The sequence below is a fragment of the Mastigocladopsis repens PCC 10914 genome (genome assembly GCF_000315565.1).
Classification (GTDB): Bacteria; Cyanobacteriota; Cyanobacteriia; order Cyanobacteriales; family Nostocaceae; genus Mastigocladopsis; species Mastigocladopsis repens.
The window spans coordinates 979,113-1,036,783 of record NZ_JH992901.1 but is presented as its reverse complement, the minus strand read 5'-3'; the positions used below and the strand labels follow the sequence as shown (position 1 = coordinate 1,036,783).

At 41.4% G+C, this 57,671-nt stretch carries 51 protein-coding genes and 1 CRISPR repeat array (2 of these 52 cut by a window edge); of the genes, 15 read left to right on the top strand and 36 right to left on the bottom strand.

Going from position 1 to position 57,671, the window contains the following annotated elements:
• Together MAS10914_RS0106910 and MAS10914_RS0106905 are read left to right on the top strand one after the other, a co-directional pair.
• On the top strand, positions 1 to 309 hold the 3' portion of the coding sequence (locus tag MAS10914_RS0106910) for an ABC transporter ATP-binding protein (RefSeq protein ID WP_026082381.1). It extends 675 nt beyond the left edge of the window; only the last 309 of its 984 coding nucleotides appear in the window; its start codon lies beyond the left edge, outside the window; it ends in the stop codon at positions 307 to 309.
• Between the two features lie 452 nt (positions 310 to 761).
• Positions 762 to 2,306 (top strand): polysaccharide biosynthesis/export family protein, encoded by a 1,545-nt coding sequence (locus MAS10914_RS0106905; protein WP_017315180.1) that lies wholly within the window; start codon positions 762 to 764, stop codon positions 2,304 to 2,306.
• Between the two features lie 189 nt (positions 2,307 to 2,495).
• On the opposite strand, the gene MAS10914_RS0106900 is transcribed toward MAS10914_RS0106905, so the two are convergent.
• The 12 genes from MAS10914_RS0106900 to MAS10914_RS0106845 all read right to left on the bottom strand — a co-directional run bounded on the left by MAS10914_RS0106900 (position 2,496) and on the right by MAS10914_RS0106845 (position 14,701).
• Positions 2,496 to 3,629, bottom strand: a complete 1,134-nt coding sequence (locus MAS10914_RS0106900) for a hypothetical protein (protein WP_017315179.1) — start codon at positions 3,627 to 3,629, stop codon at positions 2,496 to 2,498.
• 175 nt (positions 3,630 to 3,804) lie between these two features.
• Positions 3,805 to 5,478 carry a hypothetical protein gene (locus tag MAS10914_RS0106895; protein WP_017315178.1) on the bottom strand — a complete coding sequence of 558 codons (1,674 nt, stop codon included), beginning with the start codon at positions 5,476 to 5,478 and terminating at the stop codon, positions 3,805 to 3,807.
• 15 nt (positions 5,479 to 5,493) lie between these two features.
• Entirely contained in the window at positions 5,494 to 5,895 is a 402-nt protein-coding gene (locus MAS10914_RS0106890; RefSeq protein WP_017315177.1) for a hypothetical protein, read from the bottom strand.
• A 2-nt stretch (positions 5,896 to 5,897) separates the two neighbouring features.
• Positions 5,898 to 6,767 carry an RAMP superfamily CRISPR-associated protein gene (locus MAS10914_RS0106885; protein ID WP_017315176.1) on the bottom strand — a complete coding sequence of 290 codons (870 nt, stop codon included), beginning with the start codon at positions 6,765 to 6,767 and terminating at the stop codon, positions 5,898 to 5,900.
• 64 nt (positions 6,768 to 6,831) lie between these two features.
• Complete coding sequence (locus MAS10914_RS0106880) at positions 6,832 to 8,091, bottom strand: type III-B CRISPR module-associated Cmr3 family protein (RefSeq protein ID WP_017315175.1); 1,260 nt, start codon at positions 8,089 to 8,091, stop codon at positions 6,832 to 6,834.
• Positions 8,079 to 9,806 (bottom strand): Cas10/Cmr2 second palm domain-containing protein, encoded by a 1,728-nt coding sequence (locus MAS10914_RS0106875; protein ID WP_017315174.1) that lies wholly within the window; start codon positions 9,804 to 9,806, stop codon positions 8,079 to 8,081. The genes MAS10914_RS0106880 and MAS10914_RS0106875 overlap by 13 nt, the downstream gene beginning before the upstream one ends.
• 230 nt (positions 9,807 to 10,036) lie before the next feature.
• On the bottom strand, positions 10,037 to 11,023 hold the full coding sequence (locus tag MAS10914_RS0106870) for a hypothetical protein (RefSeq protein WP_017315173.1): 987 nt from the start codon (positions 11,021 to 11,023) through the stop codon (positions 10,037 to 10,039).
• 202 nt (positions 11,024 to 11,225) lie between these two features.
• Complete coding sequence (locus tag MAS10914_RS29745; protein WP_017315172.1) at positions 11,226 to 12,635, bottom strand: HesA/MoeB/ThiF family protein; 1,410 nt, start codon at positions 12,633 to 12,635, stop codon at positions 11,226 to 11,228.
• 246 nt (positions 12,636 to 12,881) lie between these two features.
• On the bottom strand, positions 12,882 to 13,367 hold the full coding sequence (locus MAS10914_RS0106860) for an E2/UBC family protein (RefSeq protein ID WP_017315171.1): 486 nt from the start codon (positions 13,365 to 13,367) through the stop codon (positions 12,882 to 12,884).
• A 59-nt stretch (positions 13,368 to 13,426) separates the two neighbouring features.
• Entirely contained in the window at positions 13,427 to 13,624 is a 198-nt protein-coding gene (locus tag MAS10914_RS0106855) for a hypothetical protein (protein WP_017315170.1), read from the bottom strand.
• 63 nt (positions 13,625 to 13,687) lie between these two features.
• The gene (locus tag MAS10914_RS29740) at positions 13,688 to 14,116 is read right to left on the bottom strand and encodes a DUF3810 family protein (RefSeq protein WP_051151143.1); all 429 of its coding nucleotides are present in this window, start codon (positions 14,114 to 14,116) and stop codon (positions 13,688 to 13,690) included.
• Positions 14,117 to 14,146: 30 nt separating this feature from the next.
• Positions 14,147 to 14,701: a LabA-like NYN domain-containing protein gene (locus MAS10914_RS0106845; protein WP_232224120.1), complete on the bottom strand. Its 555-nt coding sequence runs from the start codon at positions 14,699 to 14,701 to the stop codon at positions 14,147 to 14,149.
• Positions 14,702 to 15,121: 420 nt separating this feature from the next.
• Here MAS10914_RS0106845 and MAS10914_RS0106840 point away from each other — a divergent pair, with 420 nt between their 5' ends.
• Both MAS10914_RS0106840 and MAS10914_RS33980 read left to right on the top strand, forming a co-directional pair.
• On the top strand, positions 15,122 to 16,078 hold the full coding sequence (locus MAS10914_RS0106840) for a LabA-like NYN domain-containing protein (RefSeq protein WP_017315167.1): 957 nt from the start codon (positions 15,122 to 15,124) through the stop codon (positions 16,076 to 16,078).
• A gap of 81 nt (positions 16,079 to 16,159) precedes the next feature.
• Positions 16,160 to 17,722: a CRISPR direct-repeat array (repeat unit 36 nt; unit sequence GTTTCCAACTAATCCGATTTAACCCAATCGGTAGGG).
• Positions 17,723 to 17,806: 84 nt separating this feature from the next.
• Entirely contained in the window at positions 17,807 to 17,944 is a 138-nt protein-coding gene (locus MAS10914_RS33980; RefSeq protein ID WP_156818103.1) for a hypothetical protein, read from the top strand.
• On the opposite strand, the gene cas2 is transcribed toward MAS10914_RS33980, so the two are convergent.
• From cas2 to MAS10914_RS0106815, 5 genes are read right to left on the bottom strand one after another with little or no spacing between them, the layout of a single operon-like run.
• Complete coding sequence (cas2, locus tag MAS10914_RS0106835) at positions 17,941 to 18,216, bottom strand: CRISPR-associated endonuclease Cas2 (RefSeq protein ID WP_017315166.1); 276 nt, start codon at positions 18,214 to 18,216, stop codon at positions 17,941 to 17,943. The two genes, MAS10914_RS33980 and cas2, sit on opposite strands and share 4 nt — an antisense overlap.
• Positions 18,217 to 19,413: a CRISPR-associated endonuclease Cas1 gene (gene cas1, locus MAS10914_RS0106830; RefSeq protein WP_017315165.1), complete on the bottom strand. Its 1,197-nt coding sequence runs from the start codon at positions 19,411 to 19,413 to the stop codon at positions 18,217 to 18,219.
• 59 nt (positions 19,414 to 19,472) lie between these two features.
• Positions 19,473 to 20,534 (bottom strand): reverse transcriptase domain-containing protein, encoded by a 1,062-nt coding sequence (locus MAS10914_RS0106825; RefSeq protein WP_017315164.1) that lies wholly within the window; start codon positions 20,532 to 20,534, stop codon positions 19,473 to 19,475.
• A complete protein-coding gene (locus MAS10914_RS0106820) occupies positions 20,527 to 21,126 on the bottom strand; it encodes an HD domain-containing protein (protein ID WP_017315163.1) in 600 nt (199 codons plus the stop codon). Before MAS10914_RS0106820 ends, MAS10914_RS0106825 begins: the two co-directional genes overlap by 8 nt.
• A gap of 32 nt (positions 21,127 to 21,158) precedes the next feature.
• Positions 21,159 to 22,673 (bottom strand): TIGR03985 family CRISPR-associated protein, encoded by a 1,515-nt coding sequence (locus MAS10914_RS0106815; protein ID WP_017315162.1) that lies wholly within the window; start codon positions 22,671 to 22,673, stop codon positions 21,159 to 21,161.
• Positions 22,674 to 22,979: 306 nt separating this feature from the next.
• On the opposite strand from MAS10914_RS0106815, the gene MAS10914_RS0106810 reads away from it, so the two are divergent.
• Positions 22,980 to 24,620 carry an alpha/beta hydrolase gene (locus MAS10914_RS0106810; protein WP_026082379.1) on the top strand — a complete coding sequence of 547 codons (1,641 nt, stop codon included), beginning with the start codon at positions 22,980 to 22,982 and terminating at the stop codon, positions 24,618 to 24,620.
• A gap of 304 nt (positions 24,621 to 24,924) precedes the next feature.
• A complete protein-coding gene (locus MAS10914_RS0106805) occupies positions 24,925 to 25,764 on the top strand; it encodes an SPFH domain-containing protein (protein WP_017315160.1) in 840 nt (279 codons plus the stop codon).
• On the opposite strand, the gene folP is transcribed toward MAS10914_RS0106805, so the two are convergent.
• The 4 genes from folP to MAS10914_RS0106785 form a co-directional block, all read right to left on the bottom strand.
• A complete protein-coding gene (folP, locus tag MAS10914_RS0106800; RefSeq protein WP_017315159.1) occupies positions 25,761 to 26,624 on the bottom strand; it encodes a dihydropteroate synthase in 864 nt (287 codons plus the stop codon). The genes MAS10914_RS0106805 and folP overlap by 4 nt on opposite strands.
• Positions 26,625 to 26,678: 54 nt before the next feature.
• Entirely contained in the window at positions 26,679 to 27,404 is a 726-nt protein-coding gene (gene tpiA / locus MAS10914_RS0106795) for a triose-phosphate isomerase (protein ID WP_071599803.1), read from the bottom strand.
• A 578-nt stretch (positions 27,405 to 27,982) separates the two neighbouring features.
• Positions 27,983 to 28,996, bottom strand: coding sequence for a cytochrome d ubiquinol oxidase subunit II (cydB, locus tag MAS10914_RS0106790; RefSeq protein ID WP_017315157.1), 1,014 nt, complete (start codon positions 28,994 to 28,996; stop codon positions 27,983 to 27,985).
• A 213-nt stretch (positions 28,997 to 29,209) separates the two neighbouring features.
• Positions 29,210 to 30,655 carry a cytochrome ubiquinol oxidase subunit I gene (locus tag MAS10914_RS0106785; RefSeq protein ID WP_026082378.1) on the bottom strand — a complete coding sequence of 482 codons (1,446 nt, stop codon included), beginning with the start codon at positions 30,653 to 30,655 and terminating at the stop codon, positions 29,210 to 29,212.
• A gap of 43 nt (positions 30,656 to 30,698) precedes the next feature.
• On the opposite strand from MAS10914_RS0106785, the gene MAS10914_RS33975 reads away from it, so the two are divergent.
• On the top strand, positions 30,699 to 31,004 hold the full coding sequence (locus MAS10914_RS33975) for a hypothetical protein (RefSeq protein WP_156818102.1): 306 nt from the start codon (positions 30,699 to 30,701) through the stop codon (positions 31,002 to 31,004).
• Positions 31,005 to 31,043: 39 nt separating this feature from the next.
• Complete coding sequence (locus MAS10914_RS0106780) at positions 31,044 to 31,487, top strand: hypothetical protein (RefSeq protein ID WP_017315155.1); 444 nt, start codon at positions 31,044 to 31,046, stop codon at positions 31,485 to 31,487.
• A 248-nt stretch (positions 31,488 to 31,735) separates the two neighbouring features.
• Here MAS10914_RS0106780 and MAS10914_RS29735 read toward each other — a convergent pair whose 3' ends face one another.
• Both MAS10914_RS29735 and MAS10914_RS0106770 read right to left on the bottom strand, forming a co-directional pair.
• Positions 31,736 to 36,139: an nSTAND1 domain-containing NTPase gene (locus MAS10914_RS29735; protein WP_017315154.1), complete on the bottom strand. Its 4,404-nt coding sequence runs from the start codon at positions 36,137 to 36,139 to the stop codon at positions 31,736 to 31,738.
• 87 nt (positions 36,140 to 36,226) lie between these two features.
• Positions 36,227 to 39,730: a caspase family protein gene (locus tag MAS10914_RS0106770; protein WP_017315153.1), complete on the bottom strand. Its 3,504-nt coding sequence runs from the start codon at positions 39,728 to 39,730 to the stop codon at positions 36,227 to 36,229.
• A gap of 286 nt (positions 39,731 to 40,016) precedes the next feature.
• Between MAS10914_RS0106770 and MAS10914_RS0106765 the strand changes: the two genes are divergently transcribed.
• Positions 40,017 to 40,796 carry a hypothetical protein gene (locus MAS10914_RS0106765; protein ID WP_017315152.1) on the top strand — a complete coding sequence of 260 codons (780 nt, stop codon included), beginning with the start codon at positions 40,017 to 40,019 and terminating at the stop codon, positions 40,794 to 40,796.
• Positions 40,797 to 40,850: 54 nt separating this feature from the next.
• Here the strand turns inward: MAS10914_RS0106765 and MAS10914_RS0106760 are convergent, their stop codons facing one another.
• Complete coding sequence (locus MAS10914_RS0106760; protein ID WP_017315151.1) at positions 40,851 to 41,555, bottom strand: SGNH/GDSL hydrolase family protein; 705 nt, start codon at positions 41,553 to 41,555, stop codon at positions 40,851 to 40,853.
• A 161-nt stretch (positions 41,556 to 41,716) separates the two neighbouring features.
• The gene (gene cysK / locus MAS10914_RS0106755) at positions 41,717 to 42,670 is read right to left on the bottom strand and encodes a cysteine synthase A (protein WP_017315150.1); all 954 of its coding nucleotides are present in this window, start codon (positions 42,668 to 42,670) and stop codon (positions 41,717 to 41,719) included.
• 613 nt (positions 42,671 to 43,283) lie between these two features.
• Between cysK and MAS10914_RS0106750 the strand changes: the two genes are divergently transcribed.
• From MAS10914_RS0106750 to MAS10914_RS0106730, 5 genes are all read left to right on the top strand, one after another.
• Positions 43,284 to 43,688: a hypothetical protein gene (locus tag MAS10914_RS0106750; RefSeq protein ID WP_017315149.1), complete on the top strand. Its 405-nt coding sequence runs from the start codon at positions 43,284 to 43,286 to the stop codon at positions 43,686 to 43,688.
• 10 nt (positions 43,689 to 43,698) lie between these two features.
• Positions 43,699 to 43,950, top strand: a complete 252-nt coding sequence (locus MAS10914_RS0106745) for a hypothetical protein (protein WP_017315148.1) — start codon at positions 43,699 to 43,701, stop codon at positions 43,948 to 43,950.
• A 3-nt stretch (positions 43,951 to 43,953) separates the two neighbouring features.
• Positions 43,954 to 44,265 (top strand): hypothetical protein, encoded by a 312-nt coding sequence (locus MAS10914_RS0106740; protein WP_017315147.1) that lies wholly within the window; start codon positions 43,954 to 43,956, stop codon positions 44,263 to 44,265.
• Between the two features lie 472 nt (positions 44,266 to 44,737).
• On the top strand, positions 44,738 to 45,073 hold the full coding sequence (locus MAS10914_RS0106735; RefSeq protein WP_017315146.1) for a hypothetical protein: 336 nt from the start codon (positions 44,738 to 44,740) through the stop codon (positions 45,071 to 45,073).
• Between the two features lie 54 nt (positions 45,074 to 45,127).
• Positions 45,128 to 45,499 carry a hypothetical protein gene (locus tag MAS10914_RS0106730; protein WP_017315145.1) on the top strand — a complete coding sequence of 124 codons (372 nt, stop codon included), beginning with the start codon at positions 45,128 to 45,130 and terminating at the stop codon, positions 45,497 to 45,499.
• Here MAS10914_RS0106730 and MAS10914_RS0106725 read toward each other — a convergent pair.
• From MAS10914_RS0106725 to MAS10914_RS0106675, 11 genes are all read right to left on the bottom strand, one after another.
• Positions 45,494 to 46,657: an MFS transporter gene (locus MAS10914_RS0106725; protein WP_017315144.1), complete on the bottom strand. Its 1,164-nt coding sequence runs from the start codon at positions 46,655 to 46,657 to the stop codon at positions 45,494 to 45,496. The two genes, MAS10914_RS0106730 and MAS10914_RS0106725, sit on opposite strands and share 6 nt — an antisense overlap.
• A gap of 43 nt (positions 46,658 to 46,700) precedes the next feature.
• Positions 46,701 to 47,567 carry a hydrogenase nickel incorporation protein HypB gene (hypB, locus tag MAS10914_RS0106720; protein ID WP_017315143.1) on the bottom strand — a complete coding sequence of 289 codons (867 nt, stop codon included), beginning with the start codon at positions 47,565 to 47,567 and terminating at the stop codon, positions 46,701 to 46,703.
• Complete coding sequence (gene hypA, locus MAS10914_RS0106715) at positions 47,558 to 47,899, bottom strand: hydrogenase maturation nickel metallochaperone HypA (protein ID WP_017315142.1); 342 nt, start codon at positions 47,897 to 47,899, stop codon at positions 47,558 to 47,560. Before hypA ends, hypB begins: the two co-directional genes overlap by 10 nt.
• Before the next feature lie 21 nt (positions 47,900 to 47,920).
• Positions 47,921 to 48,994, bottom strand: coding sequence for a hydrogenase expression/formation protein HypE (hypE, locus tag MAS10914_RS0106710; RefSeq protein WP_017315141.1), 1,074 nt, complete (start codon positions 48,992 to 48,994; stop codon positions 47,921 to 47,923).
• A gap of 108 nt (positions 48,995 to 49,102) precedes the next feature.
• Positions 49,103 to 50,245: a hydrogenase formation protein HypD gene (gene hypD, locus MAS10914_RS0106705; RefSeq protein ID WP_017315140.1), complete on the bottom strand. Its 1,143-nt coding sequence runs from the start codon at positions 50,243 to 50,245 to the stop codon at positions 49,103 to 49,105.
• A 55-nt stretch (positions 50,246 to 50,300) separates the two neighbouring features.
• Positions 50,301 to 50,558 carry a HypC/HybG/HupF family hydrogenase formation chaperone gene (locus MAS10914_RS0106700; RefSeq protein WP_017315139.1) on the bottom strand — a complete coding sequence of 86 codons (258 nt, stop codon included), beginning with the start codon at positions 50,556 to 50,558 and terminating at the stop codon, positions 50,301 to 50,303.
• A gap of 173 nt (positions 50,559 to 50,731) precedes the next feature.
• Positions 50,732 to 53,215: a carbamoyltransferase HypF gene (gene hypF, locus MAS10914_RS0106695; protein WP_017315138.1), complete on the bottom strand. Its 2,484-nt coding sequence runs from the start codon at positions 53,213 to 53,215 to the stop codon at positions 50,732 to 50,734.
• A gap of 187 nt (positions 53,216 to 53,402) precedes the next feature.
• Positions 53,403 to 54,587, bottom strand: coding sequence for an NHL repeat-containing protein (locus tag MAS10914_RS0106690; RefSeq protein WP_408605893.1), 1,185 nt, complete (start codon positions 54,585 to 54,587; stop codon positions 53,403 to 53,405).
• Between the two features lie 191 nt (positions 54,588 to 54,778).
• Complete coding sequence (locus MAS10914_RS0106685; RefSeq protein WP_017315136.1) at positions 54,779 to 55,003, bottom strand: hypothetical protein; 225 nt, start codon at positions 55,001 to 55,003, stop codon at positions 54,779 to 54,781.
• Between the two features lie 8 nt (positions 55,004 to 55,011).
• On the bottom strand, positions 55,012 to 55,278 hold the full coding sequence (locus tag MAS10914_RS0106680; protein ID WP_017315135.1) for a hypothetical protein: 267 nt from the start codon (positions 55,276 to 55,278) through the stop codon (positions 55,012 to 55,014).
• A gap of 76 nt (positions 55,279 to 55,354) precedes the next feature.
• Positions 55,355 to 56,329: a tetratricopeptide repeat protein gene (locus MAS10914_RS0106675; RefSeq protein ID WP_017315134.1), complete on the bottom strand. Its 975-nt coding sequence runs from the start codon at positions 56,327 to 56,329 to the stop codon at positions 55,355 to 55,357.
• A gap of 835 nt (positions 56,330 to 57,164) precedes the next feature.
• On the opposite strand from MAS10914_RS0106675, the gene MAS10914_RS0106670 reads away from it, so the two are divergent.
• Positions 57,165 to 57,671, top strand: the 5' portion of a protein-coding gene (locus MAS10914_RS0106670; RefSeq protein WP_017315133.1) for a hydrogenase small subunit. Its footprint extends 456 nt past the window's final position; only the first 507 of its 963 coding nucleotides appear in the window; it begins with the start codon at positions 57,165 to 57,167; its stop codon lies off the right edge, out of view.

Genomic DNA, 57,671 nt, shown 5'->3' with positions numbered 1-57,671 from the left:
GATCGCGTTGCTATCCTTGCTCAAGGAGAATTGATTTCCTTCGGTTTTCTTGATGAACTATTAGGAACAAGTAACGTATACTATGTCAAAGGTCACGGTGGTGATGCGGAAATTGTCAAAAAATGGGTTCCTAATCTAGAGTATCAGCCTGATGGTTCTTGGCAAGGTGAAGTACAAGGCGATGTTTATGATTTTCTTGCCAGTCTTCGCCTGATGGGAGGGCAAATCATTGCTCTGAGTTTGTCTCGTCCTTCTTTGGAGCAGTTTTTTGTGCAACAAATCCAACGACACAGGAACTCTCTTGGTTAGTTTAATACTCGTCTAACTAACTTTTTGCCTCAATACCATCCTTAGTCACAGATTCTGTGGAACAAAAAAGAACACATGGCAATTTGTTGATAGAGAAAATATACAGTCTCAAAGCTTTATCTGGTTTTCCTAATATTTTTATCAAGGGTCTCATTCTACTTTTCTTACACCCAATTTTTAGGAAAAAATATTTTTGTCTATACTATACTTTGTTAATAGGAAATTAATAATATAAAATCTAGTAATAACTACGACACATTTTTTAAAATTAGATATAATAACGTTTTCAACTTTAAAATAACTTCACTAAAAATTCAAATTTAATCAACAATTATACTCCTGAAAAAGCATTTTTTGTCAGAAAATAAGAGTGTTAGGGAACTTGAATAGGTAAGAATAGTCAAGCTTAAAATGTTTAAACAGTACTTTACTAATAGTAGTCTCAGGTAAATATGCATAATACAAGGTTAAAATTTATCAGCCTACCATTTGGGGGTGTGTTATTGTTAACTGCTGTTAATATCACTTTTGCGCCTGCTAGCTTAGCTCAGAATCAAGTCAAACAACCAACAAGAAAGATAAATACAAACAATATACAAAGACAAGCCGTACCATCAACGAGACAGACAGATACAAACTATACTCAAAGACCAGCCGCACCAGCAGCAGCGACACAGATAGATACAAACTATACATTAGGAGGCGGCGATCGCATCAGAGTCAGCGTATTTGAAGTTCCCGAATATTCAGGCGAGTACCAGATTCCCCCAGGTGGCGGGATAAACTTACCGTTAGTTGGTAGCGTATCCGTTTTAGGGCTAACAACAGAACAAGCAGCTGACTTAATTGCTCAGAGATATTCTCGCTATCTCAAGCGCCCTATTATATCAGTCAATCTGTTATCATCGCGTCCGATCAATATTACTGTTGCCGGAGAGGTGACACGTCCAGGAGCGTACAGTCTCAGCTTGCAAGGAGGCGCAGGCGACAATCCTGGTGTACAATACCCAACTGTATTAGCTGCATTGACGACAGCTCAGGGAACGACACAGAGTGCGGATCTGACTAGAGTGGAATTGCGGCGTAAGCTAGGACGAGGTCCAGAACAATTCATCACTCTCAATTTGAGGGAGTTCTTACGAACAGGCTCACTACCACAGGATATTACCTTGCGAGATGGAGACACAATCTATGTGCCCATGGCAAGCAATTTAGACTTGGCAGATGCACGAAATTTATCCGCCGCCAGCTTTGCCGCCGACCCCACCAGACCCCGCACGGTAGCAGTCATTGGTGAAGTTATCCGTCCTGGAACCTATTTGGTTACCCAAGGTGGCGCGGAAGGGGCAAACACCAATAGCCCAACTGGTGCGCCAAGTGTAACAGGTCTGCCAACTGTAACACGGGCATTGCAGTTAGCGGGAGGAATCACGCCACAAGCGGATATTCGCAATGTTGTGATCCGCCGACCCACAAGAACTGGTGGAGAACAAAGTATAAAGCTTGACCTGTGGCGACTAGTGACAAATGCTGACATTAATCAAGACGTGATTGTGCAAGACGGAGATACAATTGTGTTTCCGACTGCAACGGAAATCAACCGAGCAGAAGCGACTCAATTAGCTACGACGACTTTATCGCCCACACGTATCCAAGTAGGTGTGGTAGGCGAAGTGAAAAGACCTGGGCCAGTAGATATTCAGCCGAATAGCACTTTAAATCAAGCACTACTTGCCGCAGGTGGATTCAACGATGCAAGAGCCAGCAGTGCTAGAGTTGATTTGGTTCGCCTCAATCCTGATGGTTCTGTGACTAAACGTAACGTAAAAATCGATTTTGCAGCAGGAATTAACGAGCAAACGAATCCCATACTCCGCAACAATGATGTTGTCGTCGTCTACCGCTCTGGCGCAGCCAAGACTGGTGACACCATTGGTACAATCATAAATCCTTTCAGTGCTGTCTTAGGTGTTTTCAGAGCTTTATTCGGATTTTAGGAATCATCCCAAACTCGGGAGGTCGGTTAACCCTCCCTGTTTCTAACATAATGCGGCAAGGAGTCCCCCGGTATAACGCAGCTTACTGGGTGGGGAATTGTCGCGATTTACTGGGGGGCAACTGTTGCTCAACATATTTCTTGAAATTCCTCAATCCAGGAGTTAAACTTCAGGAGATTATTTAAGGATTTAAGGATTTTTATTGACTTCTTCTTCTTTCCCATAACGACGTAGTATCAATTTTCCCTGGGAAGAAACACAACTGACTCGCACTCCTTGAGTGATCCGAAAATGGTCAATATCTCCCATATTAGTATATTTATCGTACTGCAATCCCCCATGCTCTTTGAGAATGCTAGTATCACCATTTGAATTTGTTAATAAACAAGAAACTTTAGCTAGAGTTTCTTGTAGTTTTACCCTTGGTTTCTCCTCTCGTTCTCTGTTATAATCAGAGCTAAATGAATTTTGATATTCTAATCTAGGGAATAAGAGTAAATCTCCTGAAAGTAATTCATCTTTACACTGGTTCCAAATTAACTGTCCCCAAGTTGAAAGCATCATTTTACCGTCAATTTCTGCCAGCATCGCTTCGGGTATTCCTACCGTTTCATTTGCAGCAAGTTCAACACCAGCATCAAGCAATGCTAATTGAAGTGAATGAGGTTTAATTAAAGAAATATCAACAGCAATGGGTAGGCGTGGGATAGTAATTAATTCAGATTTTTCTCCTTCAAAGATGTAGATGATTTCATCAGCATAGAACATTCCGATGGAATTAAGATAACCTTGTAAACTCTTAAAACTGCCTACCAGATTAAAACAAATTTTGTATTGACTTTCCTTCAGTGGCGGTATTGTCTTTTGCAACCAAACAATTAATTCATCAATTCCTAAAGAAAAAGCCTCAGTGCTAGCAGTAGAAAGTCCACTGAGATGAGGAATATTAATATTGTTTACTCCTTGTTTTCTGAGAAAATCTTCAACAATTTGAGCGGAGGTTTTTCCTTGCGCTGTATCGGTAGCGATCAGAAAGTGTATGTCTTCTTTTCCTTGACTTAAATTTTCTTGATAAATGCCATAAATCCCATTTAATTCGGCACTAGAACGGCGAATTTGGCTAATTTTCGCACTTGAAAGTTGTGCATCTGCTCTTTGCTTGAGGGTAGAAATAATATTTTTGACATTTTCTGGAGTTTCTTTTTCGCTGAGATTTGCTGTGTCTCGCAAGTGGGAATACCAATCTTTTTCATCAGGATTAGCGCGGTTGATTTGATTGGTAAGTAAACTGGTGCCAATAGTGGAAATAATGACTCGACGCATGATATTTTAGTGGGGAAAAGTGCGGTTAGGTTATGAGTTCTCTGTTTTTTTATTCATCTCTATTTACATGGCGATGAATTGATTTTATATATTAAAAAGTTGAGTATTTTATGTCCATGTAAATAGAGATTTTCAATCTGAGATTTCTAATATTCCAAAACTAATATCATGTCCTTTACCATAGTTTTTTAAAACCTCTTGGTCGATTTTGTTGAGAATTGAGGAACTGCACAAACTGCCGGGACTCAGTAGAATCATCGGGAAATAAAGTTAAAAGCTCAAAGTATTTTGGGGTTGTCCTTGGAATTGGTTTTCCGTCAGGATCTTCGGGATTTTTGACTAACCTGACAAAAGGGTACATCCGATGCCATAATCGACCAATTTGCCCCATTTGTCCAGTCACTGACGAGCGGTAAATAGAACCTTCTGGCTGTACTCCACGAATTTCCTCTTGATAAGGTTTGTGCAACCAAAAAATAGCTTCAGAGTCTTCTTTGCTATCAGCTTCTCGTCCCCATACCTGCACTGTACTTGGATGCCATGCTTCGCGCCAAGCTGCTTTTTGAGCGGGATTGGGAGTCATACCTTGAAGTTGCATCCAGTCTTGAGCTGTTTGCCGTACTCTATTAATAAATCCACCCACTTGCTCTAACTTACGCACTTGCACATCTCGAGAGAGCGATCGCTCTCCCAACCACTGCCAATGACACCCAATTAAAGGCTTGTATCCATTCTCATAATATTCTTCATAAAATAGGCGATGGTCTGCCCTGCGCCAAGATTTCCCAAAACCACCTAAAACCATAGCGAACTGGGTTAAACTCGCTACTAATTTTGTTAGAGCTTCCTTATGTTCTGGATTTTCTAGTTTACGATTCAACAACCAAACTAAATCCCCTTCGACATTGTAAGTCGGTGTAGAGTAGTTACCAGATCCAAAACTTTCCATATCTAGACGAGAATCTCGGAAGCTCATACCCAAAAGTCCAACAGTTGCACCGCCTCTCACCCCACCAAAGAGATTATCAACAATCCTATCTGCCATTTCTGCGTCGGTCAGTCCACCAAACAAACGCAGTGCATGACCTCGCAAAGCAGCTCTAAAAATATTAGCTCGAAACTCTCCAGTCCCATCTCCATCAATCAGTTTGGCTGCTTGCCCCTGACCTTTTAAACAAGTTCGGTAAATAACATTACCTGTATTATTTTGGGGTTGACCGTACCCAGCCGAGACGCGGCAACCAATTCCGGTAGAAAGTGCTTTTTCCCAAATATTCCAGATTGTCTTCCATTCCGATTCATCCAGCTTGGTATTACTGGAAATATTAAATTTTAGTTTTGGTTTATACAAAGAAATCTGGATAAACGCGCCTGATTCTTTGTTGTTATCCTTCACTTGCCAATTTTGCTGGGGATGAACAATATCCACCAGGTTCTCAGTCCAATCAGTATTTGTAGGGTAACCGCCATGAAAGCGGAGAATTCCTGGTATAAAATCTCCACCAGGGAGAGACTTGCCGCAATAGCGTTCCGCTTGCTCTTTTGTACAAGCACGTCGAAAAATACCCTTCATGCTGCTACCAGGATAAAAGGGCCAGCCTTTCGCGCCAATTACCGGACGAATGACACTACCATCTTGACCGCTATTGGTAATAAATCGCCAAGTCAATGCAGAAGTGCGAGTTTGAACCTCATTACCAGGTTCTTTGAGATGGGGATAAGCTTTATCTACCCACTCCGAAGCCCAACGTGTGGCATCTTGCTCATTAGCACCAGGAATAAGTCGTTGGATTTGGCAACGTCCGCCAATCTGTGCGCGAAACATCAATTGGAACTTTTTTAGCTGCATCGGAAATTACAGGCATTAATTGTTTCCTTTATAACGTTGCGTCCACCAAACAATACAGTCACATAGTTGCGTTAAAACTGCTAAAGCCACTCTTTGGTCGTCAAGGCTCAACTTCCAGAGTTCATCAGACATTGCTTGAATCTGACTAGCGTTATTAACACTAACGGTTTTATTTGGGATTGTTACTCCTGTTTGCTTCATAATTTCTACAAAAGCATTCCAGGTTTCTTTCCAATATTGGGATTTCTCTGGTTCTTTACCTTGCAAGCGCAGGTGTTCTCCCCAAAAACGCTCTAACCCATACGCAACAGTCATCCGCATAACGTGAGATTGGTTAAGGGACTTCTCATCGCGCTTTTTTGCTGCCAAGACTAATTTTTGAGCTTCCCGATCTAAACCGTAGGAATTCCAAGCCATTATTAATACTCTCCTACCAATGTCACGGAACAACGACCAAACCCAATCGACTCCAACCCCCCAAAATAAAGCTCTTGAGATCGGCTTTGAGCAAATGGTTTCCAGCCTTGCTCCTTCAAAGCAACGGGGAAAACCAATACACAGCCCTCCGGTAACGCTTCTACGTTAAAAAACGCACCTCCATCTACTTTTTTCTCGGTATCTGAAAGCTTCACGCGACTTTGGCGGTAAAGTGCCATATCGTGCAGTATGGAAATATCTTTATCAGCAACTACAACCAAACTATCTGAACCGATATCAGTTCCATTTGGTATCCAAGCCGATAAATCTTTCTCATGCTCGATTTCCAAAAATCCCAAGTTGAAAAACAAAACTTTACGATTATTACCAACTTGACGACCCTGTAAAGTTTTGGGTGCTGTGTAAGGCTCAGGTATGGGTGCAGAAATACCAGTAATTTTCTTATAGCGTTTGAGTAGGGAGGGACAAGTAACCCAAACAATGGGTTGACCAGGGCAAAATACCGGAAGCCATACTAAGGAAGCATATTCAAACTTTACCCGTGCTTCCGTAGTTTTGTTTTCCTCTCCTGGTGTGGCTTCATGACCGTACCATTTTCTTTCCGTCTCGTTTTTTCTTTTTTCTAACTCTTCGTGACTTTTTCCATCACTACTAATCTCTGTGTTGTCACCCTTTACTTTCTGGCGCATATCTGACCTAAATCTACCGCGAATCGAACTACCAGGAATTATCCCCGTTTGGGTAAATTGGTCGCGGAAAATCAAGTTGAGATTACCCGTTTCTTCTCCTGCACTGGCTCCGACATGCAAGGGAGCGAGGGTTTCAATGATGCCGTATGCTTTATGATACATTATTGAGATTTTTGATTTTGGGTTTTAGTACAATTCTCGTTTTGAGATGCTACCCGATACTCGTTCATAAACCGCTTTGGGCGATGCTCCCAAAGGGAGCCGCCCAAAGGGCGATGGCATTTGGTAACGGGAGTGCTAAACCACATCCCCAGCGTTTCAGCGAGGGTCCTTCTTTTGGAAACCATTTATCATCCCATTGTTGCCAAGATTGATTTATCGAATCTTCGACAACATAAACAGTACCCGCAGGAACCGCATAACGTCCGCGAGACAAGAGTTTAGGTGCTTGAGAGTGCTGTTCTTCTTGCAGCTGTTGATTCTCACGATTTCCCAAACGGTAACGAAAGGGTATAGGACGTTCTGTAATTAAACCTTCTAGTGACCAAACTTTTGTCTCGTTGCTTTCTGGGTTTTCTTGTTCGTATTTTTGCTTATTACCTTTTTCCAAAAAAACAGGTTCTCGTTTAGATAAGCGATTGGAACCCCAAACTCCAGGTGTAATTAATGCAAAACTCTTTCCCACAGGTTGGTTGAGTAAATCTTGGACAGTCGGAGACAAGTCAACGCATTTAACATCGACCATGTGTCCCTCCCCTCCAAAGCGATACCAATCATTTTTGAGTTCGGTATTGGAAAGGTACACTAAACAAGCATCAGGATTTAATTGCACGGCATTTTCTAAAAACAAACTACCACGTTCTAAATCTTCATCAACTCTGCGTTCATCTTCTTTGAGTCGGGGGTGTAAGTGAGGAGTATATTCCCAAGGAGAAAACTCAACCGCAATTTTCACTGGTGGACTAGGTAAACCAAATTGAATGAATTTCCAATCTTGAATTGCAACCCAACTTCCTTTATCAAACTTACCAGATACAGATGGTAGCCAATAACCTGGACTTTCCTTGTTGTTGTTTTGTTCTTGACTGTTTTGCCATTGTAGTTGTTGTGTAACTGTACCAGTTTTGACCAATCGATTGAAAGGAGGACGTTTGGTCATGCGGCTTTTTATCAAGCAATTAAAGGGTGTGGGAACGTAAAAATTCTGTGGATTTTCACTCCAAGCCCAAAATGAACCGGCTAGTTGTAAATTCTTGAGGTGTTTTTCATCGCCTTTATAGTATGCTGCAAATAATCCGGATAAAGCTGCAGCACTAGGGGGAAAACTACTTCCAGAACGTCCTACTAAGTTTTCTGGTGAAAGGAATTTCCCGGCGCTACCGTAGAGAAAACCTAAAGGTTCGATGACTATCAAATATTTGAATGGAGGACGAGAAGAATTGTTTGATGGTGTAGAATTTTTTTCTACTGTTTCTACTGCTGACATAGGTGAAATCCCACTTTTGCAAGGTTAATAATCCAGTTGTTCAATGCTTTATTGACTTTGATATTATCTATTTCATCTGTATTTTCTTTTGTGTAATTTTTCCGTTGTCCCAAAATACCTGCTCTCATCAGTGTTAAGTCTGCGTCATCGTCGTGTAACCAATTAGAGTTCCACTTACAGAGACTTTGTCGCTTTATAAGGTTTGCTATTTCCTTTGAAAAATATATCTCCAATAAACCCATCGCCACATCTGTACTATCGTCATCGAAAGCATGACGCGATTCTAAAACAGCGACATCATTATATATATGCGTCCAGTTTGGTTTCTCTTGATTGTGTTCTCTATCGCGATAACTCGACAACAAACCAGCTTCTAAAAGCCACCAAGGACACACCCACTCTAAGTGATTACCGTTATTAAATAAGATGCGGAAAGCAATCCTATCTCTTCCGTTATTTTTTGCTGATTTTTCAGCCTCCCGACAATGTTGCAGTACATCTCGTTGTGGAATATCGGGTGAAGCCCAAACAAAACCAACGCTGACAGTAATTTTCTTTTGTTCTTCTTTGGCTTTATTTTCATGCCAAATCTTAGGTTTAAAATCCCTAAACCAATCAACACAATACCTTGGTTCTAATTTCTCCCCAGAATCATCCTTGTCATAAAATACACCTAAAAAATCATCGCCTCCAGCATAAATAACGCGACCTAATTTAAATGGTTTATTTTTGAACCATTTACCCCAATTTCGCATTTCTTCACTAAAATCATGGGTTTTTTCCGGAAATTTTTTCAGATATTCACCAGCTTTATCGCCATCTCCTTGGAACCAACCTTGAAAGCCTCTAGATTGCTGTGTTTGACTATCGGTGCCGTTTTTTTGCTTGTGTCTATTTAAATCTTTGAAGGATGACGGATGTAAATCTTTTGAAATTTGTTTGGTGTCCTCAATGAGTGGTTCAATATTTGCCCCATCTTGACCGAAAGTTAATCTAAAACGTTCAATTAACTTATTAGAAATGCTTTCATAGGTAATTATTCGCTTGATTAACTCAGGAATACTGAGTTCTTCCTTTGGATCGATGAATGATTCCCCTAATTTCTCGCTGAGTGCTTCGTAGAACCTCCTAACATCTTGCTTTTCTTGCTGGTAATCGTATTGACGAGGATCGGAAATTTGACCGAGTTTAGGATATGCGATCGCATCTGCACCAGAAAGGGTAGAACTCTCACCCTGCCAGTTTATCCCAGTCCAATCACGCCAGCGCTTTTTTTCATTCAGCTTTTCCCTCACATCACTTATACTCTGATTTGCTTGCCCTTGAACCCAGAAAAATTCCCATGCATATTTTGTCCACAAACCCCAACTTCTTTTCCAAGATCTATATTCCCATTCACCCTTAACATTCTCCTCAACCCAATCACGGCAACTTTCCGTAACGCATTTCCAAGCTGTTAAAAGCGCTAACTTCGCATTTTCTTCTGGGAAATCACCCTCGATAATAATTTGATTGGGCATTCCCTGAGTGATATTTGGTAAAGCTGGAGAAACGACTTTACAACCATGCTTTTCCGCAGCACTACAAATTATCCAAGATAAGTAAGAAAGTAGATAGGAACTCCCATACAAATCTCGCAACTTCCGCGATTTTTCGATAAATCCCTGCACAGGAGCAAAGGTAATGACTGTGTAAGTTTTGTTAGTCGTATTCAATCAAAAATAGCTCCCTTGTCTGCTAACTTTTTCTAAAGTATGGTAAAATTTGTCATATTGAATTTATAGAACCTACAAATCTTCTTGCCTTCTCAAACCACTTCAGAGTAAGCATTGGGTGGAAAAGGTAAAAAAGCATAGCAGCAAATCCCCATCTTTGAAAGAGTTGTTTTTATTACCAACTATGGATACGTCACTTTACGGTTTCTTCCGCTTTAACGATAAAAACCTTAACATTTCGTCAAATGAATCAATACCTCAGCGAGTGCTTTTATCATTAGACGACTAGATAAATCCTCTCCCCGTTCTAACCGATGAACGCTACCCGTCAGTAATGGTGCTGTTTCTAGCAGTTCGTTGGTGTTCTCCTTCCAGTCGTCAGCGAGAATAACCTCGTCTTTATCTGCATTTAACCTACTGTGAATCTTTGCAATAATTTTAAGATTTAATTTTTGACAAAAATCTTCCCACTCTGCAAACTTGGTTGTATCACCTGCAACGATAACTGCGTGGGATGCTGGCTGCATGATTGTCTGATTTTCTGGAGAGGTTTTACCGCCAACATCAACAATATTAATTAACTGATTCGCACTTTTGACCCATTTAGCGGCTTGTTCTGCGAATTCTGGGGTAAGTTCAGATTTCAGACAGGGTTTGTTATCGTTGGCTAATCCCTGATTTTGTTCGTAAGTTTTTTGATACCACGACCCTTCCCCATCCGGACAAGCGGTAATTACATAGGGATAAGGTGCATTCAAAGTCCCTAAAATCGCCTGTTTTAAACCTTCTCGCAAACAGGATTTTCCTGAATGTGAGGGACCGCACAACACGACTTTGATCATATTACGCTCTTGTTGCTTTTCTTCTGTTTCAATGACATCCCCCACTTTGTATGATGAACCGTGAGAAATAGTGGTTATGTAGCTTTTATATCTCACAGATCCAGTCTTTTTACTGATTTTACTGCCCAATTTTGGATCGAGAACGGCGATTACTTCGTATAAATGACTGAGTTTATGGGCAATAACATAACTTACAGCAACAGATTGCGCTCCGTCAATTAAGATACGTCTTCCTCCAGTAATTTCTCCAGAATCAATCATTTGGTTTAATAATTCGAGCGTATCTCTAACAATGCGATCGCCCTGTGCGGGTAAAGTTCGATTAAACCCTACTCGCAATACCTCACCTTCTAACGTCATCTGGTAACTGTACATATTTTGCGTTGGCTGTGTTCCTTTAGCAACAGCTTTAATATGGCATGGAAGTGGAAAAGGCGTTTTCCAGTTTTGGTACAGTCTCCTTCCGGGATCAGCATTCGTAAGAAACAAGATCCTTAAATAAGTACAACAGTTATGGACGCTCAATGAAAATAAACCTAGTTTAGATGGTCTAGATATTTACCTAGTCAATAACTTTTTACCAAACAATAAAATTTGGATCTTGACTTTTAGAATTTGGATTTTGAACGACTTTCTCCAAACTCTCCATCCCACAAAAATAACAATCATCAGACCGCAAATATTCGGTATTGACTTTGCGCCAATCGCTACCGGGAAACTCATAAATCCAGTCAATACCAGAATCTACATTCAAAAAACCGCTCACCATTCCGTGAATGACACCAACACCCGTACTCGCACAGATACTGTTTAGCCAAAATACTGCTGGATCATTCACACCTTCTAAATAACCCGCACCCGTAGCCATTTGATTAATTTCATCGGGTGCAGACTCTAAAGCTGCGCGTTGCAAGTTGATAATATTACCGCACATCAAACACCAACCACCGCCCAGAGGAGGAACGGTAACTCTGCAATACATTCGCGGTGTATTGTCTGATTTCACATCTATGTGGGTACCCAGACACACCAAAGGACGCATATATTTCAACGCTAACTCTTGAGCAACTTTTCGAGAAAGGTGATTGTCTGTTGCCACCACAATTAAATCACAACTTGCTATTTCTTGTTTAGCTAATTCACTTTCAATTGAGGTTGGTATGGCTTTGACACAAGAACCTTCACGATAAATTCTTTTGATAAGATGCTTGACATAATGCACTTTATGCCATTGTTGCTCTACCATTTCTTGTGTAGCACCAGGCATCCGGTTGAGATTAACTGTTTCCAATTTATCTGGATCGATTAATACCCAGTTCTTTACGCCCAAACGCCCCAACAATTCTGCAAAAACTGAACCAATACCACCACAACCAATTAATGCTACTTTGAGTCCATTAAGTCGCTTTTGATTAGCTTCCCCGAATATTTTTTGTCTAGCAAACATCAAATCTGTGTTCTTTATCACATCTCTATTTTCTTGGACTTCAAACAATGAATGACAGAATTTCACATTCTCAAACTTCCGTCCTTTTCTATCCCACATCCGAAATTGGCAAGATTGTAAACCCTCGTCAAATACCCCCGAAATCAAACGAGGTTTTTTGGGAAAACCAGACGCGATAAACCGCGCATATTTCGACTCATAGCGGTCATCAATATAGGAAAAATTAGGCATACCTCGACCTGCATGAGTATGAATGTGAACAACATTTAAACCTTGCAGAAGATGATTTTCCAGTAGATATGAATGAAAATGCTGTTTTAATACCAATCCACTGGTAGATTGATGTTCGTAGCAGTCAGAAGAAGGAACAACCCAAGTTTTAGGAATGTACCGGATTTTGCATTTTGAAACTTGATGCCGCTGACAAAAGAAAAAACCAATCACTTCTTCGTTAGACATCCGAGACTTGAGCATAGATTCCTGAAACTCAGACCACATTTTTGGGGGTATATGCAGAGAAATTTCAGTAGATTTTTTCATGGTTAGTTGTTGGTGGTTAGTGGTTATGTGTTAAAAAAATTCAATCTGACGGGTTATTGTGCAGAGAATACTCCCGTCAATCCTGGGAGCATCCCAAATGCGTAAAAACATATTTTGTCATTGCGAGCGTAATGAAATGAAGCGAAGCAACCGCAACATCTAAACTTTGCGATTGCTTCATTCCGCTTCGCTTCATTCGCAATGACAATCTATATCTTGGTAAAGTTGCAAAATTGGGATGCTCCCTCAATCCTCACTATTAATCGCGTGACGTGCTGTTACAAACAAAGTCGCAAGGTTATGACCTTTCTCAGAATTATTACTAGGTCTCCAAGAATTTAACCATACATCATGATTAAATCCTCCACCCAATCCCACACAATACCAATACCATCCTTCTTCACTTAAAAATGGCGCACCATAGTAACTTTGCCTGGTAAAGTGATGGTCTCCCTCTCCCACCGTATTCCACGGGTAATTTAGATAGCAACCAATAGGAGGAAGTCGTGGGTAATCTGGTGGTAACAAAAACAAAATATCTGTGTTAGAAACCGTGAACTTTTTAGAAGACAAAGGCATTCCCTTGATCAGAACAGCCGTATATTTTATATCGCCAACTGTCTTACTACCAACAATTACATTCTTGGCGACTTTTTCTAACAGCTTGAGTTCTTCTCTGATTCTCGTACTCGGCTTAAACCCAAATTTATCTTGGCTAATTGTAACTGCCATACTTCACCTTCAAAATATTTCACAAACAAAAATCCAATAACCCAAAATCCAAAATTGTATTACCCTTTTACAATTTTGGGCACAGTCCAAACCTTTGAACCTTCTTTGAGTGCTTCGTTATTTTTTAGAGGACGAGTACCGCCAAAACCCTCCTCCATCACATCATCCTGACCAATTTCCGGCAATCTTTTTCTTAAATTTTCTACAGTTGTACCTTCTGGTAAATCTACCAGTTTGCCATTAACAATTGCTCTCATTTAGTTTCCTCACTGTAATCTAAATAGTTTGATTTATGAGTTGAAGCTTGACACGTCATGTCTCTATACCAGGAAATTGTTTTTATTCCTAGTACAATGTTGTTGAATTGATGTCAAGTTTAGCTTTGTGAATTCTGTGTGTTTTTGAGGCTGATTTTTGTCATATCCCGATTGATTATTCATGCTAAACATAAACCACAAGCCTACCAACCCTATAACACTGCTAATCTTGAAAACTAGCAATTGTTTAGCTTGCTTTGATGTCACCTCCTCCAAAAAACCAATTCTTTTATCAAGCTTTTGTAGATAAGATTTGGCAGTATTTACCTCCTGGTTTACCTTTTGCGAGTATTGTGTGTAGTCTTGTCTGCTAATAGCACTCACCTGAGATTCTAAATTCTCGCAACGTCGAATTATTTTTTCAGTTTTTTGTGTAAGTTCTTCTAACTGATTTAGTTCTTGATTAATTAACTTGCCATTTACTGTGTTCATAAGTAACTCCCTTACTTTTTCTGACTGCATTCATGAATCAAAGACATTAGAACTACCAATGCGGTGATAATTTTGTCTGGTATCATGCTGGTCAAATTTATCAAACACCTCAGTTAGATCCACTACACTATTAGCCGAATTTTTTAACTCACTTCCTAGAGATTGTTCAACTGAAGCTACCTCAACCCGAATTCCCCTTCTTCTCAGTTTTTCTGCTAAATAGGCAAAATCAGAATCTCCTGTCACCAAAACAACAATATCTGGTTTAATTTCTAAAGCCAATTCAATAGCATCCATAGCCATCACAACATCAACGTTATTTTCGTATTCATCTCCCTTAGCTTTACCTTCTTTAGTCACAACTAAAAAACCATTACTTCTTGCCCAGTAGATAAATTTTTCTTTGTTTTTTCGCTGTTCTTCAAACCTTTCTTTAGCGGGAGGTAAACCAAGATAAATTACCATTTCTAGCAGTTCTCTCCCCTCTTTTGGGTCTGCTAAATAGTCCCGCACTTTATGCCAGTTTATTTTGCGATTAAAATTTTGTGCTGCCATAAAAGCGTTATCACCATCTGCAAGAATCATCACCCGACGAGTATTTACCATACACTCTCACTATTTCTTTTGGGTTTGTGTTTTCTTATTTATGATTAAAACTCATTGGTGGAAAATGCTCTTTCCTCTTTTTCTTTACTCAGATTACCCACTTCCTTAAAAAGTCGGGAATCTTGACTATAATTCAATACAGTTCAGATCAGATGGTTTGCGGGTGCGATTGGGCACAGTCTTTACACCTATAAAATTTTCACAAATAACCTTTAACCGAGGACTATATAGCAACGGACAAGAAGCTTAGGACAACAATCAATTCACAATGTACGCTGTTGAAGGTGTCTACCGCCGACTTGTCCTAACGGCTTTGGCGACTGCTATAACTGGAAACATCGCTTTCCACTAACGCACTAAATTAAAGACATCAAAGCCAAAGATTAGCGAGTAGTAGAAATGAAACGTACTCAATTATTCCCAATCACAATGGTTGTATCTCTAGCGTGCATCTTGACTGGAACTACTAGTAGACAACCTCTACTGAGAGTGTTGGGTGAAATAGCTGCATTGGGAGCTATTTCTAGAGAAATCTTAGTCAAGCAGCACAAATTAGATGCCAATAACCAGAAGCAATTAACTCTATTAACCAAAGAAAATAGCTGCCTGCAAGCGAAACTTTCTGACGCACAGGGTGAATTAAATAAACTTGAGAAAAAAGTCAAAACTCAAAATACCTGCCAGCGTCTTTATCTTTCTAAAATAGATAAACTGCAGCATCAACAAAAAGTCATTTTAGGAAATATTGCTCAACTTGAAAAGTTAGCAAATCAAACTGCTCCTAAATCTGAAAATCATCTACCAATTTCTCAAAAATTATCAGTGAAATCTCTTCCCGATACTCAAACATCGGTAACTCGTGTTTATATTGATGGCAATAATTTAAGTTTTGCTCTCGATAGCTTGCATATTGAAGTTGATTATAATGCCTTGCGGGTAGAACTTTCTCAAAATGCAACTGTTACCACTTTTAAATATTACACTGGTGTTCATTCACCCATAAGTGAAGGACAAAAACGTTTTATTAGTTATTTAGAACGTTTACGTTATGAAGTTATTGGACTTCCTATTTTACCTCGACCTGATAGCAATACTGTTAAAACTGTTGGTGATGATGTAAAAATTGCTGTTGATATGTTGGGAGAAGTGAAACAGCAAGATAGGGTGATTCTTGTGAGTGGTGATGGTGATTTTAGACCTGCTCTTGAGGAAATTCAACGACGTGGTGCAGAAGTAACCGTAGTTGCGAAAAAGGCTATGTTAAGCCAGCAGCTTTTAGAAATAGCCAATGATGTGATTTTTTTGGATGATATTCAATACAAAATTGCTAAGTATACTAAGTTGAATGTGGCGTGAGTAACTTCGTAGCGATGTTTTTAGTAAAAAATCCCTCCAGAAAATGGAGGGTTTATTTTTTGATTTATTACCCCTTCGTCAAATTCCAACTAATCCGATTTAACCCAATCGGTAGGGAACTGGGACATATTCCGTGCAAACAGTTTGGTTTCCAACTAATCCGATTTAACCCAATCGGTAGGGCTGCCCGAGGGCTTTCCCGACATACCCCAAGTTGTTTCCAACTAATCCGATTTAACCCAATCGGTAGGGACTTGGCTCCATTGATCCGGCTTCTGCCGACTCATTTGTTTCCAACTAATCCGATTTAACCCAATCGGTAGGGGAAAACTGGGTGCCAACCCAGGAAAGGATCCCAATGTTTCCAACTAATCCGATTTAACCCAATCGGTAGGGTGTTGAATGACATGCTGTTCGAAATGAGAGTCGCAGGTTTCCAACTAATCCGATTTAACCCAATCGGTAGGGCAATCGTTGCTGCTGCTTCCGCTATCGCCGCTATCGCGTTTCCAACTAATCCGATTTAACCCAATCGGTAGGGTTGCCCAGCCGGCAGGAGGAAGAGGAAGAGGAAGGTTTCCAACTAATCCGATTTAACCCAATCGGTAGGGGCGTTGGAATTATCGAACTGGAAAGATAACCTTTCCAGTGTTTCCAACTAATCCGATTTAACCCAATCGGTAGGGAGTTGTATATCGCCTTGACGGAAATGAAGTCAGCACGTTTCCAACTAATCCGATTTAACCCAATCGGTAGGGTCAACGATCATTCCAGCATAGGCGGTGAGTGGACGGGCATCGTTTCCAACTAATCCGATTTAACCCAATCGGTAGGGTTGAAGCCCACTTTGCACCTGTGAACGCTAAAGCCATGTACTCGTTTCCAACTAATCCGATTTAACCCAATCGGTAGGGATTATCGTTTACCTGTTCGGATGGTTCTTGCAAAATCAGGTTTCCAACTAATCCGATTTAACCCAATCGGTAGGGGTGAAGATAGCGTTCTCTACGGACGACAATCCGTGGTTTCCAACTAATCCGATTTAACCCAATCGGTAGGGTGTAGGTAAAAACGTAGATTTACTAGCATCTTGGTTTCCAACTAATCCGATTTAACCCAATCGGTAGGGGGTCGCGCAACCCCAAGCTGTCCCCCGAATTATTAACGTTTCCAACTAATCCGATTTAACCCAATCGGTAGGGAAGGAATTACCCAAAACCAAGAAGTGGAAACCTGTTGTTTCCAACTAATCCGATTTAACCCAATCGGTAGGGTTTTTAAACTAGCAAGATGCTCCGTGCATTGGATTGGTTTCCAACTAATCCGATTTAACCCAATCGGTAGGGTGGGGGAGGGTGCGACCTGCATGCGCTTGTAGCTTGTTTCCAACTAATCCGATTTAACCCAATCGGTAGGGTTGATGGAAACCGGCATGTCGGCTGAAAGTGATGTACGTTTGTTTCCAACTAATCCGATTTAACCCAATCGGTAGGGTTGATTGTTGCTGGTTTTTTGATTGTCACGCCTGCACAAGCGTTTCCAACTAATCCGATTTAACCCAATCGGTAGGGGTGGTTCTTTCTTTTATTGGTTCCTCTACTGTAATTGGTTTCCAACTAATCCGATTTAACCCAATCGGTAGGGAGTTCGTTTAGCAGCCCTTACCCAGTAAGGATTTCAGCCGCCAAATCGACACCACTCTAAAAAACATTATAAATGTTGTGCAAAATGGAGCAACACACATACCTCAAACCTTTGCCCTACAAGCAATCGACACCACTCAACGAAAAATATAGGGTTTTGGCGATTTGGCGAGTGGTGTCGATGCACCACCTAAAAATCACCCCTAATCTTCCCCAAACCTAGATGACATAATACTTTGGCGGTGGTTGAGGTGTTTCCCCACCAATAGTCAGCACTCTCGACACTGCTTCTTGCGATATCCAGTAAAACCGCACATTATCCTCCACTGGTTTCACTAACTTTTTCACCTTTGCATAAAGTTCTCGCATTTCCTCCAAACTTAAAAAACATTCAAACACAGAAAGTTGGACTCTTCGCCCATATCCCTCTAAAAAATTAGATAACTTCGTGCGCCTTTTATCATCAGGAATATCATACACAACAAGCACCAGCATTTACACGGCTCTTAAAAAAGGTTCATAGGGAACCCCCGACAACAAACACCGTTTATATCGTCTTACTTGTAATTGAATTGCATGGCGATAAGTTATTTGAGATTGCAAATCTGGATGAGAGACCTCTTCATTCATCCGGGTTTCAAATTGTTTAAGAAAGACTCGTCTTGCTGACTGATTTAAATAGACTCCTCCCGTGCTAGGAACTATGTCAAAATCTTGTGGTTTGAGTAAAGAATGATTAATAATATTTAAGACCAAACTATCAACAATAACCGACCTCATCTCCTCCATTAAATCAAAGGCTAAATAAGGTTTTTGCTTTTCCCCATAGTGAAAATTCCCCAAATAAGGAGAAAGTCCTTCAGCAATAAGAAAACTTAAAACATTGTTAAATAACAGCGTGTAACCAAAACTCAATAAAGAATTGACTGGGTCTGTGGGTGGTTGACGGTTACGCAGAGAAAATTCAAATTTAGAATTAGTCATTAACTGACCAAAAGCCGGAAAATATCTCGCAGCAGCTATCCCTTCATAACCACGTAACGCATCTAAATTAGAGACTAAATCCAACGAGTCGATATCTTGACTAATTCCAAAAATAGCTTTTTCTACTTCTGTGACTTTACGCTTGCGATTAAATCGCAATAATAGCTGTTTGGAATTCATCAATTTACCGAAAACAATTGCTTTCGAGACCTGAAATTGAAAGCTATCGTCATTGCGTCTCTCAATTTGGATTAATTGATTATCTAAATTCGTTGATTCTTCGCTCCATAAATGACCGTGATATTGACCACTTTGACTGAGGAATAATACAGGAATTTCTTGTTGTAAACAAGCTTGAATCACGGGTGTTGATAATTGAATGTTGCCAAAAACGAGAATTTGCTGCACTTCTCGAATTGGGACTTCAAGTTTAGGTTTTTCTGAAACATGAATAATAAAGCGTTGGTAGTCTTTATAGATATTTGTGCCTTGTTCAATGAGATAGATAGCTGCCATTTCTTGATGCCAAATATTTTTTTGAGAAATACTGTTATCCTCTTCACTTTGAGGAGGTAATTCTGTCTCTATTTCTGCAAGAAAGGGTTGATGTAGGGTCGCAATATTTCTCACATACGCGATATTTTCGTTCCCCGACTCCAGCTTAGGAATAGCTTCAGAGACACTCTGCTTCTCGTCATCTGTAAGCATCCCATTTTGGCGAGCGCCCGCACTTCGTGCCGCTTCGCTAACAGACTGGAAATCTGGGGCTACAAAAACAAAGTTTGGCTTCGCAGGCTCAACATAAGTCCGCGTAGGCGGACTTGGTTTGTGTAGCAGCGAATTCCATTCGCCATATGTTTCTGCGATATTTTCCTTAGTTCCCTGGCTTCCTTCCCCAGATTTAGGACTTTTTTTTTACTACTACTTTGAACTTTATTTTGTTTTTCTATAGCAGATTTCAGCTTCACCTCGTTAACATTCACAGGAAAAATGGCATTATCTAAAAAACCATGACCTAAAAACCGAAACCCACGCCCAAAATGAGTAATTTGGGTTTTCTCTACATTTATCATTAATCCCATCGAACCCAACAAATTGATGATTTCTAACTTGGCTTGCAAAATCCGCTCTTGAGTATGCGATAAAACCAGAAAATCATCTGCATAACGTACAAGTTTTAAATCAGTTCCGCTCACCCATTCATCAAACTCATGTAGATAAATATTCGCCAAAATCGGGGAAATAACCGCACCTTGAGGAATACCTTTTTGTGGTAAAACTAACCCCTCTGCAGTTAACACTCCAACTGATATCCAAGATTTAATCAAACATAAAATTCCCGGATTATCTATATATAGCCTGACTTCTTTTAATAACCTGTGATGGTCGATATTATCAAAAAATTTAACTATATCCCCATCTAACACCCAGTGATATCCCATATCTCGCCAATCGGCGATTTTTTCTACCGCATTGAGATAGGATAAATTGGGACGATAAGCAAAACTAGCAGGTGAAAATTTATCCTCCATTAATGGATACAGTATATTTAATAAAGCCTGCTGCACAATTCTATCCCGTACTGTTGGTATTTTTAACTCTCTTTGAGTGCCGTTTTTTTTTGGGATAATTACCTGTTTGCAAGGAGAGGGTTGATAAGTACTATGAGCGACAGCATTTAGTAATTGATAAATATTAAGGGTTTGATTGCGAGCAAAACTATCAATAGTTTCTCCATCTACCCCTGCACAGCCGCGATTTTCGGCTACCTTTTGCCAAGCACGTTGAAAATTATTAATATCAAGAAACCTGCTAGCAATATCAATCATATTTCACATTCTCCCACTCACAAACAATGCGATTTAATTCTTCTACTGACCATGAATTAGCATCACTTCCTAAAAACAAGTCCAGCAAAGTGCGGTAATACCATAAAGTCCCATCTCTACCACCTTTAAACTTTTGCCAGACAGCTTCTCCTTCTTTATATAAATCGCTCAAAATACAACGCGCATTATGCAATTTATCCGCTAGCACTACCCTACGAATCGAAGCTGAAGCATGACGCAACTTTTCAATATATTGCTGTTTGCGTTCTTGCCAAGGTGGCTTTGGTATCGTATCTGTATCAGTGCAACCATCAACTATTTCACAGACTCTTTCACCAAACATATTTAAAATAACTTCGCGGGTTGCTTTCCCTCCTTGGTCTTCGATCGCATCATGTAATAATGCTGCTATGGCTTCATCTTCATCACCACCATCTTCTAATACCAGCGCTGCTACACTTAATAGATGGCTAATGTAAGGTACGTTACCTCCTCCTTTTCTAGTTTGTTTGGCGTGAAGTCTGGTGGCGTAAACCAAAGCTTGTTCAAAACGATGTGTTAATTTTGATGTTTCTGTTGCGTTTAAGTTCATGGTATGATTCCCCTGATTAGTTCTCAAGCTTCTTATTTATAAAGTTTGTAAGTCGCTTCTATATCTTCTGCCATGCGCTGTCGAAAATCCCAAGGTAAGATAACCTCTACCTTCGGTCCCCAAGCTCGCAAACGCATCACGATATTATTATCATTAACGCGATAATCGACTTTGCAGTAAATATCGTTTGGTGAACGAGCTTGTAAGGTTGAAAGCAGATGTTTTTGTTGTGTTGATGCTGAAGGAGTGTAAGATTTCACCAATTTCTCAACCTGTTGACGGGTAATTTTTGTAAACATTTCGTCGCGTTCGGTTCCTTTGATGTTATTTCCATAAAAATACTGGTCAAATTTTAATACTAGTAACTCCTGTGGTTGGTAGATATCAAATCCCCAAGCATCTGACATTTTTTGTTTAATATCATCAGGAGTTGGTGGATATTGCCCTTGACATTTATCTAAAAAGTGTTTGGGGATATCTGCATAATCTACATGATTTTTTGGCAATTCATCTAATTTGAGAATTCGGTCAAGGCGATAGTCATACCAATCTATTTTGCTCCAACGGTTTTCGTCATCTTGCTTGGGAGTTTGACCATAAGCAAATAGATAAGGTGCGCGTTGGTAGTAGTAAATGCAAACAGGATAAACAATACAATCAACAGTATCATGAAATAGTTTGGCACTTTGATAAGTTAACTTCACCAACGGTATTTTATCTTGTGCCCAAATATTTTTTAACTGCTTTTGCAGTAACTCAACGCGCTCATATAGCCGGGGATGAACTATATATTCTGCATGAATGAAAAATCGCTGAATACCATTAATTGGTTGAGATAATGAATTATTGAAAGCAGATAATTCTTCATTTGTAAACTGTTCGTTAGGAATTTCTACTTCTTGAAGACGAGCCAAGAAAAACTCAGGAAACCTATCTACTTTAAAGTATTCAACTTTATTTCCTTTTTCTAGAGTGTTTGTTTTTTTTAACCATCCAAAATTGATTAATGATTGAAAGTCATGTTCTTTCAAATTTCGGCTGGTTACAGCAAATAAACGCCCATTAGATAAAGATTTAGAAAACCGCTGAGATTTTTGTCTGTCATTAATAGTAACTTCGTTATATTGCTGACTATTTTTTTTGCAACAACTCATGATTCCAGTCAAGAGTAAACTTTCTAATTCATCAGGTTGGATGGAATAATATTTTTGGAATGACACAGACCATTGACTTTTCTCAATACTTAGACTTGATGCAAACAACCACTCAGTTAATTTTGTGGTGCAGCGACATTCTTCATGATGTAAAATTGGAGCTTTATCGCGTGAATGTTGCTTTGTTGCATCTAGAAAAAATAAATCGCGCCATTGAAGGAAAGTAAATTTTTCTTCTAATTCTAATTTAACTCCATCACCATCATCTCCATAAATAGAACGTAAAATAACCCATAATCTTACCGCTTTCGCTAAGTTTTGTTTTAAGGAACCTGGCGTTAATAACTTTAAGACTTCCACACTGGGAGGATAGTTAAAAACTTCTCTCTTCATAGTGGGTGCTGCTGCTTGTGGGTGTATGTTTCTAGATTAACAGCAGGTGGAAAAGGCTATTTCCATTTCATACGGAGGCAGATCAACTATTTTGAGGTGTGATATGCGAAGCAATACCCCTGGCGTATCGCAACGAAAATATTTGAATTTATTGAGAATGTAGTCTTTATTCTAGATCCGAGAAGCTCCCGTTATAGCGCAAGCTTAACGGGAGAGAACGTTACACTTGCATGAAACTGCATTTCAACTTATAAAGTCATGAGTTATGGGCTACTAATAACTAATAACTAATGACGAATGACTGATATGCAGTTTCAGCTTGGCAGAAATCGGCGTAAGGCATCCTGGGCACAAGGATTACTGTACAGTTTGACCCTCACTTTGGGTTGGGGTGCGGCAATGCCCTCTACCTTAGCAGCCCAAACAGTTACCATCCGCCTGGGACCATTTCAGCAGTCGGTAGAGATCGCAGACTTAGAAAAGTTTGCCAAAACCGGGAGACTACCAGAAGGGCTGCAAGTCTTCTCATCGGTGTTAACACCTGAAGTGCGAGAATTACTGACTAAGCGATTGGAAGTTGATCCTGCTGTTGCGGACAAGTTCATCGACGAGCTGGTGCGATCGCCTGGAGGTAGACAGTTCATCTCATCCATAGGCGGAGCAATACCAGGCAGTACCGTAGAAAGCATCAAGGCAGCGCTAAATTTTGCATTGCGGCAAGCCAACGGTTTTAGCGCGCTGAGTTTCTTGCGAGCTTACCCAGCAGAGAATATAACCGTAGACGCTACTAAAGCTATCGGTTTTGCAGTAGAATTTAACCCAAATCACTTACAAAGTCAAGCCCTGGGTCTGTTACTAGAACGAGAGTTGTCTGCCAAAAGTAACATCCCCTTCAAAGCAGCATTCGATCCAGCAGCGCTGGGTCATGAAATCGTACAGCAGCAGACAATCGTCTTGAATGACCGACAGCGTAACCGTACTATTCCTGTAGACATTTATTGGAGTCAAGGTAAAACCGAAGACCCACTGGTTGTCCTCTCCCATGGCTTTGGGGCAAATCGGAGATTTTTGAACTATCTAGCACGTCATTTAGCTTCTCATGGCATGAATGTTGTTGCTCTTGAACATCCTGGTAGCAACGTCGCTGCTGTTAGTACTTCAGATACAAAGAATTTGGCACAGATCCTACCTGCTACTGAATTTATTAACCGACCAAAAGATGTCAGCTTTGTGCTGGATGAACTGGCAAAACTGAAGACTCAACCTGGACAATTTCAAAGCACATTAAACACTGAAAAAGTTACTGTCATTGGTCACTCTTTGGGAGGTTATACAGCTTTGGCTTTGGTAGGAGGAGAGGTAGACTTAGAGGAATTGCGTAAGTTCTGTAAAGATTCTTTAAATATCAGCGAAGCTCCTGGTGACTGGTTGCAGTGCGCCGCTGCTTCCTTACGAGATAACAAACTGAGGTTGCAAGATGAGCGAGTCAAGAGTGCGATCGCTCTTAACCCCCTAGTAGGCAAACTCTTTGGCAAAAAAGGTCTAACTCAAGTCACCAAGCCAGTCTTAGTCTTAACTGGAACCGAAGACGCCCTCACCCCAGCGCTGAAGCATCAAATAGAACCTTTTATCCAACTACGGGGTGAGAAATATCTGTTAACTGCTATTGGTGGCACTCACTTGAGTATTAGTGATCCAATATACCCAGCCAGTGCAGCCACCACTATTGTCAAAGAACGGCGAGGTGAAGAAACCAAATCTTTACGTCAATTAACCAAAGGTGTCAGTTTGGCGTTTATCAAACAACTCACACCAGAAGCGAAAATTTACCAACCTTTTTTAAAACCAGCTTACGCTCAATCTCTCTCTACACCTGAGCTACCGTTGCGTCTTGTTTCCGAGTTACCAGCAAGTATCAAAACGTGGTTGGAGCCTGTGGAAAAATAGCTTAATTCTATCATATGAAGTGGGTATTTTGCCCACCTCATATGATATCTCCTCCAGTTAAACACTTATGATTATCATTGTAAAATTAATTACAAAAAATATGCTTGAACACGCAACTCCCTTGGTGATTTAATAGCCATGTCCAATGCCAAATGGTTGCAAATGTTGTTTACTTTTCTCCAGACTCTTGCCTGGTACTGCAACTTGTGATAATTACATTACACATTCTGGACATTAGACTGAAGATAGGACATGGTAGTGCCGTGTCCTTACGGTTAATTCCGTCAAACGAATAGGAGAGTACATGGAACCAATTATTGCCATAGTCTTAGTGCTTATAGGATATGCATTAGGGTCTGCAAAACTTGTGAATCAAGGCAATGAAGCCTTAGTTGAACGCTTGGGGCGGTATCATCGCAGACTAAGACCAGGACTAAACTTTATTGTTCCCTTGCTAGATCAGATTGTGATGGAGGACACAACACGAGAGCAGTTTTTAGACATTAAACCTCAAAACATCATCACCAAAGATAATATCTACTTGGAAGTTGATGCTGTCGTGTTCTGGCGCATCAAAAACATAGAGAAGAGCTTTTATGAAATTGACGACCTCCAAGGGTCTCTGACACAGCTTGCGACAACAACGCTGCGGGAAGTCATTGCCCAAAATACCTTGGAGGAAACCAACGTTTCCAGAGCTGAGATGGACAGAGCCTTATTAGACGAGTTGAATCGGACAACGGCAGACTGGGGAGTTGATATTCTCCGGGTAGATATTCAGAGTATTACACCGCCTGAGAGCGTGCGGAAGTCAATGGAAGAGCAGCGGGCAGCGGAAATTAATAGCCGCGCTGCAATTTTAGAAGCAGAAGGGCAGCGGCAAGCGGCAATTAAGAAAGCAGAAGGTACCAAAACCTCAATGCAAATCATCTCTGAAGTCTTGCGCTCCAGTCCTGAAAGTAAGGAAATTCTGCGCTATCTCGTGGCTCAAGATTACATCAATGCCAGCTACAAACTGGGTGAAAGCCAGAATGCCAAAGTTGTCTTTGTAGACCCAGGCAAAGGCGGTGAAATGATGGATTTGATTTCCGAGTCAATATCTGAAGAAGGTAATGGCAAGAGTAATGAAAATGGTTCTACCTAGTTTGGCAAGACTTGCAAAGATTGTCGGAAAATTGCATCAGCAACCAAAGATACATCGCGCATTTCTTTAACATCGTGAACTCGGAGGATATCAGCCCCATTAAAGATAGCAGCACAACACGCCGCCGCCGTTCCCCAGACTCGCGCTTTCGGGTCTGGTTGATTTAAAATGCGACCAAGGAAACTTTTACGTGATGCTCCTACTAAGATAGGACAGTTGAGTTGACGTAACTCCGGTAAACGGCGAAAAATTTCTAAATTTTGCTCGGAGTTCTTAGCAAAGCCGATACCTGGGTCGATAATTATTTTTCCTTTATCAATACCCGCAGCCGTGGCTGCGGTAATTTGTTTTGTCAAAAAACTATAAATCTCTTCTATCAAATCCTGATAATCAGTGAATTGTTGCATTGTCTGCGGGTTTCCCCGAATATGCATCAATATTATTGGCACACCCATACTCGCTATAGTCGGCAACATTTGTGGGTCAAACGTACCGCCGGAAATGTCATTAACTATATCTGCACCTGCTTCCACCGCAGCCTTGGCAACAGAGGAGCTTGTTGTATCTACAGAAATCGGCACTGGTATTTCTTTTCGCATAACTCGTACCACTGGCAGGACTCGCTCGATTTCTTCTGCAAGAGTTATTTGCTCTGCTCCTGGTCGAGTTGATTGACCACCGACATCGATAATATCTGCACCACCTGCTACCATTGCTTGTGCCTGTGTTACAGCAGCAGTGATTGTATTGAATTCTCCACCATCACTAAAACTATCAGGCGTGACATTGAGAACCCCCATGAGATATGTTCGCTGTCCCCACTCAAAACAGCGTTCTCTTATGATCAACTTGCGTGTCATAAATTAATAACGAGTGAGGTGGGCTTTGCCCACCTTAGTGTGGTTGCTGAAAATTTACTTATAATTAAGAATTCTGGCAAAACTCGCAGGTTCCAGACTTGCTCCTCCCACGAGAACGCCATCAATTTCTGGTTGCTCCATGATTTCGTCTATATTATTCGGCTTGACCGAACCCCCGTATTGAATTGGCACATCAGGATTGCTCAACTGGCTGCGAATCAAACTTATGACCCGATTGGCTTCCTTGGCTTCACAAGTGTCACCAGTGCCGATCGCCCAAATTGGTTCGTATGCAATGACCAAATTCTCCTGATCAATATCCACTAGGTCTTTTTCTAGTTGTTTGATAATCAGTGATTCTGTTTCAAGCGCATCTCGTTGTTGTTTCGTTTCACCTACACATAAAATTGGGATAAGACCAAACCGTTGAGCAGCTTTGAGGCGCAGGTTAACGGTTTGGTCCGTTTCACCAAAGTATTGCCGCCGTTCGCTATGACCGACAATAACGTAGCGCACCCCAATTTCTGTGAGCATCAGTCCGGAAATTTCACCCGTATAGGCTCCACTTTCTTCCCAGTGAACATTTTGCGCCCCCAATTGGACACGGCTTCCATGCAAATTCTTGGACAAAACATTTAAGTCGGTGAAGGGGACGCATAGTACCACTTCTCGGTCTGGAGGCGTTTCGTCCAAGCTGTGCAGAAATCCCTTTAAAAACTCCAGGGATTCTGCCTGGGTTTTGAACATTTTCCAGTTACCGGCAATAACTATTTTTCGCACAGGTGATTTCGTCAAGATCCTAACGCTACTAGATGCATTTTTCAGTCTAGAACTTTTTGGACCCCAAAAGCTTGAGTCAGTTCCTAAAATAAAAGCTTGACCGCAAGATTGAACTCAGAACACAGAACTCAGTAGTCAGAATAATCAACGGTAAAAAGGAAGTGAGCCGCCTGTTTTTCAACATGGAAGTCTGCCAAAATCTATGACTCCATACTACGTACGTTAGCGTAGCGGCACGATAGTGCGGAATACGGCGTCCTTGTGTAATCAGTTATCAGTCATCAGTTACCAGTTATCAGTTTTTTGTTCACTGTTCACTGTTTTAAATTCCCTAAATTTCTTTATGGGGATGCCCAACTGAGTTCTGAGTTCTTCTTAACGCTTTAGTTCAATTCGGGTAATCCCCCTTCGGGTGATGCCTTCGGCACGCTTTGGGCTTACGCCAGTCGCCAAGGCGCGGGAAACCCCCGAGTCCCGCAAGTGGCGTGCAAGTGTCCGTTAATTTATAGCGGATTCCAACAGGGTGAGGTACAAACTAAACTCTGTCCTCAAAAGGAACTTCAGTCATAACTGCTGCGTTACCCCTCGTAATGACCGCCAGTCACTTTGCCCCGGAAAACAATGTACTGGTAGATGTTGTAGAACAGCATAACGGGGATGAGAAAGCCAATGAAAATAATCATGATAACCAGTGAACTGGGGTCAGCAGATGCTTCATAAATGGTGATTTTCATGGGAATAATATAAGGGAAAACAATTAACCCCAATCCCAAAAATGTGAGAACAAAAAGAAGAATGGTCCAAACAAAAGGCGCTCTTTCTTCTTGACGATTTAGGCTTTGAAGAAGTTGCCAAATGAGCAGAACTCCCAGTATGGGAATGACGGCAAAGATATAAACGAGCGGCTGCTGAAACAAGCGAGTCCTGACACTTTCATAAAATATAGGTGTCGTAATTGTGATGAAAATAGCACCAATCAGTGTTGTCAAAGCCGCAATTTTTGCAGTTCTGTAGTGAGTTGTTTGCAATTCCCCTGTCGTTTTCCAAACAAGATAAGTTGAGCCAATGAGGACATATGCTTGAATTAAAGTCAAAGCCACCAATACTGATTGCCAACTCAGCCAATCCCACGGTGTGCCGATAAAGTGACCCGTCTGATCAACTGCAATCCCTTTTAACACAGCACCAAGGGCGAAACCTTGACCGAGGGCTGCGACAAAACTCCCAGCACCAAAGGCAAAATTCCAAAAGATTTTTCGGTTTGCTAACTCTCGGAACTCAAACGCAACAGCCCGAAAGATGAACCCAAACACCATAGTGAAAATTGGGATGTACAACGCGTTGAGAATTGTGCCATAAGCTAAGGGAAATGCTCCAAAAAGCCCACCAGCCATAAGAACCAGCCAGGTTTCATTGGCGTCCCAAATGTTGCTCAAGCTGGTCATCAAAATGCTACGACGTTCTTCATCTTGTGAAGTGACAGATAAGATACCTACCCCTAAATCAAACCCATCAAGCATTACATAGAGGAACAAGAAAAGGGCTAAAATAACAAACCATACTTGGGGCAGAAAATACTCTAGCGTTTCCATACAACCTCTTTGGATGTTGTGCATTGATTGCATCTAGCATTAGTGGTTCATCGCATTAATAATGATGGTTGTATAAGTTCGTAGTCAGGACTTTAGTCCTAGACTCACTCTCGCGCTAAAGCGCTAACTACGAACCTTTCAAAATTAATGATAAAACCAGTAGGTTAGGATACTTGTCAAAATTGAAAGAAGTTATTTAACCTTGACTTTTATTTATTGTTGTGCTTCTACAGGACGCTCGTCTGGCACAAATTCCCCAGGAGTTGTATTTACGGCAGGTCTGTTGGGGTCAACACCAGGCACTGGGAGTTCTAAATTTGGACCTTTACGAATAATGCGGCTGCCAAAATACAAGACTGCAACAAACAAAATGCTGTAGACGATCGCAAAACTAGTCAGTGAGACTAAAACATTGCTTGCAGGTATATTAGATGCCCCATCAACGGTGCGAATTTGCCCGTAGAGAATCCACGGTTGTCGTCCAACACAACGCACAATCCAGCCTGAATCTACGGCAATGTATCCTAGAGGCGCTGCAAAGACCCAAGCACGCATCAACCAACGCTGTTGGGCAATATTTTCTGCTGAGAGTTTACCGCGCAACCACTGCAAGACACTTAAGAGCATCAATCCGGCGAAGAAAAATCCAATCGCAATCATGGTGCGGAAAGCGTAGTAAATTAAACCAATCATGTGAGGACGGTCTTCTGGTTTCCACTCACTCAATCCGCGTACTGGATATGTGAGGTTTTTCTTGAATTCCAGAATGTATCCTAAGGCATTAGGAACGGTAATTTCCCAGTCATTTTTGTGTGCTTTCTCGTTCGGGAGAGCCAGCAAACTCCAATCCGCTGGCTGTCCAGCGGGTGTTGTCTCCCACTGTGCTTCCATTGCGGCTAGTTTTGAAGGCTGATAGTGATAGACTTGTTCGCCACTCAAATGCCCAATGTATATCTGCAATGGAGCAACGGCGATCGCCGCAGCCAAAGCAATCTTCAAAGACTTAGAAAAGAAAGCTTCTTGACGACGATTGAGAATGTACCAAGCGCTAATTCCCCCAATGACAAACAGGGAAGTCTCCAATGTGGCAAAGAACATATGGAGAACACTGTTCTTCATAAACGGATTGGCGATCGCCTGAAAATAATCATGCACAATAAACTTGCCATTCACAAGTTCCCCACCCGCTGGGGTTTGCATCCAAGAGTTTGCTGTTAAAATCCACAGAGTTGATAGGTTTGCGCCAACTGCAACAAGGATGGTGGAGAGAAAGTGAACTATGGGATTGACGCGCTCCCAACCGAAAAGCATAATCCCTAGGAAAGCAGCTTCTAGCATGAATGCCCAAGAGGCTTCAAACCCAATCACACTGCCAAAAAAGTTTCCTGCGGCTTCCGAAAAGCGCGACCAATTTGTGCCAAACTGAAACTCCATTGGAATACCAGTTGCAACACCAATCCCAAAATTCAGGACGTAAAACTTAGACCAGAAACGAGCATGAAGATAGTAGTCAGGATTACGAGTCTTAAGCCATACTCCTTCAACGATAACCAGGTAAATTCCCATACCTGTGGTAAGGACGGGCCAGAGCATATGGAATAATGCAGTTAAGGCAAACTGCATACGTGATAGTACGACAGAATCAGACAAAAATTCCACAAGCTACCCCCTATAGTCAGCCAAAATCTACGGATAGATTCCCTTGTATACTATTGCAACAATCCTTGACGGTGCATTTTTTGGGAAAGTTTTAAGGTTTGACAAGGTGTCGTTGAGTTGTGCATCGGCGCGATATTTTCTTCAGGCTGGCGATAACAAAAGAGTGCAGCGCTGGAGGCGATCGCACCTGCTGCAACTTACTTGTCGGGATTTGCGGCGGTTGGTGAGTGGATGTCGTCACAGAGATGGGGATCTGCTGGAAGCAGCAGCGCTGGGTGCAAAGCACACGGTCCGCGAACGGGATCGCTTGACTTTCAAGACAGTCGCTACTAGGGTTGCGGTGCGTTAGTGGGCTAGGATAAAAAACAACATTAATTGGGAAAACTGTATGGAAAACTGGATGCTTTCTGAAGATTTCCGAGTATATGTAGGTGAGGGAAGTGTCATCAATCATCCCGCACCGGGCTACCAAGAGCGCATTTTGCCAACAGTCAATCGCTATCAAGGCAATGATGGAGGATATATTGCAATTTACTCCCGCAATGCTAGTCAGGGCGTTTACAGCGTTGGAGACGGCATTTGTGTCATTGGACAAATTCGTTTACAAGGAAAATACATTGGCAGAATTTTTCACCCTGCGGGCTATGAGGAACAAGATATAAGTGCTGTAGAGGAATTTAAGCAACTTGCAGACGAAAATTTCTCCGTTTGTCAGGGAGACTGTTGGGCGGGAGGCGATACGGGAGGGTGGTTTGGTATTCCTTTGGTGGAGGTGCTGCTGGATAAAAAAGCTCCTGATGAAATGAGTGCCGCTCAAATCAAATCCTATTGATTGTTCACAATTGCAATCTTGTAAAATCAGGAGTTTCAGGGGCGTTGCACAAAGAGGGGATGAAGTACGAACCGCCTTCTCTTCGAGAGGCTTCCGCCAACGCGCTTCGCGTCTTTGTTCGCGCAGCGTCCCGAAGGGAAGGAGAAGACGCAAAGAGCGCCTTCGCATAGCGTCTCCGACAGGAGAAGAAAAAAGTTTTCTAGTAAGCACATATAATAAAATCATCCCGCTTTCTCTGCAACGCCGTTTCAGGGATTTTTATTAATGTTGAGTATTATTTGGCGATCTTCATTGGTAATATTAGGATTATTTGTCAAATAACCTTCTGCCCATTCGCAACCGCGCTGCAATAGTCCATCTAGATCTTGACTTCGCTCTAAATCCCACAGAATTACTGTCTTATCTTCACTGGCAGAGGCTAGGGTCTTCCCGTTAGGGCTAAAATCAACCGCAGTAACACCACTTTTATGCCCCTCTAAGATTTTGTGCAACGAGCCATTTAAATTCCAGAGTTTGACCGTTCCATCTGTATATGCTGAGGCGATCAGATCACCTTTGGGGCTAAAACGTAATGAACGTACTAGAATATTGCTACTAGGCTCACCAAGGATAAGAGGTTCATCTGAACTGCCATCTAGCTTCCAGAGTTTGACTGTTCCATCTATATGCGCTGAGGCAATTAGATCACCGTTAGGGCTAAAATCTATTCCGAGAACGGAATTGTAATAAACACCATCAGTTTTCGTAAACGTTGTGTAATTCTGATCGCGAGGCAAAGTGTTGAGTAAAGTACCGTCTTGCCATAGTGCGACCACTCCTTCATGATGTGCAGAGGCAAGTATGTTGCCATTAGGACTGAATTTTACTGCCCAGACATGGGAAGGGTCGCCAGACCCATCACGCAAAGTTGTAAAAGTGCCGTCGCCTAAATTGTAGAGTTTGACTGAACCTTGCTGATCTGCCAGTGCAATCACTTGATTGTTAGGACTGAAGCTTGCTCCTAATACTTCAATTCCATCCCATTCACTGCCGTCCCACTGTTTAATGTTGGCTATAAAATCACTATCTGAATTACGAAGTATAACCTCTTTATCCCCACTTGCCGTAACAATCTTCTCACCGTTGGGGCTGAAATCTAATGTTGAAATTGGCCCATTGTGCCAACTTTCTTGTTTGAACAACGTGCCGTCAGTTCTCCAGAACGAGACTTTTCCATGCCCACTTGTAGTGAGAATTGTTTTACCGTCAGGACTGAAACGAACCTTATTAACCGAATCCTCATGTCGATCCAAAATTTTTAGACCTGTGCCGCCTAAATTCCAAATTTTGACGCTACCATCATCACTCGACGAGGCAAGATTCTGGCTGTCATTGGGGTTAAACGCAACTGCGCGAACTATACCCTTATGTCCTTCTAGTGTTTTCACTTGTATGCCATTTGGCTGCCAAAGTTTGACACTTCTGTCATTACTTCCTGTAGCAAACATCTCTCCATTGGGACTAAAACATAACCCCCAAATCGTATCGCGATGGGCTTGGAATTCTTTCATCGGTGTACCGTCCAGGTTCCAAAGTCTAACTTTACCGTCATTACTTCCTGTGGCAAGCATCTCTCCATTGGGGCTAAAATCTATTGTGTTCAATGAACCCCCACCCGCATTTTGTTGTGTTATCAGTTCTCCATCTCGGTTCCAAAGGTATAAGAACCCGTACCAACCCCCTGAAGCAATTACCTGACTATCGGGGCTAAAAGCAACTGTCATAAATGTATCTTCATGAAACCCTGTGAGAGTATTTAGTTCCGCACCGTCTCGACTACTATAAAGTTTTACTCTCGCTTCGCCTCGCTGCCCACGTTGAGCAAATATCCCACCGTCAGGACTTAAATATAAATTCAGAAGCCGCAATGTACCATCTGGATTCAATAAATATAAATACTTAGAACCACCTCTCAAGGTAATGATTTCGCCTTCGGGAACATCAAATATTTCCATCAGCATATCGCCATTCATTTGCCGAGGGTTAATCTGTTTCCCTTCTGGATCAAAAAGCTTCACAATCCCGCTTTCGTCGTCAACCGTGGCAATTATCTGTCCATCACGGCTGAAATCTATAGCATGAGCAATTCTACTTTGAAGCATGAAACGGTTCTTTTCCTCTACTTTGCTGAGGATTTGCTGAAGAACTAATTGAGTATTAAGGCGGGTTTCTTGACTCAGATGGGGGGAATTTTCACGAATAAGTTTTTGGAGGAGTTTACCTGCCCTCAAAATATAAGTTAATGCTTCAAGTTGCTCGTGATCTCTGAAACGAGAGTTAGCCAATGGAGTTAATTCATTAATCCGGTTTTGTGTCAGTTCATCTTCTTGTTTTCTTTTTTGCTTGATACTCTGTTCAACAAAGTCTGTCTCTTGCTCATTCAACCAGTTTTTTGCTTCATCCTCTAGCAGTTGTTTCAATAGAGGCAAACGGTCATCATCATGCCACAATCGTGCTAATGGTTTTCCATTGTTGTTCCAACTACTTACCTGTGCGTCTAGACTCCGTTGTAAAACTAAATCTAGGGCATCTTCATCTTTCCACCTCAGTATCTTATCCCACCCCTGCACCAAAGCATCATGGGCTGGCTCTACATAAGTTTCACCTTGGGGATTAGAACCTGCAACGATTAAACGGGCTTGAGAAAAGCGTTCGATGACTGTTTGCACGCGATCGCTTTGTTCCTGAGAAGGGTAAACCAATTCAGACTTTAAAACCTGTCGCCTTGCTAACTCCCCACCCTGCAATGAAATCATCCGCAACATTACCCAACGCACTGTTTTTTCATAAGCGGGGTTTTCTCTAACTAACCGCTCGTATTCCTCGTTAGCACGTTTAGTTATAGAACCAAACACTCTTCCCAACTCTTCGTAATCTTTCTTCGTTAAGGCGCGGTTATCCCTGGTGCGATCGCCTAAATGCTTCAAATACAATTCACTCAGGGTAAAAGAAAGCAAAGGTAAAGCTCCCGGCATTTGTACGACTTCGTTAATTAGTTCGTCTACCAAGCTGGGAGGATCAAAATATAAAACTTTTTGTGAAGCTGGTTTTTCAATAACTTCCCTTAAATCATCTTGGGTCATTGGTGGCACTACAAACCGAGTATCACTATTCCAAAAGTCTTTGAGCACGGAGGTTTGAAACTGAGCTTCAAAGTCGAGTCGCAGACTAATAACTACATGGATTTTGTCGGAATATGTAGCTAGTGAATTTTTAATAAGTTTCTGAAATTGCTCTCGTTCTTCACTCTTACATAAAGTTATTAATTCTTCAAACTGATCGATAACCACCATTAGCTTTGCTTCAGGATTATTATTGAACCAATTGGCAAGGCTTTCTTCGCTTAGGGTGAGTAAATCAGAAGATATTGGTTCAGGGGAAGTGGGGATTAAAGGCTGCTTGACCCATTTTTTTAGTACGTTATTCAATGACTTGAAGGGAGACTCCCCTGGTCGGAAAGTGGGAAGAATAGACCAAGTTTTATCATCCTTCCTTAGTTTAGGGATAAGTCCAGCTTTCACCAGACTAGATTTACCTGTCCCAGAAGCACCTAATACTAATGTTAATCGCTGTTTGTTATCAACTACTTTCTGGTAAAGCTTTTCAATCTGTTTTTCTCTACCAAAGAACAAATCACTGTCTTTTTCATTATAGGATTGCAATCCTTTATATGGATTATTTTCTAGGTTTAGTGGTGGCGCATCTTCCAATTTATCTCGGTCAAAATTCGGTAATAGAAAGATGAACTCCCCTTTATCATGTTTTTTGAGTGGACATAGACCGGGGGTTTGTCGCTTGTAGTGATTTTCTGTGAGAATTTCCACGCGATCGCGCAGATATAAGTAAAGCTCAGTTGCTGTGATGATACCATCTTTATTAGAGTCTGCACCTTCATCAGTTCCCCCGCGTAAAGCATCAAAAAGAGCTTTCGCAAAGGGAGAGTGAACTTCGTTCCCGTCGATGACTTTCCCTCGCTGTCCCAAAGAATCTAAAGCTTTTTGATCGTCAGCCGCAGAAGTAATCACTTGCCAAGCTGCATCGCAGATGAAACGGTCATAGCGTTCTTTATAAACTGTGACTTTGGGCACAATCTCTCGCTTGAGGCTTGCCCAACGGAAAGCACCAGCAAAGCAGCAATCTAGAATTGCTAACATCTGCCGACACGGAAGTGCGTTGAGGGCATCGTGTAACTCCTGCATTGGTAAGTAGGTAGTGCTATCCCCTAATGTGGCATCTTGGGGAATGAGGTAACCTACTGGTCCTTCTTGATTTTCTAAAGCTTCCAAGGCGATTCCATGTCCAGCAAAGTAGAAGAGAACGCGATCATCGTTGTTCACTGTCACTTTTTCTTTGTCGAGAAATATTTGCCCTTTTTTAAAGTCTTCAATTAATTGATTGAGCTTTTTGAGGGTAACGCGTTGATTCAATAGCAACTGGACTTCATACTTATTTTGCGCTTGATATTGCTGTTTGAGGTTTTGATGTTGCTCTTGGATAATTTGAGCGAGTTTGAGAGCATCTGGAACTGCTGTTTCTAGTTCTGGGATGCCATTTTCATAATTATTAATACCGATAATAATAGCGAAACTACGGTTAAATTTATATTTTGACATAAATGTAGCTCCTAAGCGTATAAATGCAAAGGTGATAAAGGCACTTATTTCAAACAAGAGAATGTCTAATGAGTGCCTTTTTACTGTTTATTTCTGTTGTGTAATAGCCGCAATCAAAGCTTCTAATCCAATTGTGGTGAATTCAGTCCCAAAGTAACTCATGTGGTCGCATGGAACTTCTAGAATTTTGGGAGGATGCGATACGCCTTCGGCGTCACGCTCCGCGTATCGCTCTTTTGGAATGCTCTTGATACTCTCTACAGTCACAGCAATATCATTCGGCACGCCAAAGAAGGGGAATTCGAGAACTTTCTTAAATAAACTTTGTTGTAGCCGTTCTAGCACACTCAATTTTCCTGGCGATCGCTCCAATGCTGCCGGAACAATGGACGTATTACCAGCGATAATCGAGTAGGGAATACCAGGATCGTCACTAGCTGCGAGAAATCTGATAAAATCAGAACCAGGGTTCATCTGAGTTAAGGCTACCCTAATATTTTTTTCTAGAGTGCCCATCAGCATAGCCACGACTTTTGCAGGCCAAGCAATCAGAGAAAGACCGTTGAGTGCAATGCCCAGGCTGAGTTTTACCCAATCCTCAACAACTGGCCAAGGAGAACCTGCATTGGGTGTACCTAAAAGAAACAGGTGTTGGACAATTTTATGACCGCCTTCTCGCTCAATAAACCAACGAGAGACCAAACCACCCATTGAGTGAGCGATGATATGGAATTCTTTACCGTGGTTTTCTCCCAAACCCACTTCTTTTAATCGTTGTTTCAAATACTGAGCATTTTGCTCAATTGAAGTATTCAAGTTTTCGTAGTCAAAGGTGAGAATGACGTCGTAAAGTTGGCTGATGGAAAGCTTTTGCCCATCTGCTTGCAATACTGGCTGTTTTATGCTCTCAACTAAACTTTGAGTATCGCCGATAATCCCGTGGATGTAGAGGGCAATCCGTTTTGCTTGCGCCACTCGCTGTTTAACTTCACCCGTATCCCGTTTATAGGTGACTTTTTTGTTTTCTCCGACATCAACTGCTGCTAATATTGGGTACTTAAACTCCCGCCCAAATTCTTCGCTGATGAGTTTTTCAAAGAAGATGCGAATAGCTCCTTGAAAGCTGCGTTCTCCTTGAGAAACAGGCGCTGGTAATTGCTCTAAAATAATTTCTATTTTGCCATTTTGAATGCTCTGAGCGCGACCTAAGGGCAAATAAAACTCACCGTCATAGCCGACAGGAAGAATGTATTCATTGTGGGCTAGGGGAACATCAACTAATAATTTCAAAGGTTCATCTGGAGTGACAACGTTGTGGTCTGCAACGTCGCTCAGTTCCAGTACACTTAATCCAGGGTCAGTACCCCGGCTCTTCGTAAATTGGAAGGGTCGAGTCACTTGTGGGTCTTCCCGCAGGATAGGTGGCACAATTTTATTCCCCAAATCCCGGCTGACTTGTGGTGTAGTTGTGAGGCGAGCATTCGCTACCAAACTCTTATGCGGCTGTAATTTGACCCCTGCGCCTAATTGTTGTTCTTGTTGGTGAGAAACTGGGGTAGAATCTAACGGGCGGACTGTGGTGATTGTGATTTCTTCAGCGTACCAATCGTCAAACTTAACTGCGGCGCTTTTGGGTATGATATTACGATTTTGAGTGCGATTCATCAAACGCTCAAGGCTGCTTTGATTTGAGGAATCGATATCTCTTGATACAGGTGGTCGAGGAGCATCAAGTTTATCTTGAGTTAGTAATCTGGCGTCAAATTCGTCATTGCTAACTATCAATTTAATAATGTCTTTGTACTCGGTAATTCCTTGTTCCCATAACTCATTTGGGATTTCGAGTATCAAGTCTTGTCCATTTAGAGCCAGAGCTTCTTCTCCTGGGTTCAGCCTAACGCTACCTGCTTCAAAAAACGGGGCGCTAATAGCAAAGTTGTCTGAAAGATTGACCAGGGCAAAGTAAAGTGGGTTTTTACTATTATTGGTGAGTTTTAGTTTAAATTCAGGTGGTTGCCAATTACCGTCCTTATACTTGTACTGCAAACGCATCTGCTTTGATTGAGATGATTCCTCACCCGTAAAGATGAGTTCCATCTTCACGTCACCGGCTTTAATCTGAGTTGTCGCAGTATTTGAAAGTTCAGCAATTGTTGTCCAACGGGCAATATGTTCTAAGCGTTTAATTGCCTTTTCTGCATTTTCTGGGGTATAGCCATCAATTTGCTCTACAAGAGGTCGGTCATCTGTAGGTCTGGCTATCAAATATTGCTCATTGCGACATAACAGGCGAAACTGAGCTTTGGCAAGTTCTTGCTCTTCACGGATATAGGGTGAGGGTTGGTTACTATTAGATCCGGCTGTATTGAGTGCGTTGCGTGCTTGAGTGACTCCCGCTTCATCTCCCTCAAAATATACTCCTAAAGGTGGTAGCGGTAAACTGGTAACAACTGCCTTAAAAGAAGTACCATCAGCAGTCAGGTTTTGCACGCCCTCAATATCTATCTTGCTCTTGGTTGGTAATACCTGAGTGACTTTTGCTGTACCCACAGACTTTGACGGATCACGCAAATCCTCGATATTGGCGTCAAAGGGAAACAGTGCAAGTAAAGTTGTTTCGTCGTTTCGTGGTGGTTGAACTCCGTGGACAGCACCGCCTTCAATCACCCAACCATAGGTTTTGTCATTCTTAACAATAAAGTAAGGTTCAAGTTCGGCGATCGCTCCATCTAGGAAAAATTTGTTGTCATCTTCTGGGTTATTTACTTCCAACTGCGGAGACTGATCTGTAACTTTACTGCGGACTAAAGCATTTGTTCGCCCAAACAAATCCCGATATGTCAGCTTCTTCCCATTGGTTTTGGAAAGTGTATCCATCAAAAAATAAGAGAAACTACCCCTGTGTTTGTCACCTCCGTAGTATTCCTTGGCTGTTTCGTAGTCTCGACAAGCTGCTAGAAGAACATGACGACCTTTGGGTATGTTCCAGCCTGTGGGGTTATCTTCAGGTTTAAGCCCACGAGTACCTAAAAGTTGATTGAAATCATCCAGCGTAAAAATAAAACTATCAAGTGGACGTTCTCGCTTGTCTGTAGGGAAACGACGTTCCTTTGTCTGTTGCATTGGGTCTCTTGTGCCGGAACCAGAGTGGCAGCAGTCCATAATAATGGTCATATGCGCGTTTTTTTCTGCCACTTGGGCAATTAATGCTGCCAATTCTTTATCTGCCAAATCCCAGCCGCCCTCGGTACGACTGTCATAACAGACTAAAGTTTCATCAAGATGGTCTGGCTCTAGTTGCCAAAATTCCTTTGGTGCTAACTCCTGGGAACCATGACCACTGTAATAAAAGAGAACGATATCATCAAGCCCTGCTTGGCCCAGATGCGAACGAAAGCCATCAATAATTGCCGCACGAGTCGCTTGGTCATCCTTAAGCGTTCGTAAATGCAGTTGGTATTTTTGTTTATCAAATCGTTCGTTTAGATACTCTTCTATTGCTGTAATGTCGTTAACGCAACCATGTAAACGGTGATTTGGGTGGGGATAATTGTCGATACCAATTAACAAAGCATATAAGTTACGACTCATAGTTATTTTGTTCTCCTAAAGCTATCATGTCTCTATTGACAAGCTCAGATGACGGCGTTTTTCCACTTCGCCAACAGTCGTCTTGAACTGCAAACTAACTCACGCATCAAAATTCTGAGTTTTTCTGCCTTCTTTTTCATAGTTGTCAGATGGTAGGACTTATGCACTGTACAATCGCCGCATAGGTTCTAAGCCGCTGATGGGTGACACCCACCATACAGCAAAAACGCGACTCAAGGTAAACTCAGAGTTAACTTAGCTGCGGATATTACTCTGGAGTTTGCCTATGCTTATTCTCGATGCTCCTCAAGTTCAAGTCATCGCTGGAGAAAATGCAGTTCCTATTTCTCAATTGCCAGAGGGATGGCAAAATATTGCTGTAGGAAAGGCTGGCGTTGGACTGGCAAATCCACAAAGTTATGTTGAGATGGCACAGTTGTTTCAATACAAGTTGGAACACGGAGACGTTGACTTGTTCAACGAACGCCCGGAACTAGCTCATCTCAAACCATCGTTTAGTGAGTTATTTGGATTGTTGGCACAGGAGACACTCGAATTCTACGGGCAAGACTTTAAAATTGAAAGATATCCAAATTTTGAAGCAGTTGTGCGTGAATTTGAATCAAAGGGAGCAGAGTACTCTCACGAAGTGAAGGTAGGTCGCATTGGTTTAGAATTGTTTGAGGAGTTCGGTTATGAACTTCCTGCTAGCTTTTACCACGTACATCTTGCTCCCATTTACCGAGATAGCGTTTTTGAAGAACGAGCTTTACGCTTTGACCCGCGTGATAGAGAACACAAGCGCTCTTGGGATGCAGTTCTGCATGCTGGCAAAGTGTTTGCTGTGCAGATGAAGATACAAAGCATTGCTTCCAAATATGGTTTTACCTATCAACACGGTTGCGGTTGCGAAAACCATCTATCTTCTATTGATCAGTCACAGGGAGCATTTGATTATGAATTAAATCCCGAAAAGCGCCAGCGCTGGATTCGCAGTTTTATCTGGACAGTCTGGTACGAGTATGCATTCTTCCCCATTGTCCCGAATACTAGATACTTGGTGTAATATCAGCTCAAGTATCTACAAATTCTGAAAAAACCCACCCCAATGAAAAGCGATTCAATATGCATTAAGCATAGAATCAGCGATGACAGAATGTCCAGAGACATTGGGGTGGATATGGTCTGATTGCAGCAATCGGTTAGCGCCTTTGTCAATCATTGCCTGATACACATTAGCCCAGTTGCATTTGTATTCTTGAGCAATTTTTTGTGTAGCTTTGATATATGCTTGGTGCTTTAGCGTTGAACCAGCATTAAACGGCGCAAAATCAGAATTGGTATAGTAAGCTGGGTCGATATACGGAGGAGAACCAATAGTGATATCTTTGGGTGAAATGCTAGCTTGATTGATGAGAATGGCAATAATTTCCCGTAAGTCGTTTTCAAAGTTGGCAACGCTGAATTTAGCACCGTTATACCGAAGGTCATTTAGTCCGTAAAGTATATAAATTTTGCTTGCAGAATATTTCGCGAGGTTAGACACGCGATCTCGACCATTATCAGCTAAGACAGGACTGGTATTTTGCAGAACCGTTGCACTAATACCTTCATTAATTTCCCTCATTCTTACTGATTTAGAAACAAGATTTGACCAGCGGTCAGTGATACTTACACCGTTACCTGCTGTAATACTATCCCCAAAAAATACAGCAAACTTTTTTTCAGAAGAAACTGAAGAACACGCAATAATAACCGTAACCACAGCCAATATAGCCAGCAGTTTGAAGAAATTCTGTTGGTAGTTTCTAAAGTAACCTTGCATTTTAGAGAAACGCAGATACCATAAATAGGCAATAGCAGAACGATTGACTTACAGCAATTTTCGGGTAAATAGACCACATTGTAGAGACGCGCTGTTTGAAGCGTCTCTACAGGGATTGAAATGAGTGCAGATGTGGTTCATTGATTTGAAAACGGCTATAACTAAACAACAGTCTCCACTAATAAATTTTGAAACATAGCAGTACTGAGATAACGTTCGCCAAAGGAAGGCTGAATCATCACGATTAAACGACCTGCGTTTTCTAGGCGCTTGGCTACCTGTATCGCTGCGTACAAAGCTGCACCAGAGGATATACCAGATAATAACCCTTCTTCCCTGGCTAAACGTCGCCCAAATGCGATCGCCTGCTCATCGCTGACGGTTATCACTTCATCTATTAAATTGGTGCCCAGAACTTCTGGAACAAACCCAGCGCCAATACCTTGGATTTTATGAGATCCTGGTTGACCTCCAGAAAGCACGGGACTGTTACTTGGTTCTACAGCGATCGCCTGAAAAGTGGGTTTGCGCCCTTTGAGAACTTCCGCAACTCCGGTAATTGTTCCACCAGTACCCACACCTGCAATAACGATATCCACTTGCCCATCGGTATCTGCCCAAATTTCCTCTGCTGTGGTTTCTCTATGAATTTTGGGATTAGCTGGGTTGCGGAATTGTTGCAACATAAAAGCATCAGGAGTGTTGGCGACAATTTCTTCGGCTTTGCGAATCGCACCTCGCATTCCCTCCAGCCCTGGTGTCAATTCCAAAGCAGCACCATATGCTCGTAGCATGGCGCGTCGTTCTGTGCTCATGGTTTCGGGCATTGTGATAATCAAACGGTAGCCACGCGCCGCCGCCACCATCGCCAGCCCAATTCCTGTATTCCCGGATGTCGGCTCAACTAAAATGCTTTTTCCCGGCTGAATCTGCCCCGCTTCCTCAGCCGCCTTTACCATACTTGCAGCAATACGGTCTTTCACTGAAGCTGCTGGGTTCATTCCTTCTAACTTCACAATAATCCTGCCTACACACCCCTCAGCTTGAGGAATTTTGTTTAGCTGAACTAAAGGAGTCCGTCCAACTAGTTCTGTAATGTCACGAGCAATCTGCATGAATTAACTCCTAAAAAGATTTCTTTTCATCAGGGTATTTATGTGGTGTAGCCAGTGAGTGCATAAATAGAAGTTTTTTAAAGTTAATTCAGCTAATTTTATATGATTTTAAGAGAGTTATTAATATTCTGTTATTTTTGAACAAAGTCCAAAATTTTATGATTTTTTAGTTCTTTCCCATCAATTAACTATATATTTGCATAATAATACATTTTTTGAGTACAAGCTTTATCCTCAACAAAAGAGCAAAAAAACTTGCCCATATCAAAGTCTAGATAGGTTTGACGTTGAGTACACAAACGCCAGAACCCCCTGAGCGTAAATACTAGTACCCTAGGGTCAAAAGTCTAGTACCTGTACCCAAAAAAAATCTATAATACTTATCTAGCAAGAATTATAGGCTTTGAGTACAACTATAATTAACTTAATAATATTGATCCAGTCCAGAGAAATTCCTCTTTGCTGAGAGATCTGTTATAAAACCTATAGGATTTACGCAGAGATTCCCCTCTACCCCCCAAAATTCGCAGGTGAAAGCCTAGGAATGAGGGGGGACTTCTTAGCCCAAGAGACAGTTAACAGTTAGCAGTTAACTGTTACCAGTAATAGCTGAATGAAATCCAAATTGGTCCAATTACTCACAGTTTGTTTAGTCACTGTATTGGTACTTTCTCCAGAGTTAGTGGTATTTAGTATAGTTTGGGAGCGACATATGGAGGTAGTACAAACTAAAAGTTTAGCCTGTCAAGCATCTCAGAATTGGACAAGTGAAGAAGGAAAAAAATCGTATCAAAATAGGTCTGACGGACAGTTTTCTGCTACCAACTTTGTAAACCAACCCCTAACAAATACCAAACCATACAAAATTGTCAAGATACTACAATGGTTCTTTGTGTTATTTCCTATTTTTCTAGGAATCCTCGTTTTTTTATATGATAAATATCTGATTTATCGCGCTACTGTTTTTCAGCAACAAGTAGAAATGCTGGAAAGACTTTGGCAAAGTATTGAACAATAAATTATTAACCATGACAGAACAACGGCAAGATTTGTATTTCAATCTCATTGACCAACTTCTTCGTTGCCCCAATGGTCAAGAACCAGAAGTTTTAGAAGCTCAACCAGAGTTACTTGATGCTGGTTTAATACAGACAATGATGGAAGTAGCAACTGGATTTGCACACCAGGGAAATCAAGATGGAGCACAGTTTTTAATCCATGTTGCACGTGAGCTATCTAAGGGATTGGGATTGTACCCTGATGTTTCAAATAAGGAGTAAATAATGTTATTGACTGCTACTGACGCAGGACAAATAGCGTTAGAATTTCTCATGGTTGACTGGAATATCTTAGAAGAAGACAGACAATGGTTTGTGATTGCTAACTCTCGCCTTATGGGTCAAAGTTGGTATATTGTGGAACTGGCGATCGCAGGATTTCCTGACAGGTGGTATGTCCAAGTTTACGATACGGGAGAGTGCGACCCAAACTATACTTTTATTTCACCCATCCGTGGTTCAGATGGATATATTGACCTTGCTGATTTGCCAGACCTGGTAGCAGAGGTTTTGGTCTCAGAGCGTAATGTACGATGAAAAATCGCAGGTCAAAAATTAAAAATAACGTGGATATGTCCAAGTTCAATACACAGTCTTGAAAACTTATAATTTCCAAATTATAAGTGAAAATATTACTCATTTCACGCTTTGAGATAATTAAAAGTGTAGAGTGGGCAGTGCCCACTCTATATGCTGTTAAGTAGAAGGGCTTAATTAAATAAAAACTCGCGCGTTAGAACTTTAGCTTTTTAAAATTTTATACAGAGCGATAAATCGCTCACTACGAACAAAAGTTTTCTCTTATATTTAATTATGTCCTCCTACTGAATTTATTATTTTTAATGAATTTTTTCGATTAAGGCTGCTTAATAAAAAAGAATAAACGGGTTTTTAATTCATAAAAATAAAATCTTAATTTTAGAATAATTAAGGCTTTTTTTTCGTATAAAGATAACAAATATATGCTATATTAAATCATGTGACAATCCGTACAAAAATATATTTTGTCATGATTAGTGAAGACATCCTAGCAAAAGAATTCATGAGGGTCGTCAATCACTATTACCCAAAAGTAGAGGAATTACTAGACGGCTGTTATGTGAAAGTTATCTCCTCTTACTGGGGACGACCTCCTAAACGCTTGCAATACATAGCAATTTATTGCTCTAACGAAATAATGCCCTATGTGCAAGCTCACAAAGAAGTTTTAAGAGAGATAGCAGAAAATATGGGGCTAGTTCAGGTAGTTTTCCTGAATGCAACACGACTGCTGCGCGATCCGATGTCGAAACTCAAGCATATGTATCCGCGCTTGTGGTTGGATTTGCAGTTAGTCACAACTTAGGAATAACAGTGAACGTAACTTCCTCGAAATTCCCCTTAACCTAAAAGGGCTTGTATGAAAAATAAATCCTTTCTTCCTCCAGATGATTTGCCTTCAACTGAAGCGACGCAACTTGATAAAATACTGCGATCGCAGCTTGAACATTCCACTGGCAGATGCTTTTTTGAAGCGTGCGACAAAATTACACGAGCATTGTTGTATAGCTGTCAGTGGTATATTACGACAGATGCTGGCATCCTGATGTTGGTCATTGACTGTCCTGACATAGTGACTTACTGGCATATAGTCAGTAGTATTCCACAAATTGGGAATCGGCTGGAACGGTTTGCCAGTAGCGCCAGAATCCGCGTTTATCCGCCATTTGGCAAGGGGTCGCCCTTTGAAATCAGCGTCAATGAAATATCGGCTTATCGAGATTGGTTATGACTGTCTTGAGTGCCTTCCTACCAACCATAAAATGGGAATAGCAGCAAGTTGAATAACGACTGAAAAGACAACCAGTAAGCTGATTGATTGGTCATATAAAATCCCCATCAGGGCGCTGCCTAAAAACCACGACAAACCATAGCCAGCGCTGAATATACCGTAAGCAGAAGCGCGTTTGTCCATTGGTACCATCCCAGCGACAGCAGCTTTCAAAATTGATTCCTGTGCCCCCATTCCAATGCCCCACAAAATCATTCCTACAAGGGCAAGATTGGAAGTGCCCAAGAAAACTAATGGGGCGAACATCAATGACAGAAAAACTGCAATTACAAGGATAGAAATACCAGCGCGGTCAAAAAGACGCCCAAATACTAGCGCGGCTACAGCATCAACTGCCATAGCCATAGCATAAAGTAAAGGAATCGTTTGTTCAGTCGCTATGGCTCCCTTTTGGAAATGATAAGCAATGAGGGGAAAATCTGCATACCCAGCAGCAACAAGTGCGACAGCGCCTAGATAAATCCAAAAGACTCGGGGCAAACCTTCCCCTTTAAGTGTTGGGGTTTCCTGTTCAAAATCACGAGGGTTGGGGTAAAGCCTTTGTGCCACTAAAAGCACACATAACCCCAAGACAGCTGGCACAATCAAAATTGTGAAGCCACCCTGATATCCTCCTTTCAAATAAATGACCGCCGCCACAGCCAATGGACCCATGACAGCACCAATTTGATCTAGTGCTTCATGCAAGCCAAAGCCAAAACCTCTGCCGACTTGAGTCGCAGCATGAGAAAGCAACACATCTCGTGGAGGGGTGCGAATTGCTTTACCTGTACGTTCAGCAATCATCAATCCCGCTGCGAGTTCCCAACGTCCTGCAAGGGCTAGGAAGGGGACAACTGCTGTATTGACGACATAACCAAGAGTGGTAATTCCCCAGTATTTTCGCGTTTGGTCACTGATGTAACCTATCACTAAGCGAAAACCATAACCAATTAACTCTCCCAAACCCGCTACAAGACCAACCACACCGCCGCTAGCGCCCAAAACTCCAAGATAAGCCCCGGTAATGCTACGCGCCCCCTCATAAGTCGCATCCGCGCAGAGACTAACAAGACCAAGCAAAATCACGAACTTTAAAGCTGCTGTTTTCTGCGACATACCCTGATATTTCAAGTGACCTTTGTTCGCACTAACATACCAGTTATACAGAAGTTATCGCTGACAAATTCACTACTTTGCTAGATAGCCATTCATACCAATTCTTTAATCCAGTTCCAGTTATTGCAGAAACTTGAAAAACTTGAATTTCAGAATTAACCTGCTGGGCGTATTCTATGCAACGCTGAACATCAAATTGTACGTGAGGTAGCAAATCTATTTTCGTGAGAATCATCACCTGACTAGCGCGGAACATATGAGGATATTTTATCGGCTTATCTTCTCCTTCTGTCACTGAGAGAATGACGACTTTAAAAAGTTCTCCCAAATCAAATAAAGCGGGACAAACCAGATTACCAACATTCTCAATCATCACGACTGAATTTAACGGTGGATTCAGTTGTTGTAACCCTCGTTCCACCATTGCTGCATCCAGATGACAGCCTGTTCCCGTGTTTATTTGGACAACTTTACAGCCTGTTTCTTGAATTTTTTTTGCATCGTTTGTGGTTTCTTGGTCGCCTTCAATAACGTTAATAGGCAACTGATTCTTTAAATCATTGATGGTTCGAGTTAAAAGAGTGGTTTTTCCTGCCCCAGGAGAACTCATCAGATTTAATGGCAAGATATTTCGACCCTTAAACCATCCTCGGTTTTGGGCAGCTATCAGGTTATTTTTCGCGAGGATATCATGCTCTAAAGACAGAACCGTCCCATGTATTTTGGCATGAATTTGCGATGCTTCAGTGGTAGGTTTGTGACTGTGGGAATGAGTGATGACAGCGCCATCTGGTAAAGTATGAGAATGGGCGTGAATATCACTTGGAGAGTTGATTGTTGCTACTTCACCTGTTTTGGGATTGGTAATTTTGACTTCAGCATCATCAGAACAACCACAGGTTACACACATACTTCCTCTATTTCTATTTCCTTAATTTTCAGTTCTTCCCCAGCTATCAAGTCTAAATGCACGCTACCACATCTACAGCTTCCAAAAGGCTTTTCTAAAGGAATTTCTGCACCGCATTGGTGACACTTTGCTAATCCAGGAGTTTCCAAAATGTCTAACTTTGCCCCTTCTAAAACAGTACCTTGAGTACAAACATCAAAACAAAATTGTACGGCATCTGGCAGAATAGCTGAAAGCTTACCAATTTCTAATAATACTCTTCTGACTTTTGTACCGTTTGCATATTCAGATACAATAGCCACAATATTTTGAGTAATTCCTAATTCATGCATATTTTTTATTATGAATCATAATTAACAAATCCTTGGTAATTGCTCGCCAACAAGCATATCAACAATACGTTCAGCACCAAAAGCAGTTTTTAACAAGACAGCACCAGGAGGTGAGGAAATAACTTCACCAATAATACAAGCATCTTTCCCGGCTGGGTGAGATTTCATAGCTGATAAAACAGTGTCAGCATTTTCGCTTGCTACCACCACCACAAACTTACCTTCATTTGCCAAATATAATGGGTCTAAACCTAGGAGTTCGCAAACACCTTTGACTTCTTCGCGCACTGGAATAGATTGCTCATCTAGGCGAATTCCTACACCAGAACTGAGAGCAAATTCATTTAACACTGTGGCTAAACCACCGCGTGTTGCATCTCGCATAGCATGAATATTGGGACAGACATTGAGAATAGTTTCAACTAAACTATTCAACGGCTGACAGTCACTTTGAATATCAGTTAAGAGTGCTAATTCCCCTCGGGCAATTAAAATTGCTGTGCCATGATTGCCCAATTCACCATTAATAATAACTGCATCTCCTGGTTTAATATTGTGGGCAGAAACATCAATTCCCGTTGGAATGACACCAATACCAGAAGTATTAATAAACAATTTATCTACTGCACCGCGATGGACAACTTTTGTGTCACCCGTAACAATTTGTACACCAGCTTTTTTAGCGGCTGCTTGCATACTTTCGGCGACACGCCGTAAAGTTTCTACAGCAAGTCCTTCTTCTAAAATGACGCTACAGCTAAGATATAACGGTTTAGCACCACTCATTGCTAAATCATTCACTGTACCATTAATAGCTAATGTTCCAATATCACCCCCTGGAAAAAATAAAGGGTCTACAACATAAGAATCAGTGGTAAAAGCAAGTTTATCTCCTTGTTTCATAAGACTTGCTAAATTAAAACTCGCTTGGTCTTCTAATTGAGAGAGAGTAGGATTATCAAAATTTTTGACAAAGATATCATCAATTAAATCGCGCATTGCTTTGCCGCCACTACCATGCGCGAGAGTGATATGAGTATCGCGCACTTTACCCCGATGACGGCGGACTTGTTCGATTTTTTGAAAATTGATCATAGTTTGCTACTGAATCAATAGACTTATTAATGAAAACACAGATGAACACAGATGCACACAGATAAATTATCTGTGTTAATCTGTGTGCATCTGTGGTTATAAATATCTTTATGTGACTTCTACAAGAGGCAATCTTGTTTTCTTAGCAACGTGAGAAAAGCGACCATATTTGTAGTAAGCTGCACAAGCACCTTCAGAAGAAACCATGCAAGTTCCAATCGGTGTTTCTGGAGTACAAGCTGTCCCAAAGACTTTGCATTCCCAAGGTTTCAAAACTCCTTTGAGGATTTCTCCACATTGACAAGCTTTATGGTCAGCAACTTTTAGATTAGGAATGGCAAATTTTACTTCTGCATCAAATTCAGCATATTCAGCACGCATTTTAAATCCAGAATTAGGAATCTCATCTAAACCGCGCCACTCAAAACTTTCTCGCACTTCAAAAACTTTATTCATGGCAGTTACTGCCACATGGTTTCCCTCTTTCTCTACCAAGCGATTATATTGATTTTCAACTTCACAACGATTTTCTACAATTTGTTGCAATAGCATCCAAACTGATTGGATAATATCTAAAGGTTCAAAACCAGAAATTACAATAGGTTTTTTATAATGTTGAGAAATAAACTCATAGGGGTCAGTGCCAATCACCATACTGACATGACCAGGACCGATAAATCCATCAAGTTGCAAATCTGGATTATCTAATAGTGCTTCTAAGGCGGGAATCACGAGGACGTGATTGCAAAACATACTGAAGTTCTGAATTTTTTCAGATGCTGCTTGCAGGATAGTCAAAGCAGTGCTAGGGGCAGTTGTTTCAAAACCTAAGGCGAAGAATACAACTTCTTTATCGGGGTTTTCCTTAGCAATTTGCAGGCTATCTAGGGGAGAGTAAACCATGCGAATGTCTGCACCTTGTGCTTTGGCTTGCAGCAAACTTGTTTTGGAACCAGGAACTCGCATGGCATCCCCAAAAGTTGTGAAGATGACGTTAGGATTTTGAGAGATAGAGATAGCATCATCTAGCCTTCCTTTTGGCATGACGCATACAGGACAACCCGGACCATGAATTAATTCAATTGCTTCGGGTAAGATTTCTTCTATACCATATTTAAAAATAGAATGAGTATGACCGCCGCATACTTCCATGATTTTGATAGGCTTTTTCAGTCGTTGGCATAATTTTTCAATGGAACGGAATAAAGCCTCAGCTTTTCTCGGTTCTCGGAATTCATCTACGTATTTCATATCAAATTTGACTCTGAAATTTTAAATTTACTTGTAGTAAGCGCTTAAGCGCTTATTACGAACCCATTGCTACGACTTCTGCTAGTTCTTCCAAGAGTTCCAGGGTTTCCATTGCTTCTTTTTCGTTAATTCGATTCATGGCAAAACCAACATGGACTAACACCCAATCGCCAACACAAGATTGAACAGGATGCTGTTCATCAACGATGCAAGCAATATTAACTTGACGTTTCACACCAGCAACACTGACAAGAGCTAATTTGTGTTTGGCGTCAGTTATTTCTATAATTTGACCAGGAATTCCTAAACACATTTTGTATTTTCCATTTTTAGAATACTATTTAGTAGCTATTTTTTGTTTTTACTAACTAATCAACAAATAACTACTAACAAAAAACAATTTTTGTTAGACTTATGGCAAAAATCAGATTAATCAATTTTGGAACCACAGATGGACACAGATGGACACAGATGAATTATCTGTATTTATCTGTGTTTCTCTGTGGTTTCATTTCTATTTGATGAACTTTTGCACTCTTGTTTATTGATTAATCGGGCAGATGCAATGACAGCTTGTCCTAGCGATAAACCCCCATCATTGGAGGGAACTAAGCTGTGAGTGAGTATATTTATTTCTAACGCTTGTAAGCGTTTGGTCACTTGCTTTAACAAAAGAGAGTTTTGAAACACTCCTCCTGTTAGTACAACCTGCTGAATGTCATTTTCTTTACGGAGATTATCAACCATTTCTACAATGGCATGAGCCAAGCTTGTATGAAATTTAGCAGCGATGAGTGCTTGAGGAGTAGACTGCTGTAAATCATCAAGCAAGGCTTGCCACATGGAACCTGAATCTATATGATAAATACTATCTGAAACACCAAAATTGAAATGGTAGTTTACCTTTTCTTTATTATTTAAGAGAGTGGTATTGGCTAAAGCTTCCATTTCAATTGCTGCTTGTCCTTCATAACCACACTCTTCTCGGCAGATACCAATTGTCGCAGCTACAGCATCAAATAAACGTCCTACTGATGAAGACAGAGGACAATTAATTCTTTTTTCAACTAACTGATTTAAAAGTTGAAGTGGCTTCTGTTCAAGAAAGTCTAAAATCTCTAAATTTCTGTATTTTTGTTTTAATTTATCCCAAGAAAAGGCAGATATTAACTGGGCGTAGGTATTACGCCAAGGTTCTCTCATTGCTTGTTTTCCACCAATCATTGCCACTGGCTTAAATGTCGCCAGTCTCTTAAACTGGCGATAATCTGCTAACAAAAATTCTCCGCCCCAGAGTGTTCCATCTTCACCATAACCTAATCCATCTAATGCAATACCTAAAACAGGCGGCGAATTAATATGTATGCTATTTTCTGCCATACAAGCAGCAATATGGGCGTGATGATGTTGGATTGGGTAAAGTTTAACTTGATTGGCAGTTGCGAGTTCTTTACCAAGTTTTGTTGACAGATATTCGGGGTGTAGGTCGATTGCAATGGCTTCTGGTTGATGCTCAAATAAATTTAAGTATAAATTGAGCGTATCCTGATAGGATTTGAAAGTCGCTGCACTTTCTAAATCTCCCAGATGTTGAGATAAAATTGCTTTCCCATCTCGCAATAAACAAAAAGTATTTTTCAACTCACTGCCCATTGCTAAAATTTGAGGAACTCTGTCAAATCCAGGTGGTAAATTGATAGACGTTGGTGCGTATCCTCTAGCACGACGGATTGTTAGCACTTTATCGTCAACAACCCGTACCACCGAATCATCTACTCTATTAACAATATCCCGATTGTGCAGAAGAAAATAATCGGCAATCTTGCCTAACTTTTCACGCGCTTCAACATTATCAATACATTGTGGTTCATCAGAAAGATTGCCACTTGTGAAAACAATCGGGCGATTCATTCGCCTAAGAATGAGGTGATGTAACGGGGTGTAAGGTAGCATAAAACCCAAGGTATTTTGCCCGGGCGCAACCGAGGGCGCAATTCGAGTTGGGATTTTGGATTTGGAATTTGGGATTGGGTTTTCTCCCCATCTCCCCATCTGCCCTATCCTCCCACTTCCCCTTTCTCCGTCTTCGTCTCCCCCGTTCGCCTGAATTAACACAACAGGTGCAGCGGGACTTTCCAGTAATTCTCTTTCCTTGGCGCTGGGAGTGCAGTACTCTTCAATAACTGCTATATCTCTCGCCATTAAAGCGAAAGGCTTTAGATTGCGTTGTTTACGGTGACGGAGTTTTTGCACAGCCGTTTCGTCAGTGGCGTCGCAAGCGAGATGGAATCCACCTAGCCCTTTAATGGCAACAATTTCGCCTTTTTGTAACAGGGTACAAACAGCATCAAGATCGTCTAGCATAGAAAACATATAAGCCGTAATCGGTTTACTATCAGAACGTTCTAACCAAGCTTGAGGACCACACATTTGACACGCTATCGGTTGGGCGTGAAAACGGCGGTTTTCGACATCCTTGTATTCCCTTTCACACTCTGCACACATGGCAAAAGCAGCCATACTTGTGTTGCGGCGATCGTAAGGTAGGGCGCGAATGAGACTCAGGCGAGGACCGCAATGAGTACAGTTTGTGAAGGGATAACGATACCAGCGCCTCTGGGGGTCAAAGATTTCCGCTTTACATTTGGGACAACTGGCAGCATCAGCAGGAATTTCTGTTTTTACCGCGCTGCTGACACTGTAAGAAATGACAAAATCATGGAAGGTTGATTCGCCTTCATAACGCTTGCGCGTTACTTCATCAATTCTCGCCAGTGGCGGACATTCTTTCTGTAATGTTTGGACAAATTCTTCTATAGATTCTTCACAACCAGATGCCCAAATCAAGACACCTTGACCATCATTACAAACTTCGCCTTGCAACCCGTATGCTTTTGCAAGTCTATATACAGTAGGGCGGAATCCCACCCCTTGAACAGTACCGCGAACCCTGATTTCTTCAGTAGGCATAATATTTTAAACAACCATGTAGATGCAAAGGACACAAAGAAAGAACTCAGGACTCAGAACTCAGAATACAGAATGGCTTCCTACCTTTAAGTAAGGGTTTTGTAAAATGAATTCAGAAACTTTTTACCTGACTCGCCACTCAGTCATACAAACCTCTTCTGTGTTCTGACTACTGAGTCCTGAGTTCTTACTTAGTTATTTTCCAAAGTAAAACTCGGTTATTTCCTGAGTCAGCTATGACCGCAGTATTTCCCCATACTTTTATTCCATAAGACCAATGCAAACTATCTCGTTTTGGGAGTCCAAAATCGCGATTTTCTCCTTTACTTTTAAAGTTTATTTGCCCAGCAAGCGCATGACTTTCGGCACCTTGCAAAGACAGAATTGATGGTGGCTTTCTCCAGCCCACAACCCTTGAATTAGCTGTGTCTGCAACGAATAGCCATTCATCAGCAGCAGCTACACCATAGGGCATACTCAAACTCTTGGCACTGGGTAAATAAACACCTTGGTTTATTTCAACTGAATCAAAAGTTTTTTGTCCTAATACCACTGCACAAGGGGCATTATTTTCTGTTGGTATGCCCTGCCAAATCATCACTCGGTTATTACCCGCATCAGTGACAACTAAATTCTCTCCCCAAACTGTGATATCATGACCCCAACGCATACTCGATGCTGAGGGAGTACCGCCACCATTTTCATCGCGAGAGGTCATATTTGGTTGTCCCAAAACTAAGTCGGCAGGTTGACCATTTTCTTCAGGTAATTGATGCCAAATTAATACCCGACGGTTTCCTGTATCAGCAACAAATAGCTTTCCTTGATGACAGAAAACTCCATAACACCAATTCAAACTATTAGCTGCTGCTTGGTTTCCACGGTTTGGTTCATTCTCAGTAAAATGAGCTTGACCTAATACGAAATCCGCTGGAACATTGCTGCTTTCTGGCAGTTTTTTCCAAATCAAAACGCGATGATTCCAAGCATCTGCAACTGCTAAACCTTCACCACAAGCACAAATTCCAGTTGGTACACTTAATGTTGACCTTCCCGGTTTACCTTTGGCATTTTGTCCTTCATGGTTAAAGTCAGGTTGTCCAATCACCCAATCAGCAGGTTGACTATCTTGAGTGGGTAAATTCCGCCATCCCAATAAACGATGATGTCCTGTATCTGATACCCACAACGGTCCATCAGATATCAAACAGGCACCACGAGGACCAAACATTTCTCTATTGCTGGGTGCAACAGGCATGACTATTTCACCAGCTTCAAGACTCCTTCCTAAAATGACTTCTGCACCTTCACGAAAAAGAGGGAATTGAGGAACTTTTGCCACTTCTGTTTCATCTATTGGTGTAAGATTCATTTTAGTTTCTGTGTTCATCAGTCTCGGTGGAATAAAAAATGACGCTTTTTTACCCTCAAATAAATTTGGGGCTAAAAGCTTAAGTCAGTTGAAACTGAATAAAATCTATGTTATGTCTACCAGATGAATCTGTTCAAACAGTTATTAGCTTTTAACCTGAACTTTATGTCAAGTCTAATCAAGCTAATAACTTACTTCAATTTGATATCTTTATGTAGAAATGGCATAAGCACACCAGTCAAAAAGCTAGAAATGACAACTGGTATCCAAAAACTGACTTTGGCTTGTGCAAGTAAAAACAAAAGTAGCGCACTTATGCCAATACCAATTGCAGTTTGCCTGACAAAATGCATGGGGTCGCGCAGTAGCTTTCCCTTAAAAAATAGCCTAGCGCTAAACCATCCTATCTCTAACATGATTCCTCCTAGAAATTTCTTAAGACATTCAGTACTATTAGCCCTAAAATAATTCCTGGAATTACGCCAGCCGGACCAAAGAACCCGCCTAGCAGTGCCGCTAACTCATAGCCTAAATCTTTCCCAGCTAAAATCATCCCGCCAATAGCACCGCCAGCCATAGATAAAGCTGTTGCTACTAAAAACCACACAAATCCTGTCATGAGATTTAAGTCGCCAGCCGTTAAGCTTGTGAGGAAATCTCTTAAAGTTGGATTTGTCACAAGATCTGTCATTCTCATCTCCTTTGGGAAATTGTTAGTTGTTGGTTGTAGAGACGCCCTGAATGAAAGCTTCTCTACATAATAAGCACTAACTATTGCCGATTTCTGCCTCAACTTCTTGCAGCGCCTGTGCTACAACTTGCGCTTGTTCTATTTGTCCATATTGAGTAAAAATTTCCCAAGCTTCTTGATAATAAGTACGTGCTTGCAAGAGATTTTTAAAATTCCCGGCTTCTGGTTTTTCCGGGTTATCAGGTAAGTTGAATAAGGCGTTGGCTTTATTAGAAATTGTGTTGGCGTATTCTAAAGGCGTGTCTTTGGGATTACGCACTTTTAACGCCTCGTCATATGCTGCGATCGCCCGCAAAATATTCTCTAAAGGATGGGAACTCGCTACATACTGCAAAGCGTTGCCCAGATTATTCTGCAACATCGCATATTCCCTTGGATGCTTTATTAACCGAATATGCTTCAGTGCCTCCTCAAATGTCTGCACTGCTAACCCTTCACGCAACAATTCTTTTTCTGATGTCAGGGGCATGGAGAGGTAAGCAATTGCAATATTATTGTGTAAAGTCGCATATTCCTGCGGGTACTTCTGCCAGGTAAAGACTTGCAAGGCTTTCTGATAAGCTTGGATGCTATCGGTCATCCGCGCTAAATGGAATGGCACAAGCGACTGCAACACTAACCCAAAATTCATTTGGGCTTCTGCCACTTCCTCTGGTGGGGCAAGTGTCCGTTGCAAAACGGGTAGTGCTTCTTCATAAGCCGTTCTTGCTTCTAACAACAATTGTTCCCCAACGTCGGGAATTGCCTTCAACGCCCCTGCCATTCCTGCCTTCGCCCTAGCTTTCCACAGCAGATTATCCTCACCGCACAAATCATGCGCTTGCTGGCACAGTGAAACTGCATTCCACAAATCTTGGGCAGATTTCGGTTTTTTTTGAAAGCCCTGCGCCATTTCAATCAGCATCTCGATTTTTTCTTGTGTCGTTGCTGGGGACGAGGCAATGACATCCATTGCCGCCTTCACCGCTGAATCTGTCATGCTGGGGGTCATTACCACCTTCCTATAGCAGGTTGGAAAATTGAGCCTTTCAAGTCCGCACACCCTCAAGACGCCATGTTCCTTGGGTCTTTGGGCTGTACCAACCAAGTTTGTTTACGCAGATGATGAGTTAACTCAGGTCAATTCCCTTTTTGCAAAATGAGGCGCTTGAGTTCGCTTTATAGTGAGAGATTTGGAGATAAAAGGAGGTACAGCGATTTTAAGCGCTTAGTTTTTTTGCCACAAGTCTGATGAATACCAGGGTTATTTCATTCTTCCTCAATCCGCTAGGAACTCAAGTTCCACAGCGAGTAGTTTAAGTCGGTTTTTAACCGACTCTTATTCTGAGTTTGCTGTCCGTTAAAACGGACTTCGGCTATCAGCCCGGAAATTTATTTCCGGGTGGTCATGCATAGAATAAAATACCCCTGGTCTATTTCCTTTTAATATAGAACATCTCAATTAAAAAAGATAGACTGTTTTTGTCAAAATTTACATAAAAAAATATTTCAAATTATGTTTATGTTCATATTTTCCTCATATTTAATAATATGAAATTTTGTTAGAATATTAATTTTTTAACGAGAAAGTTTTTTTGTATCAAATATTTTTTTACAACAATGTTGTTTTTATATTATCTCTAATTCTTAAAACAAAGTGTTACTGATTAACTATTCACTTAAAAAATGACTAATATTAAAGTCAAAAAAATAAATTCTTATGTAAGAAATAAACAATTGAATTAAAAAATACATGATATTAGAAATAAAGGGTAAAAAACAGGTGAGACGCTACAAACAACGTTACCTGAATTATGCAGGGTAAACAATAGAAATAAAGATAGCTGATGACTAACTTACTATGGCTGCAAGGTGGTGCATGTTCAGGCAACACCATGTCATTTCTTAACGCTGAAGAACCAACCGCTTGCGATTTGGTTACAGACTTTGGTATTAACGTCCTTTGGCATCCATCCCTAGGATTGGAATTGGGTACAAACTTGCAGACAATGCTGTGGGAATGTCTTTTGGGCAAGGTTCCCTTGGACATTCTGGTATTTGAAGGCACGGTTGTCAACGCGCCCAATGGCACTGGAGAATGGAACCGTTTTGCCGATCGCCCCATGAAAGACTGGTTAAGCGACCTAGCCCAAATTGCCAACTATGTCGTCGCAGTGGGAGACTGTGCCAGTTGGGGAGGAATTCCCGCAATGGCACCTAACCCAAGCGAATCTGAGGGATTGCAATTTCTCAAACGCAAAGAAGGGGGCTTTTTAGGAAAAGAATTCCGGTCAAAATCCGGATTACCCGTGATTAACATTCCTGGATGTCCCGCCCATCCCGACTGGATGACA

Coding starts and splice junctions, on each gene's coding strand:
- MAS10914_RS0106905 (WP_017315180.1), top strand. CDS start 762: ATGCATAATACAAGGTTAAAATTTATCAGCCTACCATTTGGGGGTGTG.
- MAS10914_RS0106900 (WP_017315179.1), bottom strand. CDS start 3,629: ATGCGTCGAGTCATTATTTCCACTATTGGCACCAGTTTACTTACCAAT.
- MAS10914_RS0106895 (WP_017315178.1), bottom strand. CDS start 5,478: ATGCAGCTAAAAAAGTTCCAATTGATGTTTCGCGCACAGATTGGCGGA.
- MAS10914_RS0106890 (WP_017315177.1), bottom strand. CDS start 5,895: ATGGCTTGGAATTCCTACGGTTTAGATCGGGAAGCTCAAAAATTAGTC.
- MAS10914_RS0106885 (WP_017315176.1), bottom strand. CDS start 6,767: ATGTATCATAAAGCATACGGCATCATTGAAACCCTCGCTCCCTTGCAT.
- MAS10914_RS0106880 (WP_017315175.1), bottom strand. CDS start 8,091: ATGTCAGCAGTAGAAACAGTAGAAAAAAATTCTACACCATCAAACAAT.
- MAS10914_RS0106870 (WP_017315173.1), bottom strand. CDS start 11,023: ATGTACAGTTACCAGATGACGTTAGAAGGTGAGGTATTGCGAGTAGGG.
- MAS10914_RS29745 (WP_017315172.1), bottom strand. CDS start 12,635: ATGAAAAAATCTACTGAAATTTCTCTGCATATACCCCCAAAAATGTGG.
- MAS10914_RS0106860 (WP_017315171.1), bottom strand. CDS start 13,367: ATGGCAGTTACAATTAGCCAAGATAAATTTGGGTTTAAGCCGAGTACG.
- MAS10914_RS0106855 (WP_017315170.1), bottom strand. CDS start 13,624: ATGAGAGCAATTGTTAATGGCAAACTGGTAGATTTACCAGAAGGTACA.
- MAS10914_RS29740 (WP_051151143.1), bottom strand. CDS start 14,116: ATGAACACAGTAAATGGCAAGTTAATTAATCAAGAACTAAATCAGTTA.
- MAS10914_RS0106845 (WP_232224120.1), bottom strand. CDS start 14,701: ATGATTCTTGCAGATGGTGATAACGCTTTTATGGCAGCACAAAATTTT.
- MAS10914_RS0106840 (WP_017315167.1), top strand. CDS start 15,122: ATGAAACGTACTCAATTATTCCCAATCACAATGGTTGTATCTCTAGCG.
- MAS10914_RS33980 (WP_156818103.1), top strand. CDS start 17,807: ATGGAGCAACACACATACCTCAAACCTTTGCCCTACAAGCAATCGACA.
- cas2 (WP_017315166.1), bottom strand. CDS start 18,216: ATGCTGGTGCTTGTTGTGTATGATATTCCTGATGATAAAAGGCGCACG.
- cas1 (WP_017315165.1), bottom strand. CDS start 19,413: ATGCTTACAGATGACGAGAAGCAGAGTGTCTCTGAAGCTATTCCTAAG.
- MAS10914_RS0106825 (WP_017315164.1), bottom strand. CDS start 20,534: ATGATTGATATTGCTAGCAGGTTTCTTGATATTAATAATTTTCAACGT.
- MAS10914_RS0106820 (WP_017315163.1), bottom strand. CDS start 21,126: ATGAACTTAAACGCAACAGAAACATCAAAATTAACACATCGTTTTGAA.
- MAS10914_RS0106815 (WP_017315162.1), bottom strand. CDS start 22,673: ATGAAGAGAGAAGTTTTTAACTATCCTCCCAGTGTGGAAGTCTTAAAG.
- MAS10914_RS0106810 (WP_026082379.1), top strand. CDS start 22,980: ATGCAGTTTCAGCTTGGCAGAAATCGGCGTAAGGCATCCTGGGCACAA.
- MAS10914_RS0106805 (WP_017315160.1), top strand. CDS start 24,925: ATGGAACCAATTATTGCCATAGTCTTAGTGCTTATAGGATATGCATTA.
- folP (WP_017315159.1), bottom strand. CDS start 26,624: ATGACACGCAAGTTGATCATAAGAGAACGCTGTTTTGAGTGGGGACAG.
- cydB (WP_017315157.1), bottom strand. CDS start 28,996: ATGGAAACGCTAGAGTATTTTCTGCCCCAAGTATGGTTTGTTATTTTA.
- MAS10914_RS0106780 (WP_017315155.1), top strand. CDS start 31,044: ATGGAAAACTGGATGCTTTCTGAAGATTTCCGAGTATATGTAGGTGAG.
- MAS10914_RS29735 (WP_017315154.1), bottom strand. CDS start 36,139: ATGTCAAAATATAAATTTAACCGTAGTTTCGCTATTATTATCGGTATT.
- MAS10914_RS0106770 (WP_017315153.1), bottom strand. CDS start 39,730: ATGAGTCGTAACTTATATGCTTTGTTAATTGGTATCGACAATTATCCC.
- MAS10914_RS0106765 (WP_017315152.1), top strand. CDS start 40,017: ATGCTTATTCTCGATGCTCCTCAAGTTCAAGTCATCGCTGGAGAAAAT.
- MAS10914_RS0106760 (WP_017315151.1), bottom strand. CDS start 41,555: ATGCAAGGTTACTTTAGAAACTACCAACAGAATTTCTTCAAACTGCTG.
- cysK (WP_017315150.1), bottom strand. CDS start 42,670: ATGCAGATTGCTCGTGACATTACAGAACTAGTTGGACGGACTCCTTTA.
- MAS10914_RS0106750 (WP_017315149.1), top strand. CDS start 43,284: ATGAAATCCAAATTGGTCCAATTACTCACAGTTTGTTTAGTCACTGTA.
- MAS10914_RS0106745 (WP_017315148.1), top strand. CDS start 43,699: ATGACAGAACAACGGCAAGATTTGTATTTCAATCTCATTGACCAACTT.
- MAS10914_RS0106740 (WP_017315147.1), top strand. CDS start 43,954: ATGTTATTGACTGCTACTGACGCAGGACAAATAGCGTTAGAATTTCTC.
- MAS10914_RS0106735 (WP_017315146.1), top strand. CDS start 44,738: ATGATTAGTGAAGACATCCTAGCAAAAGAATTCATGAGGGTCGTCAAT.
- MAS10914_RS0106730 (WP_017315145.1), top strand. CDS start 45,128: ATGAAAAATAAATCCTTTCTTCCTCCAGATGATTTGCCTTCAACTGAA.
- MAS10914_RS0106725 (WP_017315144.1), bottom strand. CDS start 46,657: ATGTCGCAGAAAACAGCAGCTTTAAAGTTCGTGATTTTGCTTGGTCTT.
- hypB (WP_017315143.1), bottom strand. CDS start 47,567: ATGTGTGTAACCTGTGGTTGTTCTGATGATGCTGAAGTCAAAATTACC.
- hypA (WP_017315142.1), bottom strand. CDS start 47,899: ATGCATGAATTAGGAATTACTCAAAATATTGTGGCTATTGTATCTGAA.
- hypE (WP_017315141.1), bottom strand. CDS start 48,994: ATGATCAATTTTCAAAAAATCGAACAAGTCCGCCGTCATCGGGGTAAA.
- hypD (WP_017315140.1), bottom strand. CDS start 50,245: ATGAAATACGTAGATGAATTCCGAGAACCGAGAAAAGCTGAGGCTTTA.
- MAS10914_RS0106700 (WP_017315139.1), bottom strand. CDS start 50,558: ATGTGTTTAGGAATTCCTGGTCAAATTATAGAAATAACTGACGCCAAA.
- hypF (WP_017315138.1), bottom strand. CDS start 53,215: ATGCCTACTGAAGAAATCAGGGTTCGCGGTACTGTTCAAGGGGTGGGA.
- MAS10914_RS0106690 (WP_408605893.1), bottom strand. CDS start 54,587: ATGAATCTTACACCAATAGATGAAACAGAAGTGGCAAAAGTTCCTCAA.
- MAS10914_RS0106685 (WP_017315136.1), bottom strand. CDS start 55,003: ATGTTAGAGATAGGATGGTTTAGCGCTAGGCTATTTTTTAAGGGAAAG.
- MAS10914_RS0106680 (WP_017315135.1), bottom strand. CDS start 55,278: ATGACAGATCTTGTGACAAATCCAACTTTAAGAGATTTCCTCACAAGC.
- MAS10914_RS0106675 (WP_017315134.1), bottom strand. CDS start 56,329: ATGACCCCCAGCATGACAGATTCAGCGGTGAAGGCGGCAATGGATGTC.